The organism is Sulfurimonas autotrophica DSM 16294 (genome assembly GCF_000147355.1).
In the GTDB taxonomy this organism is placed as follows: domain Bacteria; phylum Campylobacterota; class Campylobacteria; order Campylobacterales; family Sulfurimonadaceae; genus Sulfurimonas; species Sulfurimonas autotrophica.
In genome coordinates this window covers 346,030-403,700 of the sequence record NC_014506.1, presented here as the reverse complement: position 1 = coordinate 403,700, position 57,671 = coordinate 346,030, and the positions used below count along the sequence as shown (strand labels likewise).

Here is a 57,671-nt window from a genome sequence, read left to right as displayed (position 1 = left end):
AAGTAGTTTCACATCATCAAAATTCTCATTTATAAAATGAAATACCGGACGAAAATCTGTTGCTCCACCGCCTTTTACATCAACTTCTAACACATCTCCGCTGTAAAAAGTTTTATGTGAGCGAATTTTTTCATCACAGACTAAAAGCTCTATTTGATAATTTTGCACCAAGGTCATCAAAAAATTAACTTCACTCAAAAACTCATTTAAAAGCACTTCGTCAATAGAACCTGAGCTGTCAACTGCAATAACAAGACGAAAGGTTTGAGAAACATTTGAGGGCAGATAAATTCCGCTGTAAAGCAGCTTTTTTGACGGCGGCATCACTACATAGTCATCTCTGAAGTATTTATCAAGTGCAACCCTCAGCTCATTTCGCCAGTCAATTTTTCCAAAGTCCTTCAGTTGAAAGAAACGTTCAATCATTGCCGGTGCTTCACCTGTCTGCATTTTAGATTCTAAAAGGCTAATGGCTTCTTGGGCAAAAAGCTGCTCTTGCAGGATTTCTTCTTCTAGTTCCTGTTGTGTCTGTTGGTTGTTTTGCTTTTCATCATTTTTTTCGTTCTCACTGTGTTGTACGTCATCCACATCATCAGCTTCGTATTCCAAATTTTCATCATCACGCAGGATATCATCTTTGAGCTCGGCATAAATCTCTTCGGCATACATGCCGCTGAAGCGTTCTCTGTACTGTGCACCGTAAGGCATATCAAGACCGTTTTGCACAAGCATATCATTGACTGCCATATCGGTGGCCATCTGCCACAGCCATCCGCTGCGGTTGTTTTTTCGCATCTCATGAGCCAGACTCGTATGCATCGCTCCGTTGGCAAAAACAAACTCCATTTCTGAGAGTTCTAAATTCTGCAGATAATCACTGTTGATTTCAAGGTTTTGACCATCATTTTTAAATGCTTCTATATCGTCATTTATAACAACCGAAATTTTGGAAGCAAGCGTCCCAAAATAGGGATAATCTACTAAGAGTTTTGCTTTTGCCTGAGATATTTTCTTTTCTGTGTTTTGCATATTCTTTTTGAAAAGCTTCCTACTCTAAAAGATAAGAAAACTTTCTCACCCACTCTTTAAAGACCTCTGAGCCTTCCATTGTAATGCCTGCGCGCTGTAGATCCTGTGCAATCATAACGGCAAATTCTCCTTTGAGTTCGAGCGTGTAACACAGTAGATTTTCCAGACGCTGCGAACTAGGGTTTTGCAGGTAATGACTCACAATGCCTGAACTCAGAGCATATAAAACATCTACCTCTTCACCGTAAGTAAAATCTTCTCCATTGAGTATCGTCTCAATATCAGGCAGTCTGTCCATAACTTTTAAAAAACTCAAAAATGAAACAGCCGCGTCACGCCCTACGGCACCGCTTATAGTATCTAGCAGCAATGCCTGCGCAAGAGAACTTTTTAAAATATTACCGACATATTCCCAGCTTCTCGGTGTTGCAAAACTTTTGCTCTCGTTTTTTGCATCAAAAGTAAAAAGATGCTCGTTTTTGTAGCTGATATAGGCAATAATTCTGCTGTCAAGCCCGTATTTATACGCCCATTCCCGCCAATCATCCACGCTCACTTCAAGCTCAAAATGCACAAAGCGGTTTGCCAGCGGTGCGGGCATTCTGTATGTCACACCTCTATCGCCCTCACGGTTTCCGGCTGCTACAATTGCCCAGCCATCAGGCAGTTCATACTCACCTACACGCCTGTCAAGTATAAGCTGATATGCCGAAGACTGTACGGCTGGTGCTGCGGAGTTAAGTTCATCTAAGAACAATATGCCTCTGCCTTCACGCGGCAAAAATGCCGGTGGCGCCCAGAGTGCGGTATGTGATTCTTTATCATAAAAAGGAATGCCTTTTAAATCCGTCGGGTCCATCAACGCCAAACGCAAATCGATGAAATCCAAATCATTTTCCTGTGCAATCTGCTTGACGATAGATGACTTTCCAATCCCCGGTGCTCCCCACAAAAACGTAGGCACTTTTTGCAGCACAAGTGCCTGTAGTGCCTGACTTAATTCTCCTGCTCTCATACTAACCATCCTATATTTTGACTCTGTATATATTTTCCAAAGGCTTCATTTGTTTTTACCGCACGCTCAAAACGGCTGTCAAGCTGCAGCTGATACAAAATATCAACCGGTGTGTTCTCATTTTTTGCCAGATTATAAAGAATTTTCTCGTCTTGACTCTGTGCAAGCTCTTGTAAAATACTTTGAGGTGTTGCACTGTTTGCACTCAATGCTTCATTGTACCCACCTTCTTTATACGCATTTTGTAAAATATCTACAGGTGTTGCACGGTTTATATATAATGCTTTTTTTATTTCCTCACTCTTTACATGTAACAAGAGTTTGCATATACTTACATGTAAACCTCTATTTTGCGCTAAAGCAAGATGCACTTGTTCTTCATTTAAACTAAAAAGTTCTTGCTGCATGACCTCACTAAGTGTTTCATTCGCTGCCAAAAAAGTTTTATATGCGCTTAAAAACCCAAACAACTCATCGTCAAGTTTGGTGTTTTGCGCCACGACGGCTGCCAAATCTTCATATTTTATCAGTTCGTGTATTATGCTTTTATCTAAATTAGCATTATAAGCCATTGCCTCTTTTACCGAGTCATCACCTTTTTTTAAAAATATTTTATGCACACTTCTCGGTGTTTTTTCATGCATCGCAAGTGCTTTCATGATTTTTGGATGTTGTAGAGCAGGTGTAAGCTGTGCTATTGCCTCTAAAAGCTGCTCATTGTCAGTTTGTGCTATAAGATGATAAATGCCCGTTGTAGCATACTGCACATTATGGTTTCTCTCTATATTTTCATAAAATCTGCCGATAAGCGCGGCGGAGACATCGCGGTTGTCATCATTTTCAAAAAAATCTTCGCCCTCAAATGAGTACATTTTTAAAAGTTTGAAAAAAAGAGTATCGTCAATACAGCTGTTTTGTATAAAACTTTTAAGTCGCATCTTGTCATTTGAGAGTTTCAGACTCATAAGCAGTGTATCATTATCTATCTCTTGTGCTAAAAGCTTTTCGAAAACATCTATATTTATAAATTCATATCTTTTTTCCTCATAAAATGCATCACTCATATTTTGCTCATAAGGACTCATCATACGTCCCTCTACAATGAAACGTACATCATCACCCGTCTCTTGCGCTATTGAGATGTTATGAAACTTTAGCTGTGAGAAAAACTCATCTTCGCTAAATGCCCTGCTCTTTCCAAGCAGTAATATAGTTGTATTTTTTAAATCCTGTAAATTCATATGCAAATTATACACAGATTTTCACTTTTTAATATTTAGTGTTATAATCAACAAAAGATGTTTAAGGAATAACAAATGAAGTTATATGCTCCATGGGAAAAGGCTTTTGAAAAAATTTCTACTCCGTTAGAAAATTTTATTCATGCACAGACTACCACAGGTCTTATCCTGTTTTTTACGACTATTATTGCGCTTATACTGGCAAATTCTCCATTTGCAGAAACCTATCAACATATATTTCATATTCCTATAGCTATTAGCATAGGTTCATGGCAGCTTTCACAATCACTGAGCCACTGGATAAATGACGGACTGATGACCTTCTTTTTCTTTTTAGTCGGCCTTGAAATAAAAAGAGAAATTCTCATCGGCGAGCTCTCAAATATTAAAGTCGCCATTTTACCTATTTTAGCAGCTATCGGCGGTATGATTTTTCCCGCACTTATCTATATGAGCATCAATGCAGACTCCCCGGGTGCAAATGGCTGGGGTATTCCTATGGCGACAGACATCGCTTTTGCCATCAGTGCTTTAGTCATTTTGGGGCACCGTGTCTCGCCTGCTCTTGTCACCTTTCTTATAGCCCTCGCCATTGTTGATGACCTGGGTGCTGTTGTGGTCATCGCAATTTTTTATACCGAGCAGATTCATCTGCTGCCTCTCTTTTTAGCAGGTGTTTCATTTCTTATTATGGTCAGCTTTAACCGCTTCGGTATTCATATGATACTGCCTTATCTTATTATCGGAACTTTTATGTGGCTTTTTATGCTTGAATCAGGTATTCATGCCACTATTGCAGGTGTTATAGCCGCTTTTGCAATCCCCTCTAAACCAAATTATACACCTGTTGATTTTACCGCACATACAAAAAATCTGCTAGAAGAATATGACAACTATCCTGTTGCCACCGACCATACAATGCACGAAAAACAAAAAGCGATTTTACAAAACATAAAAGACAAAATTAATGCGGTCAGCTCTCCAGCTGCAAGGCTTGAACATACACTGCATCTCCCCATAGGTCTGATTGTCATTCCTCTTTTTGCGCTCGCAAATGCCGGTGTCAGTTTAAATTTCACAGCACTCAGTGACAGTCTTGCTGAGCCGGTCTCTTTAGGAATTATTTTAGGGCTTTTAGCAGGGAAAATTATTGGCATTTTCGGGGTTTCGTATTTGAGTATTAAACTCAGCATCGCAACACTCCCGCAAAACAGTACAATGAGTCAGCTTTTTGGTGTGGCAGCCCTTGGAGGTATTGGTTTTACTATGAGTATTTTTGTCGCCGAGCTTGCTTTTGCCCATAGTGAAGAACTGCTTATTCACGCCAAAGTCGGTATTTTACTCGCTTCTATGTTTGCAGGATTTATAGGTTTTATCTGGTTGCGATTTATTGCAAAACCTCCGACAAAATCAGGCACTTCTTTGTAGAGCAGAGGACTGTCCAAGTCTACATATTTTATAACATCTCTGTATGCAAAACAAAGCGCATATGCAGCGCAAATCGAAACAGGACCTTCAAGCATCGAGCCGAGCATACACCCTATATTTTTCTCTCGTGCAAACTCTAAAATCTCTTTTGCCCTGCTGAGTCCGCCGCACTTCATCAGCTTAATATTTATCATGTCCGCACAGCCATTTTCATAAACTTTTTTTACATCTTCAAGTGTAAATACGGCTTCATCTGCAAGTATGGGAATTTCTGTTGAGTGACTTATAATTTTAAGACTCTCCAAATCATCCGCAATTACAGGCTGCTCAATCAAGCTTACATGTAATCCCTTAACTGCCTCAATATAATATAATGACGTCTCAAGATTCCATGCCTGGTTAGCATCTATAAGCAGTTGTGAGTGTGGAAGTTTTTTGGCTATTGCCTTTGTGACATCTACCGCATGATTTATGTCACTGCCAAGCTTGACTTTCAAAATATCAAAACCGTTATTATAGGCTGTTTGTGCATCTTGTAGCATTGTATCGGCATCATTAAGACTGATAGTAACATCCGTTTTTACGCAAGAGAAATCTTTTGCCCCAAAATATTGCAGCAAAGTCTCTCCTTTTTGCTCTACCATAAGAGCAACAATCGCCATATCAAGAGCAGCTTTTGCGCTTGAACCCATTGCCTTTACATGTAAAGACTCCAAAGCTTCCAAAAGCGGCAACCCGAGTAGTTTTTCTTTTATAGATTCGATAGAAGATATAATACTCTCTAAATCTTCGCCCGTAATCGCTTTGGTAGCAGGTGCTTCTCCATAAGCAGTTGCTCCGTTGTTGCATGTAAGCTTGACCCGTACAAACTCGACATTCTCCACCCGCCGCAAAGCAGTTGCAAAAGGAGTACGAAGCGGTATTTTTTCTATGTTTGTTTGTATATTTTTTATTTTCAATAATTGTACTCAGATTTAAATTTTAGTATCAATGATAATGACTATTTAATTAAAAATTGATTAAGCTTTTTTTTATCACTTCAAATTGGAAGATAATATGCTACACCGATTAATAAAATAATTACACCAAGCCAAATTATAGGAATAAGCCTGTATTTCATCTCAACAGCTCTTAGACCCATAAAATAATCACTTACCAACATTCCTTTTATAAAGGTAGTTAACAACAATACAGCAACTAAAGAAGTACTAATTAATTTAAGGTAACCTAGTAAATAAGCAAAAATTGTCAGTGCAACTAAAATGATCCATACATATTCCAAAGTTCTTTTACGATTTATCATTTTGCAGCCCTTATCTTATTATATACACAAGCGGAAAAAGTACAATCCACAATAAATCAACCATATGCCAATAAGAGGCACCCGATTCAAATCCACCCGTGTCATCTGGTGTATAGCCTGAAATTTTTGTCCTTTGACGGATGTTAAAAAGGATAACGGTTCCCAAAACAACATGCATAAAATGAAACATAGTAAGCAATAGATAAAACATAAAAAACTTGTTTGTACTCAGCGTTATACCTTCCCCAAAAATATGTGCAAACTCCGCACCTTTTATAAATACAAAAGCAGCACCACAGGCGATAGCAAGCAGAAGCCATACAGAGGCTTTCTTGTTTGACTCCTCTACATTCTCTTGCGTCATCGTCTGCATAAAATGCACACCCTTTGCAACAAAATAACTGCTTGTAATAAGAATAAAGGTATTAATAAATCCCGATGTTTGGTTGAGCATCAACTGCGATGTGTTAAACATCTCAATATTTTCTCTTCTTGAAAAGGCATAGCCAATGAAAAAAAGACCGAATGTTAAAAGTTCAACGTAAATAATAATCCAAATGCCAAAATCTCCGGGAGGATATTTTTCTTTAAGGCGCATAGTTTTAGACATCACTACTCTTTGCAAAATGAAGTGTTATAAGCTTTTGCAGCACTTCAAGAACATCTTCCTCATCACTTAAAGATTCTACAATAGAGTGCATACATGCCTGATAAGGATCAAACCCTTTTGTGATGAGTTTTCCTGCATAAATAAGCAGTCTCGTTGATACTGCTTCTTGAATGTCGGTATCGTCCAAGCTTCTAATTTCACTTGCAATATCTACAAGTTTTTGTGCCGTCTGTGCATTAACGCCACTCTCTTTTATCAGTACTTCTTTTTCAATCTCCGGTTTAGGATAGTTAAAGCTCAAAGAGATAAAACGCTGTTTTGTACTTGGTTTCATCCCTTTAAGAACATTTTGATATCCGGGATTATAAGAGACGACAAGCATAAAATCAGGATGCGCTTCTATTACCTCTCCTGTTCTGTCTATTGGCAATACTCTACGATAATCAGCAAGAGAATGTAGTACAACAGTAGTATCTTTTCTAGCCTCGATAATCTCATCAATATAACAAATCCCACCGTTTCGTACAGCTTTTGTAAGCGGACCATCCTGCCAATAAGTACCCTTTTCACTTATAAGATGGCGACCGACCAAATCTGCCGCACTCAAATCATCATGACATACGACGGTATAAACATCACGACCAAGTTGCTCGCCCATAGACTCAATAAATCGTGTCTTTCCACATCCTGTCGGCCCTTTGATTAAAACAGGCAGATTCATCTGCGCGGCAGCACTAAAGAGTTCCACCTCATTTGATTGGGGTAAGTAGTAAGTTTGTGACATAATTATTCCTTATTTCGTTAAATTTATATAGACTTCTGTCAGTACTTTTGGCAATTTTTGTCCATCACGTACAATGGCATAACCATTTTGACCAAAAAGATAATTCAAATACTCTTTAGCATCTAAATCAATCGTAATACAAAAAGGAGTAATTCCTTTTTTCTTTATCTCCTGGAGTGCTTTTTTTGTATCTTCAATACCATAACGCCCGTCATATCTGTCTTCATCATTTGGCTTACCGTCACTTATGATGAGCAGCAGTTTATTTGCACTTTGCTGTTTATCTAAAATCTTTGCACTTTCACGAATGGCAGCTCCCATTCGGGTATAGTATTGTGGTTTTATACTCTCTATTCTTCCCCGTATCAACGCATCATACTTGTCTTTAAAGTTTTTTATGATGTTAAAATAGACCTTTTTGTTTTGCAGTGAAGAAAAAGTATAAATTGCAAATTTATCCTCGAGTTTTTCCAAGGCCTCACTAAAGACCATCAATGAGTCTTTGATAACATCAATAATACGCAGCTCCTGAGTTATGCCACCTTCTGTTGAGAGTGAGATGTCAGCTAAAAGCAATGTGGACATATCCCGTGTTTTTTTCTCATATGTAGTGTAGAAGTTTTGATGATGCATTGACTTGTTTTGATGCGACATATACTCTATCCAGCTATCCATATTGAGCTCATCACCATAAGGCAAACGGTCGTTTTTAATGCGGTCAAGTTGTAAAAGGTCAAGTTCACCCTGAATTTTTTTTACAGTTTTTTTCAGTCGCCTAGGCAGTTCTATGGGAATAACATTGAGTGTCACCTGCGGTAAAATACGAGCATATTTTAGCAAATAATCTTGTCTTTTATAATCCCACTCATCTACAAAATGACCTTTGCCTAACGGATAAGTTACTGTATTGTCAGGTAAAAGTTCCAAGTCCATTTTAATACGCGCTGAGAGATTTGCCTGTTTTTGTCCGACTGTTATCTCATCTAAATCTTCAGCATGATAAAGCGCATCTTCATCAAAGCTGTCATCTTCACATCTGTCTACATTTACCTGTTCAAAGATGCTCATCAAAGATTCAGGTAAAAAAGCCAAAAAGCCGTCTGTTTCATGTTTATCGTCAATCTGATTCGCCTGCTTTTTCATATGCAGTTCTTCAGACTTATCTTTGTCTTCTTCTCTTGTTAGTTCTTCATCCCCGCTGTCAACATTGTTCGCATAACTCAGTGTAATCGAGGGCGGATATATCCACAAAGGATTTGGATAATCATCTATTAAATCTTGATTTGATTGTTCATCTAAAGATTTAAGAAATGATAATTGTTCATATTTATCCATTAAATACTGACTTGCACTCTTGTAAAAAACGTCAAATCCACTGTATCTTTTTGTGAGGTAGTACATAGCCTGTTGATTTTTCTCTATAAAACTATTGTTTGTAACATTCTCTATTTGTGCTGCCATAGCTATAAGCCAATAGTAAAGCATTTCATTCTCTTGCTTTGTAGAAAAGTATGCAAATGATGCAGGCAGATAAACAGATTCTTCATCCTGCCATGTTAAAAAAAACTCTTTACCCAGAAACGATATCTTTTCTAAGAGTGTTCTAGAAGTTTCGACATATCTTTTGTCGGTGATTTGCAGTTCTTTTGCTTTTTCACCACCCATAAGGCGGTGAAAAATATGTAAAGGCTTAGAAATATCTTCAAAATAGACTCTTTTGTCTTCATGAAATTTATGGACTTTTTTGTTGAGATATTTATCCCATACTTTGCCCATACTCTCTTCAAATTCCAGCCAATAATGAAGCATTTTCATCTGCTTATACTTTTGCAGGTTCTACTGCAGGTTCTTTTACAAAAAAACTGTAAAAGTACGTCAGTAAGCCTGTAAAAACAAGAAAACCAAAAGCAAGTCGAACCATATAAATCCCTGCAATAGATTCTTGAGAATCCATAAATCCTATTAAGTTTGTTCCAACTCTTTGATCAAAAATTTGAACAAGACCGGCAATACTCAGTGCAAGCGTAAGACCGACCATACCTATATTCATCATCCAAAATGACGCTAATTCTACTTTTTGTGCTTTTGCACAGTTTCCATAAGGACGACCTCTTAAAATCGGCATAGCATAAGAAATCACTGTAAAAACAATCATGACATACGCACCATAAAATGAAAGGTGACCATGTGCTGCAGTTAACTGCGTACCATGTGTGTACATATTAACAGGTGCTAAAGTGTGAAAAAATCCCCAAACACCGGCGCCTAAAAATGCCATTACGGCAGTACCTTTTGCCCATGTAAGTGCCATTTTATTTTTATGCTCTATCTTTCTTTCTCTTGCCATAGTAAATGCAAAAAGAATCATGAGTAAAAATGGTAAAGGCTCAACGGCTGATGAAATAGATCCTATCCACAACCAATATTCAGGAGCACCCATATAGAAAAAGTGATGTCCCGTTCCAAGGATTCCAGATACCATTGTCATAGCGATGATAAGATATAGCCATTTGTCAATATGCTCTCTGTCAACACCTGTCACTTTAATAAGGACAAAGGCTAAGATTGCACCAAGAATCAATTCCCATGTTGCTTCAACCCATAAGTGAACCGTAAACCACCAGAAAAACTTGTCTTGAATTAAATTATCCGGAACATAAAATGCAAACAGAAAAAAGACTGCAAGACCTAAAAGACCGGTAAGCAAAACTGTCGTAATAACTGTTCTTCTTCCTTTAAGTATAGTCATAGCCGTATTTAAAATATATGATAAAACGACTATAACAATACCTACTTTTGTCGGTAAGGGCTGTTCTAAAAACTCTCGACCCATAGTTGGTAGAAGGTTGTTAAATGTCCACTCTGTTAATGTAGCATAAGGCACAAAGAGATACCCTAAAATCGTAGCAACACCCGCTGCTGCAAAAATCCAAAATGTAATAATAGCCAGTTTTGGGCTCCAAAGCTCACTCTCGGTCTCTTCAGGAATAAGGTAATAAGTAGCACCCATAAAACCAAACAACAAAGTTACAATAAGTAAGTTTGTATGTACCATTCTTAAAACATTAAACGGTATAAGCGGAAATAAAAAATCTCCCCAAACATACTGAATACCCATTAAAATACCAAAAAGAATTTCTCCGGCTAAAAGCGTCAATGCAAAAATAAAATACGGTTTTGCGACCGCTTGTGAAGTGTATTTCATATCTTTTTCCTATCCTTCTATGGTCGGTGGCCACTCATTGGCATTTACTTTAGATGTCCATATAAGGAAATCAGCTAAATTGTTCACCTCTTTGTCGGTTAAATGAAATTGAGGCATTTTTCTTCTGTTTGGCGTATCCAGAGGTTGTGCAGCCATCCAGCCCTGCATATATGCTTTAAATGCGCCTTCATCACCGCCGCCTCTTCTTTGAAATACATTCATAAGCTCCGGTGCATAGTATGCTCCTTCTCCTATAAGTGTATGACAACCAACACAGTCATTCGCTTCCCAAAGTTTTTTTCCGGCAACAACACTCGCAGTCATATTTTGCTGATTTGATCGTTTAGGAATTTGGTGTACAGTATCAAAAGAGAGTGCAATAAATATCATAAGTGCGAAAGTACCGCCACCGTAATAGATATTTTTTGCCATACTTTTCGTTATACGCTCAGTCATAAATCATCCTTTTTTAATTTCTACTTATGAGTAGTAATTGGAATATTAGCAGAAAAATTTTAATTCTACCTTTAAGTAGTAATTGTTTTTGCCTATTATGCTATAATTTACAAAATCAAGACAAAAGGAATCAAATGCAGCTGAGTAAAAGTGCACAATATGCCATAAGAATTTTAGCTTATATGGCTGATCATAAAGATTCAAAACTTTTGAATGCAACTGAACTTTCAGAAACTCTTTTAATACCTTATAAATTTTTAACTAAAATAATGACTGAAGTAGTAAAATCCGGTTTGGTTGTGTCCATAAGAGGAAGGGATGGCGGTTATTCATTTGCAAAGCCGCCTTCTGAAATTATGGTGAGTGAAATTTTAGATATTTTTCATGATTCTATTAAAGATGAACAGTGTGTTTTGGGCATTGGTTTTTGTAATGGTATGTGCAAATGTGCTCTTCATGATCAATGGATGGAGCCAAAACATTTAATGCAAAAAATGTTTCAAGAATCTACACTAGAAGAAATTGCCGGACGCGGTTGTAAAATATAATAAAACACTCCCAACCAAAAGCCCGCCGAACGTTCCTATTAAATACCCCATGATTGCCATAAGTACGCCTATGCTTACGAGTGCTTTGTTATAAGTTGCTGCTAAAATCGGGGCTGAGGCTACACCGCCTATGTTTGCTAAAGAGGCGACTGAGATGCTAAAGAGGTCTAGTTTGAATATTTTTGCACCCGCGAGCATTATCAATGCGTGAATAAGTAAAATAACGAAACCTGCTAAAACATACATACCAAGACCGTTGAAGTTTTCTATGACTGCACGGGAGCCTATGAGGGCTATTAAGATGTAGAGCATGGTTGTTGCCACTTCACTTGAGCCGTTGATAAAACGCAATTTTGTAAAAGAGCCGATTACGCCTAAGAGTGTAGAAAAGAGCACAATGCTTGTCGTGGTGTTGAGTATGACAAGCTTTGAAGCAACTAGTTGACTCAGCAGTGAAGCGCCAAGAGCAAGCACTATTAAAAGCCAGTATCTTTTAGCACCCATAGAACAGGCACAGCCGATTTTGTCTAAGTATGCCAACTTCTCTTCACTTTTTGTAAATCTGTTAAAAAATTTGGCAAAAGGCACTAAAAAGAGCAGCAGCATTACCCAAAGCGTATAGTTGACACTGTCCACGACAAGTGCATATGCAAAAGCATCTTCGCTTACATGTAGAGCACTCCCGACGGCTATCATGTTTGCCGTGCCGCCCATCCAGCTGCCTGCAAGTGCTCCAAAAGCGGCGGCAGTTTCTTTGTTAAAATCAAATATATAGGCAACGATAATAAAGGAAAATGCAATGGAGAGAGCAGCTAAAGAGTACGCAATCAAAAGTGATTTTCCAAGCTTAAAAAAGTGTTTGAAATCTACTTCTAAAAGCATTAAAAAAAGCATTGCCGGGAGTAAATTTGTTTTTGTGAGTTTATAAATTGTTGTTATTTCTTTGTTTTGCTCAAACACACCCAGAGAAGCAAGCAGCATTGCAAGTGCATAAATGAGCACCACAACAGGCACATAACTGAAAAATTTCCATTTTGTTTTGATTTGTAAAAAGCTCACAGCCGCTACAAGCAGGGCAAGCGTAAAAAGATATACAAGAGGAGAGTCAATCAAAGCTTTAACCTACTTTTTTATAAGTGTAGCATATAATGTCCTAAAAAATAAGAAGTGAAATTATTATGGCAAAACAATATGTGATTTTAGATACGGAGACAACGGGCACAAATGAAGAAGACAGAGTCATCCAGCTTGGATACATGGTCTTGGGAGCAAAAGAGATAGAGGTTCACAATGAGTTTTGTTCAACTGATGTAGCGATTAAGTTCGGTGCTATGGAAGTCCACGGTATTACACCTGATTTGCTTGAAGGCAAACCACCTTGTGTGGAAACGGTGGCATATAAAAGACTTTTAGAGCTGAACACGTCGGAGAATTATCTCATTATTCATAATGCACCTTTTGATATTACTATGCTTGAAAAAGAGGGTTTTAAAACACAGATGAAAGTTATAGATACCCTTAGAGTTGCAAAACATGTTATGCCGGATGAAGAGGCTCACAGACTTCAATATTTTCGCTATAAAATGGAACTTTATAAAGATGAAGAAAAAGAGGCGAAAGCGCTCGGTATCGTTGTAAAAGCCCATGATGCCATTGGTGACGTACTTGTATTAAAACTCTTTCTCTCAAAACTAAAAGACATCGTCCAAGCACAGTTTCCAAATGAAAACCCGGTTGAAAAGATGGTCGATTTAACCAATACACCAATTTTGGTCAAAACATTCAGATTTGGAAAGCACAAAGGAAAAAGTCTTGAAGAAGTGGCCCGCGAAGATGCCGGTTATTTGAGATGGATGCTTAAAAATATGGAAAATATTGATGAAGATTTGCGTTATTCCATCAACTATTATTTAGAGTCGTAAATCCGAAAACTATAAACAAAACAAGTGCGACAGCTCCGCTTATAAGAGCATAAGGAAGCTGTGTTTTAACATGTTCTACAACTTCACAGTCACTTGCGAGTGATGATATGATGGTCGTGTCAGAAATGGGTGAACAGTGGTCTCCAAAAACACCGCCGCTGATGACGGCTCCTATAGCCAAAGCTACATCTGTATCCATGCCTACAGCCATCGGTACGGCAATAGGTATCATAATACTAAAAGTACCCCAGGATGTTCCTGTAGAAAATGAAATAATACTACTGAGTAAAAATATCACACCGCTTAAAAGAAACACACTGAGGTTGTCACTTGCAAGCGAAGCCAAATACTGCCCTGTTTTTAAATCAACGGTCACTTCCCCTATTGCAAAAGCAAAAAGCAGTATCATAGCAATCGGAAAAAGTTTTTTTGCTCCGATGTAGGCACTTTTTGTGTAGGTTTTTGCGGACATGTTTTTTGTGCCTATGTAATAAATAAACATCACCATCAGCGTGGCAAGCATAGTATAAAAGATAGAACTAGAACCACTTCCCTTTAACATATCGCCCTTGCCTGTTATATACAAAAACATAAATACAAATGTAATCATCAAAAATATTGGAATTATCATATATGCCATACTGACTTTAGAGTTTACATGTAAAGAAGCTTTGTCTAAAGAGGGTTTTGCATTCTTCATCGGACCTATATTTATGTTAAACCACACAGCTAAAAAAGTGACGATTAAAGCACTCACAGCATAAAAGTTATAAGCAACACTGTGCAGTAAAATATTGACATTATCGCCTGATATTATTCCTGTTTGCACCTGTGTTGCAATAAGTCCGAGCAGCAGTGCACCCCATCCGTTAAGAACAATTAAAGAACTGATAGGAGCCGAGGTGGAGTCACACACAAAGGCCAGTTTTGCATGCGGAACTTTCTCTTTATCGCAAAGCGGTCTACCGACGGCTCCAGCGATAAGAGAGGTTATAGAAGATTCAATAAAAATAATGACACCTATAAAATAACTCACCAGTAAAGCCGAACGAGGAGAATTTACCAGTGCAGTTTCTTGTGTCATAAAAGAGACAAAACCGCTGATACCTCCGCTTTTTTGCATCAGTTCCATCACACTGCCTACCAAGACTGCAAAGGCTAAGGTTTTAAGTATCCAGGCTTCACTCAAAAGAGAAAAAAACAGTTCAAATGTGGAGTTCACCGCTGCAATTACAGAAAAGTCATGTAGGAAAAAAAGCCCTAAAAATATTCCGCCAAATAAAGAGAGCATAATATTTTTAGTATAAAGTGCCAAGGCAATGGCCAAGAGAGATGGAAAAACTGAAAGGAATGAAAGTTCTATAATAAAACCTTAAAATTCCATAGCCAAGAGCATAACGCCCGCTCTACCAAAAATTTCTCTATAAGCTTCACATTCTTTTTTATCTACAATTTCAAATCCGAGTTTTTTGTAAAAGAGTTCTGCTTCTAATGAACCTATTTCTATAATTGTCTGCACAATTCTATAGCCTTTGAGTCTGGCACTAAGCAGACTTTTTTGCATTAATGCCTTGAGTACACCAACATCTATAAAGCCCTCCAACTCTTCCATAAAATCAAACATCAGTCTGCTTTTGTTAGTGTCGAAACTACAATTATATACAACTTCCAAAGGCTTATTTATCTCATCGCCGCAGCCTATCTCTTTTAAGGCTTGTACAAATGCCTCTTTTGTTGCAATTCTAGGTTCATAGCTGCATAATGTTCCGACATTTTTTCCATCCATTTGCGCTATTAAAAAATTTTTATAATGACAATGGCTTTTTGCCTCTGTCTGTGTAAGCTTTTCTAATTTTTCTAAGACTATTTTATCATCATCTGTCCCAAACAGTACATCAAACAAGCCATCTTTTTTCCCTGCTCTTGAACTTTGTAAAATCATTTGTGCTAAAAAAGAAGCGTCACCAGCTGTGGCTTGTTTTATTGTAATACTCATTGTTTTATCCAAAATTTAATTTTATAGACTTCTTGCAAGAAGTCTATTACTATTGACATCATTTAATAGTAATAGTACCATACTTTATGATAAAAAGTTTCTTAATTATGACAAGTTTTTCAATTTTATTGTTTTCATCCCAGCAAATAGTTCTGGTTGTTGCTGATGATATGAATAGTTCACAGGCAAAACTGGAGTGCTATGAAGCTTCACAAAAAGCTTTTGAAACCATGCATGTTAATTTGGGGAAAAATGGCTTAGGCTGGGGTGTAGAGAGTGAACAGTTTACTAAAAATCCTGATGATGCTTTAAAATATGAAGGTGATAAAAAAGCACCTGCCGGTATTTTCAGACTCTCGAATATCTTTGGTTATGCACAAAAAAGTAATTATAATGTCCCTTATCTTTATACAGCAAAAAACTTAATATGTATCGATGATACACATTCAAATTTCTATAATCAGATAATAATGGCTCATGGAGACGAAAAAAGTTTTGAATATATGAAACGTGATGATGCACAATATAAGCTGGGAATAGTCGTTGATTATAATAAAAAAGCGCTCAAAGACAGAGGTTCTTGTATATTTATGCACATTGAGCGCGCACCGAATTCTACAACTGTCGGATGTACTTCAATGAGTGAAAAAAATATACAAAAAATTGCTAATTGGCTGGATAAACGTAAAAATCCAATCTTAATACAAATTCCCAAAAAATCTGCTAAAGAAGTGCTAAAACTCTATCCGCAGCTGAAAAATTCCGAGCTGCTCAAATAAAGAAGAGTTATTCCTCTTCTTTTGACATTTTATCTTTAGCGTCAATACCCATTAATGAAAGTCCGGTTTTTATACTCAGTGCAACCATTAGCATTAGTTTTAAGAGTTTTGCTTCATCTTCAGTACCGATCATGCGCACATCATAATAAAATTTATGCAGTGAAGCAGCAAGAGATTTCAGATAATCCGTCAATTTCTGTACTTGACGCGTATTAAAGGCATCTTCAATCACTTCAGGCAGTAAAAGTGCATCAAACAGAAGCGTATCCGCATTTTCACCAAGATTTTTCAAACTTGCATTTGCAATATCTTCTTTTGTGAGAGTCGCTTTAGAGAGCAGTGTTTGAATACGCGCATGTGCATACTGAATATAAAAAATAGGGTTTGAACTGTCCTGCTTTTTAAACTCAGCCAAATCAAATTCCAGTGCAGTATCGCTCTTTTTAGATGCAAAGATAAAACGCAGGGCATCCGCACCGATTTCTTCGACAATATCACTCATAAGTATTACATTGCCGGCACGCTTGCTCATTTTATACGGCTCGCCGTCTTTTAAAAGACTTACCATTTGAGACAGCAGAACTTCAAGTTTATTTGAGTCATAACCTAAATATTCAATTGCCGCTTTTACACGTGGTATATAGCCGTGATGATCCGCACCCCAGATATTGATGTAATGATCATAGCCACGTTCAAATTTTTGATTATGGTACACAATATCACCGGCAAGGTATGTCGGACGGCCGTCTTCACGGACAACAACTCTGTCTTTTTCATCGCCTTTGGCTTCAGATGCTATCCAGATTTTCCCATCTTTTTCATAGATACCCGAGCCCATTTTTTTCATAACTCTGTCCCAGTCATCATATAATGTTGACTCATAAACAAAAGTATCAAAAAAGATGTTCAAATCACCTAAATCTTTAGCAATGATTTTCATCACTTCATCTTTAGCCCAAAGAGCAAGCTCACGCTGACGAGATTCATCATAAAAAATTTCACTGCCGAATTTTTCCATCACATCACGTGCAAGAGCATCAAGATACTCTCCACGGTAATAACTCTCAGGGTACTCCACAGTTTCATCTAAAAGATTATCTCTTGCATGCAGCTGAATAGAAAGTCCAAGCAAATCAATCTGATTTCCGGCATCATTAACATAATACTCAGCTGTAATGTCATAACCCAGATGTTTTGCCATACGATAGAGCGTGTCACCATAGACTGCACCACGTGCATGTCCTATATGTAAAGGTCCAGTCGGATTCGCGCTTACGAATTCTAAAAGTATTTTTTGATTTTTTTCTTGTGTCGCAAATTCTGAAGGATTTTTAAGAGCCCATGAAGCATACTCGGCTAAAAAATCTTCACTTAAACGAAAATTCAAATACCCTTTTACTGCTTCCACTTTGGAAAACACATCACTAGATTCAAAAGATGAAGCCAGTTCATCCGCAATAACCATAGGAGATTTTCGCAACTCTTTTGCTAAAGAAAATGCTATAGGAGTAGCAAAGTGACCAAAAGAACGATCACGAGGCTTTTCTAGAACAACTTCGCGACCTATTTTTTCGCGTAATAACGCCGATACTCGTTGTTTCAATGTTTACGCTTGTGTTGTAGATTTTGGAGTTTCATCAGATGAAGCTACTTCATCACTTTTCTCAACTTTTTTAGGTGTTTCAACTTCAACTTCATCAACATCTTTCATTTCTGCTTTGAAGTTTTTGATTCCTTTACCAAGACCTTTTGCTAAATCAGGTATTTTTTTTGCTCCAAATAATAAAACGATAATTCCAAAAATTATCAGTAATTCTGTTCCACTAGGCATTCCCATATTTTTTCCTTGTTATAAATTAAGTTGTGAAGTATAACTCACATTTGCTGTAAATTCTCTTATCACTATATATTATGTTTTGAAGTTTTACAAATCTTCCCATTTTTGCACAAACTCATTTATCTCTTCATTTGATTTTTTGAATCTCGCAACTTTTGCAATAATACGCAATTTATCGGCTGCTTCATCTAAATCATCATTCACAAGCAAGTATTCATACTCAGATACCCTCTGAATTTCACGTCTAGCCATTTTTACTCTACGTTCTATCACTTCCTCGGCATCTGTATGACGATTTACAAGTCTCTTTTTGAGTTCACTGAGTGTCGGCGGTGTTATAAACACAGAGGTAGTGATATCTCCAAGCCGACTGTTAATAGCACTGTTTCCCTGTACATCAATGTCAAATATCACCAGTTTTCCTTTTGAAAGAGCTTTTTTGACAGGCTTAAGTGAAGTCCCATAATAGTTTCCATGCACAATGGCATACTCTAAAAACTGATCTTCTTCTATCTCTTTTTTGAATTCTTCTTCATCTACAAAATAATAATCAACACCATCTACCTCGCCCTCTCTAATTGGGCGTGTTGTTGTAGATATAGAAAAATAACATTCTCCTAAATCATTCATTACTTTATGAATTAAAGAACTTTTTCCTGCACCGCTTGGACCTGAAAGGACTAAAACTGCCCCGTGTATAGCACTCATCAGTTGTCACCCAATGTAATATTTATACTGATTTTCATCCCTTTCATTGATGCGGCCACATCTTTGTCACTGAGTGCTTCAAGGAGTTTTTTCAGAGCTTCTACACCACTGTTTTGTCCTTCATCCTCTTCTTCACTCATTATAGTATCTTCAATTTCTGCTACTGCCGCTGTATCTACTTCTTCCACTTCTTCTAATTCTTCTCCAAGTGCTACTTTTAAATCTTTACTTGTCAGGTCTGCTAACGGGTCTATTTCATTCGTTGCTATTTGCAAAAGAGTATCTTCATCCAATTCACTCTCTAAATCTTCTTGACTTAAATTTTCAACAGCACTTTGGATTTCACTCTCCAAATTTATATCTTCAGCCTCAACAACTTCTTCCGGCTCTTCTTCTGCTTCTTCATTTTCAATTATATCTTCAAGTTCTGCTACTGCTGGAGTATCGACATCTTCAGGTTCTTCTTCAACTTCTTCTTCAGGCTCTTGCACACTTTCTTCTTCAGGTTCTTCTATATCTTCTTCAAGATTAAACTCATCAACCATATCATGAGAAATATCTATATCTGCTTCATCTTCCAAATCAAGTGCCATATCTACCGCCAAATCACCCTCTTTCTCGCTTAACTCCTCTGTCACAACATCATCTATCTCATCTTCGAGTTCTGCTACCGTTGCTGTATCTAACTCTTCAAGTTCTTCATCTTCCAAAGTCTCAACTTCATCTTCTAAATCAAAACTATCTTCCTCTGCAATATCTACATCTGCTTCATCTTCCAAATCAAGTGCCATATCATAATCTGCTAAAAGGTCATCATCTTCGAGTTCCAAATCTTCTTCTGCTTCTTCAGGTACCTCGGCAAGCCCCTCTTCTTCATCGAGTTCTAAACTCTCAATATCATTTTCTACTTCTTCATCAAAAGAGAGTTCTTCTTCATTTTCATCAAGTAAATCTTTTACTTTTTGCGCCTCTTCATCATCCAAGACACTTTCCCCTAAACTCTCTTCGTCATCCAAGGATAATTCATCACTTAATTCTTCTAAATCGCTTGATTGGATCTCTTCTACTTGAGTTTCTTCAACAGGCATCTCTTTATCTACTTCACTGGCCACTTCTTTTTCAAACATCATAAATAGTTCTACCAAATCAGTTGGTAAAAAAGGTTTTTTTAATATAATAGATGAAAAAGATTCTACTTCCTCTGCATCCTTGGCACATATAAAAAGTGATTTTTTGTATTTTACTTTCTCTTGCTCTTGCAATTCACTCAACAATTCATCACTGTAAACGCTGTCATCAACAATTAATAAATCATAATTTTGAGATTCAATTCCTTCAATCGTTGATGTTATATCTACTTCATCGGATGTCTTTTGTGCACTTAGAGTAACTAATTTATTTACTACGGGATTATCATTTAAAAGCAGTATTTTCACGCATGTTCCTTTGGATGATTTCTTGAGCGTATTTCAAAAATCTCTATTAACACTATTGTATCAAAAAAAAACTAAAAAAGCATTTCTAAAGAGTTAAATGCTTCTTGAATCTGTCCTTTTAGTATCAGCATAATTGCTGTAAAAGTTGCTATAAGCACAACAAAAGCCACCATGATTTTAATAGGAAAACCAATAACCAAAAGGTTAAATTGCGGCATTGTTTTCATAAGCATTCCAAAAATTACATCGGCGAGCCATGAAAGTGCAATAATAGGAAATGCAATTATAAAACCTACCAAAAACATATTTGATGTAGCGTGCATAATGTAATGAAACAAATCTTTACTCATGACAAAACCGCCTAAAGGCACTGTTTTTAAAGAATGGTCAATAAAGAGCAGCATCCAATGATGCAGATTGAGAGAGAGTAAAATCATTAAACCCATCAAAGAGAGAAACTGAGAAATAATAGGCATCGAAACACCTGATTGGGGGTCGATAGCACTTGCCATTGAAAACCCCATCATAAATGATATTTGGCCACCGGCAAAAGTGATGACATTATATGCAAGTTGCAAAACAACGCCCACAGATAAGCCAAGCAAAAGTTCACCCAATACAGCGACTAAAATAGTTGGCACATCAATACTAATATGTAATGCGGGCATTGAAGAGTAAAATACTACCGCAAAGAAAAAAGCCATGGATGCTTTGATATTCATCGGTATATTTTGATGATTAAAAATCGGCACGGCAATAAATAACCCGGCAAAACGAAAAAAAAGTAAAAGAAAACCTACTACATTTGTTTCGTTAAATATTTCTATCCAGCCCACCAGTTCACCTTCTACTTAATTAGTTTTAACTCTTTGTCTTCAAGTTTATAAACACGTTTGCACATGTGTGCCAAATCATTATCATGCGTTACTAGTATCATACCGGCGTCATTATCTTCGCAATATTGAAAAAAAAGTTTCATTACTTCTGCTGCTGTTTGATTATCAAGATTTCCCGTCGGTTCATCTGCAAATATAATTGAGGGTTTTTTTGTAAGCACTCTGGCAATAGAGACACGCTGCTGCTGTCCGCCTGAGAGTTCAGTTACTTTTTGGTGCATACACTGCTTGATTTCTAAATTTTTGATTAATATATCATCTATGTTTTTTCGTGAAAGAATTTCTGCAACTTCAAGGTTTTCATAGGCACTAAACCCCTTAAAAAGATAATGAGATTGAAAAACAATACCAAGTTTGTTGCGTTTTATAAGAGTGAGCTCTTTTTTATTCATTGATGCAATATCTTTACCAAAAAGCTCAATACTGCCTTTCTCTGGCGTTAAAAGAGTAGACAATAGATGTAAAAGCGTAGACTTGCCACTTCCACTCATACCAATAATAGCAATACTCTCATTTGTATCCAAAGACAAAGATACATCAGAAAAAAGTTCATATTCAAATGAGTGTGATAAATTTTTAGCGGATAATAGATTCATACGGCAATTATATTCTACTCTTGCTTATTATAATATTTTAAACTTTAAATATTTTGTCGCATCCCTTTTTTGAGTGCCTGTCCAATTTTATAAAATAGACTTTTTCAATAATTTTTTTCATTATAAATGCTAAATATCCGCTGATATGTACATTAAAAACTTTTCCCACAGCATATCTACGTCCCAAAGCAATTAAAATGCCTCGTGAACGTATATTGTGTTCTTTTAGTTCTTGATTTTTACCAATACGCATAATATTCTCACTGCACAACTCGCCCATCTGTTCAGCTACATCAGCCGTAGGTGCGATGAACTCGCCTTTATTATATAACGTTGCACAATCACCTATGGCAAAAACTTCTTTTTTCCCATCTGCCTGCAGACACTCATTTATATTTAAAAAGCCTCTTTCATTCTTTGCTAAATCAAGTTTATATATTAACCCGTTAGGCTCTATTCCTCCGGCAAAAATCATAAAATCCATGGATATAATTTCTCCGCTGCTGAGTGTAACACTCTCTTTTGTCAAAGAGATTACCCTCGCTTGTGATTTTATAACTACTTCTAAATCAAACAGTCTTTTTTGAGATTTTTCTACCAAAAAACTGTCCAATCCTTTGAGTATCTGTTTTGATGAACTGACAAGTATAATATTTAATTTTCTACATAAAAAATTATTTTCACAATAAAATTCTTTTGCAAAAGATGCCATCTGTGCAGCTATTTCAACACCACTGAGTCCTGCACCGGCTACAACAATACTTAAAGGCTTACATGTAATACCGCTCTCTTGTACTTTTTTAAAGAGTGACATTTCAAACTTTTGCTTAAAATACATTGCACGATGCAGCGCTTTTACCCCATGGGCATACTCTTTAAGTCCATTTATACTTTTTACAAATTTTGTCCTTGCACCGACAGCTATAATAAGGTAATCATAAGAAAATCGCTGTACGGCAGTAATGATTTTTTTATTTTCAAAATCGATATCGTCGACTTCTTGTTTATAAAAACTGACATTCCCGTCAAATCCGCTGCAATAGGTAAACAAATCTACGCTCACTTTTGCAAAATCTTTTTCATTTGCGATAAGTTCATACACATCCGTCTGCATAAAATGGTAGGCATTTTTATCTAAAAGTGTTATCTGATTATTTTGATGTTTGGCAAGATTTTCTACTGCTTTTAGTCCGCCGTAACCGCCGCCGACAACAATGATTTTATTATGAGTATGTGTATTCATGCAATAATTATAGCATTAAAAAAAGTTATTTTATAAAAAGGATTTTAAAATAGAAGAGGGGAAGAATGAGTTAAGCCAAAGGCTTAGCTCATTTGTGCTGCAACTTCTGCTGCGAAGTCATCTTCAGCTTTCTCAATTCCTTCACCAACTTCAAGGCGAATAAATTCAGTAATTTCAGCAGTACCACCACATGCTTTTGCTGCTTTTTCAACTGCTTGTGCCACAGTCAATTTATCATCTAAAACATATTGTTGGTCAAGTAATGCCTGCTCTTGATCAAGGAGCGTGTTATCTAAAATAAAACGAGCAATTTTACCCGGAATAATTTTATCTAAAATTTTTTCAGGTTTGCCCTCTGCAAGTAACTCAGCTTTGATGTCAGCTTCAGCTTTTGCCATAACTTCATCAGTAAGTTGCATCATAGATACATACTGCGGTACATTTTTAAGAGGTTTTTTAAGTCTTGCTAACTCTTCATTATCTTTTTTAAGTGCTTCAATACGACCTTTTGTTTCACCTTCAACATACTCAGAATCAAAATCTTTGTAACTTAATGTACTGGGTTTCATAGCAGATGCATGCATTGCAACTTGTTTCAATGTATCTCTCATACACTCTGCAGTTTTTTCACTGTCACATTTTGCTTTAACGATAACTGCAATACGATTGTTTGAGTGAATATACCCATTTAAAGCTTCATTTGGTTCATCAGCATTCAATGTTGCAAAACGGCGAAGTTCAATCTTTTCACCGATTTTTGTTACAGATTCTGTAAATTTATTTCCAAAATCACTGTTCATAAATGCTTCAACATCGGCAGGATTATTGTTAAAAATCTCTTCAGCAGTCTCTTTTACAAGGTTTTGAAAACCTTCATTTTGAGCAACAAAGTCAGTTTCAGAGTTTACTTCTGCAACTGTTGCTTTTGAGAAATCATCTGCAATTTTAAGTCCAGTAAGACCTTCTGCTGCAACACGGTCAGCTTTTTTAGCTGCTTTGGCGATACCACGCTCTTTTAGCAGCTCTTTTGCTTTTTCCATATCTCCGTCAGCTTCAACTAAAACTTTTTTACAATCCATCATTGGTGCGTCTGTCGCTTGACGCAACTCTTTTACCATTGCTGCTGTAACTGCTGCCATGATTATGCTTCCTCTGTAGTTTCTACTGCTGCTGCTTCAGTTGCCGGAGCTTCCTCAGTCGCTGCTTCTTCTGTTTGCTCTTGCTCTGCCGGTGCATCACGAAGTGCTTTACCTTCATTGATAGCCGCTGTCATTTCACGACAGAAAAGTTGAATAGAACGAATCGCATCATCATTACCGGGAATTGGGTAAGTGATAAGGTCAGGGTCACAGTTAGTATCTAGTGGCGCTACAACTGGAATGTTTAAACAACGAGCTTCTAAAACTGCGATGTGTTCTTTTACAGCGTCAACTACAAATAACATATCAGGAAGTTTTTTCATATTACGGATACCACCGAAATATTGCTCTAGTTTGTCTTTTTTTCTTGAAAGCATTAATGCTTCTTTTTTTGTAAGAAGATCAATTTGACCATTTTCTTGCATTTCAGTAATAACGTCAAGTTTACGGATAGATTTTTGAATAGTCGGAAAGTTAGTAAGCATACCACCTAACCATCTGTTATCTACGTAAGGCATGTTACAAGCGATTGCTGCATCTCTTACAGAGTTACGAGCTTGTTTCTTTGTACCAACGAAAAGTACAGTTTTACCTTCAGCCGCTGCATCCATAACGATTGTATATGTATTACGGAAATAACGAAGTGTTTTTTGTAAATCTATAATATAGATATTTTTACGAACACCGAAAATGTATTTTTTCATTTTTGGGTTCCAACGACGAGTTTGGTGTCCGAAGTGTACACCACATTCTAATAGGTCTTTCATAGTTACCATGGGGTAATCCTTAAAGGTTTTGTTTCAAACCAGAAATTTATCAGTTGGCTTTGGTAATGTCGAACAATTATCCGTTAAAAAACGGGTTGCACTGACTTTTGACACATACCTGTTAATATTTTCAACTGTTTATTACAGAAGAAAAATCCGCGAATTATACTAAATATATGTTTAAATAAAGCTTTTTGTTTGAATCTCTTTTTTTATAAATATAACTAATTTTTATACATATTAAAGGTAGATTTAAAAGTAAATTTATCTTAAACAATGTATAGTATCACAGAAATAACACAAAAAAAGGGACAAAATGAAGAAGCCTCTCCTCCTCTCTTTAGCAACTATTGCTATATTGGGAACAACAAACGTAAGTGCAGAATCAATGTATGACAGATTTCAAGCGATGGAGCTTGAAATGAAGAAAATGAAAAAAGAGCTTGATGAACTCAAAGCCAAGCAAAATGCAGTAGCAGCAGCTGATGAAGAAGAAGATGAGGATGAAGTTTCATCCGACAACAAAGAGACAGCTTCGGCGGATGATGAAGAAGATGAAGGCGAGGATGAAGAGATGACAGTAGAGGAGCAGCTTGCAGATATTCAAGATACTCTTTCAGATTTAAATAAAAACACAAATGGTAATCATATAAAATTCAATGTTGATTACAGATTTGCTGTTGAAAATCTTCAATATAAAATGGCAGACGGAAGCAAACAGGAAAATGATGCTTTTATGACAAACAGACTTTGGTTAAATATGAACTGGGCAGCAACAAAAAACTTGAGTTTTACAGGGCAGCTTGCTTATAACAAAGCATTTGGTGCAAGAAGCGGTGCATCAGATCCGACAAATTCTTCATTTGAAACATTTGACTGGATAGCAAATGAAAATGCTTACGATGATACACTCAGAGTGCGTTCTGCATACTTTTTATATAAAAACGATACCTTCATGGGTACAGATGTGCCCTGGACATTCAGTATAGGACGCCGCCCATCAACAAACGGGCACCTTGTAAACTTAAGAGATGACGACCATGCGGCCTCTCCTATGGGACACAATATCAATGTTGAATTTGACGGTCTGAGTTCAAAATTTGCTTTGGAAAATGTAACCGGCGTTGATGGTATGTATGTCAAATTTTGTGCCGGTCGCGGTATGAGCAATGCAGCACCGAGATTTAATTCAGCACCGTATGCAGATACGACTTCAAACTCTGCTATTGATTTAGTAGGTCTTATCTTCACGCCTTGGAGCGACGGGCAGTATACTATTAACTCTCAGTACTATTATGCCGGGAATTTGATTGATGTTAAAAACTCAAATGACCAAAGTCAAGGTTTCAAAACAGTAGGTAATCTACACGCTATAACAGCCAACTTTGTTGCAAACGGTATAGGTGACGGTATAAATGACTTTTTAGACGATACTGTTTTCTTTATCAGTGGTGCTATGAGTATTACAGATCCTGACAACGGACAAAGTATGCTCGGATCAACTGAAGCGCAAAACGGTTACTCTGAGTGGGTAGGCGTACAATATCCGTCACTTATAAGTGAAGAAGGAAGATGGGGTCTTGAATATAATCACGGTTCTAAATACTGGAGAAGTATTACATACGGTGAGGACACAAATATCGGTTCAAAACTTGCAGCACGCGGTGATGCTTATGAAGCATATTTTACAGAACCGTTGATAGACGACATCTTATCCCTGCAGATTCGTTATACATATATAGACTATAAATATGCAGGAAGCAATGGTTTCTTTGGAAGCACTTCAGGAAATGCTATGAGTATTAATGAAGCTATAGCAGCCGGTAACGGTTCTAAAGTCGTAGACAAGGCACAAGACATCCGTTTCTATCTTAGATACAGATACTAATCTTATATCTCTTTATTTGGTTCACCCAGATAAAAACCTTGCACACGTTCAATATCAAGCGCTTTGACTTTTTCAAATACCGCTTGATTATGAACGAACTCCGCAATCGTAATTAAATTCAGCTTTTTAGCAAAATCCACAATCGTTTCAACAACTATTTGAACATTGACATCCGTATCAAGATTTTTTATAAGGCTTCCGTCAATTTTAATGTAATCAATGTCAAGTTTGAGAATATGCTCATAATTCGAATAGCCTGAACCGAAATCATCTATGGAAATTTTACAGCCTAATCGTTTCATGTTCAATATAAATGAAGAAACCTCCTCATAATTATCTATTCCCTCTGTTTCAAGAATTTCAAAGACGATTTTATTACTGACTTCGTATTTCTGCATAGTTTTTTGAATATATACAACCATATCAACATCAAGGATGTCATGAATAGAGAGGTTGACAGAAAAAGTTGTGTCTATATGCTGAAAATATTGGCAGCTTTTTTCAATCATTATCTTGGTTAATTTGGGATAAAGTTTACTTTTTTTGGCAATACCCAAAAACTTATATGGACTTACTACTGAGCCGTCTGTGTCTACCAATCGTATTAAGCACTCATAACTTACTGCTTCTTTAGTTTGTGTATCAAATATTGGTTGAAAAAAGGGGACTATTCTATCTTCTTTGATGGCACTTTTTAGTTTTTTCACCCATTCCATATTTTCTTTATACTGTCTTTTTACTTCCAACTTTTCATCATAAAGTAAGAAGTATTTTCTATGTTCTTTTGCAAGTTTTAAGGCTATATCTGCTTTTTCAAGCATCTCTTTTGAATCCAAAGTACCGCCTATTGTAACTCTTATGTAAATCTCATGTTGTTTATGTATAAAAAGCATTTTTTCAATCCCTTTTGACAAAGTATTTACAACTCTCACAAAACTTCTATAAGAGGGTTTATGTTGAAAAAACAGAGCAAATTCATCGCCCGAAAGTCGACTAATACTAATATTTTTTTCATCTTCAACAAGATACTGCAGTCTTTTTGCAAACTCTATTAAAATATAATCACCAACATTCTGCCCATAAAAGTCATTAATCTCTTTAAAATCATCAATATTTAAAATTAACAATGCACCGTTATTATTGGAGTTTTTAATATCTTTAAAGAGTTTTCTTCTATTTGGCAACTGTGTTAAATCATCTATAAACAATTGCTTTCGTAACTCCGCAGTTTTGTTGTCTACTTCTTTTTCCAAATATGCGTTGATATCTTTTTGTTTGCTTGCAAAATCAAATATTTTTTCCTGCATCTCATTCAATGCGGACAATATAAGCGAAATTTCATTGTTCTCTTTTATCGGCTCTATTTGAAGTTTTTTCTGTGGCGAAAAATCTTTTAGCAATTTAGCAGTTTTTCTTAAAGGTTTTAGCAATTTTTTAATATACATACCAAGTAAAACAATTATTATCATAAGTATTACAAGCATCATAAGCAAAAGTTTAGTATATGTATTTATAAGTTGTTTATAGTTATGATTAGAATAATTTAACACAATAATACCTATTTTCTTTTGGGAATTTGGCTGTAAAATATCTTTTTTAATCACAAAAAAACTTTCATACTTGTTTGTAGATTTAATTTCATAAAGAGTTATGTTATCTTTGAGAACTTTTACAGACAAAATATCTTTATTTTGCATCAATTGTTCAAGTATAGATTGAATTTTATTTTCCATCCCCAAATAAATATCTATCGCTAGCAAAGGTTCTATGGTTTTTACTATAAGTGTCGCTTTTTGTAGTTCTAGCTTATAAAAGGCTTCTTTGTTTATTTTTTCAAATACGAGAAAAACCCCTCCAATAACTATGATAGAAGTAATAATAATAGAGCTCATAATCCTGAATGACAGCGACTCAAATTTTCTTTCTTTCATATAATAGCCCTATTTTTTAGAACTATTTTATCATAAATATAAAATCAAATGCTGTTTTTATCTATAAATTTTACCATTTGAAGCAAGAAATCTCCAAAATCAATATTCTTTATATGCAGATACTCTTTGTTGAGATAAAGCACCGTTGAGTTTTCTATAATTAGAGAAAAGAGTAATCCATATTTTAAATTATTTATATCATAAGAAAAGCTGATTATTCTCTTTTCATAAGCAATTTTTGCAGCTTTTTGAATATTTTTTGTTGATGACTTTAAAACATAAAAAGCAGATGCTTTTGTGTCCGTTGAAAGATGAGAAAAATCAACTAAATGAATCTCGTACGGATATTTATCAAAACGGCCTTTAAATGTAGTCTCTATATATTTCTTTACATGTAAAGCAGTTTGATAATCACTCCCGTCATATACGATTGTATAAATTATTTTATTTTTTACAAGTTTGTTTTCTATCTTTTTATCCAGCAGCATTATTTTTGGAAAAATTGATGCCTGTGCTTTGAGTAATAAATCATCATAGTTATATCCAAAAAGCAACTGGACTAATAAAAAATAGAATAAAAGAACTCGTATCATCTAAAAATTCTTTTTCAATGTAATTAAAAATGTTCTGCGCTCCTGCGCATAATCATCTACATAGGTATTTTGAGGTGACAGATATCTCACATCGGCATTAAATATATTTTTCACACTGACATTTACGGTATAGTTATAATGTGAATTTTCATAGTTCAAAGCAGTATCTAATGTTGTGTAGGGCTTTACTTTGGGGCGTAAATCTGTGTTCATCCTCTCTTTAGAACTGACATATTTCAATGTTGTTCCTAAAGATAAAGCACAGTTAAAATTATAAATATAGTACCCTTTTGCCAGATGGTGTGAAACATTTGGTATATTATTGGTTGCATTGGTACCATCGATAGTATAACTTCCGTCTATATATGTATAATTTGCATATAATTCATCATTTGCTAATATATGCCCTTTATATTCGAGTTCAATCCCGTAAATATCTGTTTTTGCCGTATTTTTATAAACGGGATCGGCAGCCGAGTTATATATTTGATTTTTATTGACAAGATAAAAAACGCTACTCTGCAGATAGGTATCATTGGAAAAGTTTCTTATATATGCCATTTCATACGACGCTACTTTCTCCGGTTCCAAATCTGTACTGCCCACTCTTGCACGATTGTTTTTCGTAAACATCTCCTGCCAGGAAGGATTTCTATGAGAAGTGCTGTATATAGCTTTAAAAATATTTTTATAATCTTTGCGGTACACAAAAGAGATTCTCGGCTCAAGTCCTGCATCTTTATAAGAATTCTGCTCGTAATTGACGCCATATAAAATACTCAACTTGTCATTCACATCATATGCATCCTCTAAAGAGAATGCAAAAACACTACGGTGTGCATCTTTGTCAAAAAACGGCAGTGTATAGGTATAATCAACCAAGGCAACATCACCCGTTGCTCTATTTGAAAGTTTAGATATCATCTCAATCGTTTTTTCCTGAGTCACTCTATATCCAAAAGCTATTTGATGCTTTTTAAAACCATTGTACTTCAGATATGAAGACTGATATAAAACTCTTTGTTTTGCATAATGCTCTCCATAGGCACCATCAGGAAAGACTACCCCGCTTAGATTGACATCATCCGGTCCAAGCTTTGCCTTTGAATCATAAGTATCATATTTCACTCCTGCTTTTATATCTATATTGAAATCATTGATTTTTTTAGCATAGCCTAATTCAGCATAATAACTCGGAAGTTTTACTCTGTCACTTGCTTGAGGCAGAGCAAGATTGATGCCGTAAGCACTGCCCTGCTTATGCTGGAGGACACGGGCTTTGAGAGAAATTCCTTTATACAGGAGGTTTACTCCCAGCGAATATTCATCAAGCCATAAAGGAGCTTCACCTGACTGAGACAAGCCTGTATTAGCTGCACCTAAAGAGCCTTGTGAGAGTCCGTCAGGACCGGATGAAATTTTTTTATCATCTTTTTGATAGTAAAAATCTATATGCGTTTTAAAATTTTCTGTTTTAAAGTTTTTAACAAAACCACCCATTTTATAATCATACGAGCCGTACTTAAAAACCAGTTTATCATTTGATTCAAAACCCTTAAAATCTTCTGCATAGGTCACAACATTAATAGAACCGGCATAAGCGTTAATACCATCAACCTTACTTCCCGATCCTCTGATGACTTCTATGCGTTTAATCATATCTATAGGCATAGACAAATACTCAGAGTAGGCATCAAAAAACAGATTGTTTACCAAAACACCGTCTATTAAAAGTTTAGACTGCCCATAAGCAAAGGGGTTAGAACCTCTAAAAATAGGTATTTGATTGTTAGTATTATCTGTTGCCATATCAATACCCGGAACAAGCATCAACGCCTCTTTAAGATTCGATACACCTAACTTTTCCAACTCCTTACTCTTAAATGTAGAAATGATATAAGGCTGGTAATGCTCATTTTGTTTTGTCTGTGTGGCAATTGTGTTAAAGTGTTTCATGTCCGTAGATATAGACGAAAGCAGATTATCTGCTTGAAGATGCAGGGCGCCCATACACAATACTAAAAAGAGGTTGATTCTATATTTCATATTTTTGCTGCTCCCACAGTTAAATAAATTCAGGATTTACTTTGCCTAACTCTTCTGTATATAATATACACGGATAATGCAAACCAAAATTTCCATGCCTTTACTTTTCTCCTATTGAATGATACGGCATCTTATAAATTTTTGTAGATATTCTGGGTATATCTCCATCAGTATTTTATACCCGAATGCAAAAACTTTATCTAATAATTCCTTATCAGTGACTTCTAAAAATGTAAGATTAATCATAAACTTTTATATCATTTTAATTTTGAAGTTCTTCCAGTTTTTCTTTAACCGTTTCGATATGCCCTTTTACTCGAACTTTTTCCCATTTTGCACGAACTATGCCCTGAGGGTCTATGATGAATGTCGAACGGACTATACCCATGTACTCTTTACCATAGTTTTTCTTTAACTGCCACACACCATACTTTTGCATCATATCTGTACTCTCATCACTCAAAAGTGTAATGCCCAAGTCATGCTTCTCAATAAAATTTCTATGTTTTTTCGTAGTGTCTGCGCTCACACCGAGTATCACAGCATCTAAAGATGAAAAATCCGGTGCCGCCTCAGTAAATTCACAGGCTTCTGTTGTGCATCCCGGCGTATTGTCTCTGGGATAAAAATAGAGTACTATCCATTTTCCTTTTAAATCCCGTAAACACATCTCAACATCATCTTGATTCGGCAGGCAAAAATCCGGTGCCTTGTCTCCGACTTCTATCATTTTCTCTCCTTACTTTTTAATATATTAATATACAAACAACAGCAAATAAACCCAGATACCGCTAAATGAAGTAAAAACTATACCTAAAAAAGTTTTTAAAGCCAAAACTTTATGCTCATTGGACTTTGGTCCCGGTATTAATCTTTTGGAAAATTGATAATCTGCCTTAACAATTGTAATACTCCAGTAAATCAGTGTCAACACTGCAATTATTACATGTAAGCCTAACACAATTGAAACATAAGTATGCGAAACACCGCTTCCCTTTATAAAAGCATCAAAACCGCCGCCAATACGCACACCATATTCAAAGTACCCTACAACTATCACTGATACGATAAAAATAAGATTCTGACTCAAAGCATGTGCTTTGTAAAGCTTTTGTCTTGCCAGCTTTATAGCGCCGTAAACAAGCACTGGAAGAACAGCCACAATAAGTGTCACCACATCCATAAACAAAGGTGCTCTTGTTCCCAAAAACCCTTGTGCAAACATATAATCCATACTTTACGCCTTTCTTTTTTGATAAGTGTAGTATATCCACACTAATATTACTAACAAAACCAAAACTATTATAGTTATTTCTTTTAAGTATTCATGAATCAAGGCTTCATTTGCGCCTATGAAATAACCCAAAAGTGTCAAAACCAGCGCCCATATTCCGGCACCCAAGGTTGTAAATATCGAAAATTCGACAATATTCATACGTGCAAGTCCTGCCGGTATAGAAATAAGCTGACGAATCCCGGGGATGAGTCTTCCTGTAAAAGTGGAAATATGTCCGTGACTTTTAAAATAACGCTCCATTTTATCAAGTGTTTCTGGAAAAATAAAAAAATATTTGCCGAATTTCAAAAGAAATTTACGTCCCAAAGTCAGTGCCAAATAGTAGTTTATAAAGGCACCAAGAAGGGAACCTCCCAAAGCACTGCCCATAATATAAGTGATGCTCATATCTCCCTTAGATGCCAAATACCCGGCAGGAACCAAAACAATTTCACTCGGAAAAGGAATAAAAGAGGACTCTATAACCATCATAATAAAAATGCCCAGATATCCCCAGTCAAATATCAAATCAACTAATTGTTGTGCCAGTTCTTGTATCATTTGAGCTTCTTTTGTACATCTTGTATCATCTGTTGTGCGACATCCTGGGTTACATACTCTAAAAGTTTTTCACTTTTTTCTTTAAGCTCGGGATTTTTAAACACTTTGATCAGTTTTGGTTTTAAATTTTGGCCTTCTCTCTCGCACCAAGCCAAATTATTTTTGACAAGAAACTGTGCATTATAGTACTGATGGTCGCCTGCTGCATACGGGTAAGGAACAAAAAATGCCGGACATCCGTTTGCTGTGAGTTCCCATAAAGTTGAAGCGCCTGCACGTGAAACTGCCAAATCAGCACGTGTAATCAACTCCGGCAGGTTTTTCGTAAAGGCATAAAGTTCAACCGCAACACCAAGCTTTTCATACTCCTGCTTTACTCTTTCATAATCTGTCTCACCTGCTTGATGAATGATAGCTATACCCATTTTTTGCAGTTTGTGTGCGACACTGAGTGCCAAATCATTGATAGCTTTTGCGCCGTGAGAACCGCCTAAAAATATAATGGTTTTAAGCTCGTCTCTTACCCTGGCATTTTTATAATAGAACTCTTTTACCGGATAACCTTGTATTGGAGAATTTTCATCATAGGCTGAGACAAAACTTTTGGCATATTTTTTCAACAGTGAGTTCAAGCGCCCCTCTACTGAATTTTGTTCATGTATAAAAAGTGGAATAAAAAGGCTCAAAGAGGCAAAAGATGCCGGTGCTGCAGAAAATCCGCCTACACTGTAAGTTGCTTGAATTTTATGTTTTTTTAAAATTTTTCTTGCCTGTAAAAAAGCCTTAAAAACTTTATATAAAGCTTTGAGTTTTGCACTGCCTTTTTGGTTGACAACACCCGTCGTTTCTAAAAAGTAAACATGAGAAAAGTTACTATGTTCTTGAAAATATTTTTTATCCTGTCCTGAGGTTGAGCCAATAAATATTACTTCATTTCCATCAGCTGCTGCAGCCTCAGACAAAGACTCTGCAATCATCAAGTGTCCACCTGTTCCGCCGCCTGTAATACATAATTTCATTGGTATGTCCTTAATCCATTTTCGCTTTTTTAGATGCCATCAACACCATGCCTACACCAAAAGCAGCACCAAGCATCGCAGAACCTCCGTAAGAGAGAAAAGGAACTGAAATCCCTTTAATAGGCGTTATACCGCTTATTCCATATGCATTGACCAGAAATGAAAAAGAGAGAATCAATCCGATGCCGATGCTGAAAAGATAGATGCTTGTGTCTTTTGTTCTGTTTGCTATTTTAAATATGCGTTGAATCATCCACATAAAAATAACAACAACACTCAAAACACCCAAAAATCCAAATTCTTCAGCAAGTCCTGCCAACACAAAGTCGGTATGGACCTCACTTAAAAAACCAAGCTTGAATGTACCGTTTGCAAGCCCTGTGCCAAAGAGACCGCCGTTATGTATAGCATTCAAAGAGTGGCCTATCTGGTAAGGTTCTACTTCAACAGGCACTCGGAGTTTATCTGCAATAGCATCGGGTAAAAGTTCGAGTACAGAGTTTTGTGCCAGTGCCCACCATGATTTGATTCTAAGTATTCTATGGTGTGCTGTTAAAATAAATACAATAATTGCTCCGAAAATAACGGCCAGAATAGATAAGAAAAATCGGAAGCTGCTTCCTGCAAAAATCAGCATAAAAAGTAATGTAGCACCCAAAACAACAACCTGACCCAAATCTTTTTGTAAAAAAGCTATGATAAACATTGCCCCTAAAAAAATGATAGCATATGGCATAAACCTTTTAAATTCTCCAGAGAGTCCAATACCGTCATGGTGCCCAAGTTTACGTGAAAAGCTCCAGGCCAAAAAGTAAACAAAACCAACTTTAAAAAACTCCACCGGTGCGAGTGAAAAACCTGCTATTTTAATCCACCTTTTTGCCCCGCCGACTTCAGAAACAACACTCTCAGGTAAAAAGGGCATCGCTATCATTAAAATCAAAGAGCCAAAAAAAAGTGTAAATCCTATAGGCTTGAGCCATTTGTCCGGATCAAGTTGTGAGAGTATAAAAATAAGAACTATGCTCATCAGTCCAAAAATTGTCTGCCTTATTGCAAAATGGAACTCATTCACGCCAAAAAGCAGTGTTGTATAGGGTGTGAGTGTGTAAGAGAGCACTATACTGATGCCGATTAAAAGTGATACAAGGGTAAAAAGTTTTCTATCTGCACTCACTATAATCTACTTTATCTTATTTATTTTTAAAACAAATTCCACTTCCGGTTTGGAGAGATGCAGTTCTTTGGAAATCGTTTCTATGGAAACACCCTGTTGAAAAAGAGATATTATTTTTTCATCATCATTGCCATGGATTGATGCAGGAATGGATATCTGTTTTACACCACTTTCAAGTTGGAGTATTTTAGTCTCCATATCATGTTCAATTGTATTAATGTTACTTTGAAGCTGTTTTATTGCCAAAGAAAGGGGATGCACCATATCATACACACTCCGCTCTATCTCTTGATAAATCTCATCATCATTCATTCTTTGAGAATTGTCTTCAATGCTGCTTTGTGTTTGGTCGAGCTTTTTTTTCAAATAATAGAGTTCTCTATTCAAATCTTCAACCACAGAAGCAACTGAACGAATATTTCGAGAGTACTGGGCATCTTTTGTAAATACATAATACAGCAAATATAAAATAACTCCGCCAAGGATAACAATGAGATATTCTATATTAAAACTGAAGTTTTCTAAATTCACTGTTTTTTCTCTTTTGATTCACGAATTAAAATACGCTCACGCGCTGTCAAGTAAGCAGCCCACTCTTTTTCATCCCGCTCATGCATTCTTGTAATCTGTGCTAAATTCTGAGAAACTGCCTTAAAAAAAACACCGATATCACGTTTTGGATGTACAGGCATGGCAATACGTCCGTAGTACTCTTTGCCCTCTTGCAACAAAGGCTCTTCCAATTCAAAATACTCAAAACCTATAGCGCGAATATGTGCTTCGTTTGTCAAAGAGAGTCTTTTTGGTGTTTCATTTTTTAAAAACATTTCAAGAGCATCTATTTTTCGATGAAGTTCCACCATCAAATTAAGTAACACAGGATCACTCTCCGCGGTTTCACCGCGAGCTTTTGCAAGTTTGAGCCACTGGGAAATCGGATCATCATCACTTTGGCTAAGCTGCTGATACTCTCTTTCATATGCCCCTTTATCTAAATTGGCTTCTGAAAACACTATATCAATCGGTGCCGGAACTAAACGCGGTGTACTCATGATACTGTCCTGTCTATAATTATTAAAACAAAAAAGGCAATGCCCAAATAGCCGTTAACTGTAAAAAAAGCACGGTCAATCTTTGTAAAATCTTTTCTTACGAGCATCTGCTCATAGTACAGTACAAAACCACTGCCAATAGCTGCGATATAGGCAAACAGGCCAAGATCTGCAGCCCATACAAAAAGCAGCCAAAAAAGAACTGCAAGTGCATGAAAAAGTGCAGAGATAAAAAGTGTGGCATCCGCTCCGTATCGCGATGGAATAGAATAGAGGTCATTGTCTTTGTCAAAATCCATATCTTGCAGCGAATAGAGCAAATCAAATCCGGCAACCCAAAAAATAACACCTAACGAAAGGAGTACCGACCATAAAGGAATAGAAGCACTCACGGCAACCACACCGGCAATAGGTGCAAGACCCAAAGCAACGCCTAAAACAACATGCGCCAAAGAGGAAAAACGTTTAATGTAAGAGTAAGAAGCCAAAACAACTAAAATAGGAATACTTAAAGCAAAGGCCAATGAGTTTATCATATATGCCACTGCTACGAAAATAGCAGCATTGACAACAATAAAAATAAATATACTCACTTTGTCAAGTCTGCCGTCAACATTTGGGCGGTTTGTCGTTCTGGGGTTTTTCGCATCTATATCAATATCGGCATAGCGGTTCACACCCATTGCAAAATTTCTTGCACTGACTGCAGCCAAAACTCCCATAATCAAAAGCCATAGCCCGAACCAGCCGTCAGCCGCTACTATCATCGCTATAAATATAAACGGAAGGGAAAAGATGGAATGTTCAAACATCACAAGTTCATTAAAATCTTTTGCTTTTTGTATTATTCTTTGCAAATCAAACCTCATCTTTATTGTTATGTTATATTTTATCTAAAAGTGATTTAAAGTTTAATGATATTAAGTCATTCCCTTTTCAAATGCCTTCATATATTCATAAAGTAATTGCACTTTATCCGTATGACGCATAGCGTCCTTTTCAAGTGCACTTTTTTCTACTTCTTGCATAAGTTCATAAATATCTTCAAGGTACAGTGCTCCTGCAGCACCTTTTAACTTATGTGCAGTCTCATAGATTTTCTTATTATCTTGTTCTTTAAAAGCTTTTTCAAGAACAGGCACAAATTCTTGCAAACTCTCTAGAAATAATCTTAAAAGTTTAAGACCCACTTCTTTATTGAGCCCTATTTTTTCATTTACCTGCTGTAAAACTTTTTGTATATCTATAGTTTTTTCAGTTTCTCCTTTCTTTGCATATTTACATAAAATTTGCTCCAGCATTGTCGTATCAATCGGCTTGCTTAAATAATCATCCATACCGCTTTGTATAAATCGTTCTTTATCCCCTTTAATCGCATTTGCCGTCAACGCGACAATTGCAACATCTGCTTGTAAATCTTTTCTAATATACTCAGCGGCTTCCAAACCGTTCATTACAGGCATATTGATATCCATAAAAATCACGTCATAATCATTTTGTTGCACTTTTTGCACGGCTTCTTTCCCATCACATGCAAATTCAAGCGTAATATTTTTATATTTTTGAAAAATCGACTCTATAAGCATTCTGTTGACATGATAATCTTCCGCCACAAGTACACTCAAATAAAGTTTATCACAATCTTTTTGTTCTTGACACACAACATCAACATTATTTTCCACTAAAACATCCTGCAGTGCATTACATGTATCAAACTCCAAATCAAAAAAGAAACAGCTGCCCTCATTTTTTACAGAACTTACATGTAATTCACTCCCAAAAACCTGAAGCAGATCGGCACTTATACTTAGTCCCAATCCGGTGCCTCCGAACTTTCTTGTAGTAGAAGTTTCTGCCTGAGCAAAAGGTTTAAAAATCTCTTGTAATTTTTCTTTTGCGATGCCGATGCCGCTGTCCTCTATACTAAAATGCATAATTTGACGATTCTCTTTTTGCTGCAGCAAAGATATACAAAATCTTACATCTCCATACTCCGGTGTAAATTTAATTGCGTTGGAGAGTAAATTAATTATAACCTGACGAAGACGGGTAGCGTCACTGTATATACATGTAGATATAGCATTATCAATTTCAAGCGTATAGTTAAGTGCTTTTTCCTCTGCCACTGATTTTAGCAATTCATATGTTGTCGCAAATTCCACAAAAGGGTTCAACGGAATCTTTTCAAGAGAGATTTTATTATTGGTTATTTTCGAAGAGTCTAGAATATCATTTACGATGTCTAAAAGCGTTTTTGTCGAAGAGTTGATGACGTTAACATATTTTTCCTGTGCAGTATCAAGTTGAGTTTTACTAAGCAACTCTGTAAAGCCCAATATACCGTTCATCGGTGTTCTTATTTCGTGGCTCATATTTGCCAAAAACATTGCCTGTGCGGCTTCAGCCTCTTCAGCTTTTTTACGGCTTTGCACCAATGAGGTCACATCTTCACGAATCGCCATATACTCTATAATCTCATTATTTTCATCATGGATTGGAATGATAGAGCTTTTTACATAGTAACTGCTTCCGTCTTTTGCTATATTTGAAAATTCTCCCTGCCAAATATTTCCTTTGGTTATTTCTTTCCATAACTCCGTAAAAACCTCATCAGGCACATCAGGGTCACGCACGATATTATGCGATTTACCGATAAGTTCCTCTTTTGTATAGCCGCTTACCTCCTCAAAACGCTCATTCACGTAAGTTATATTTCCCAGCATATCGGTTCTTGAAATAATAACTACGCTGTCAAGTGCTTTTAAGAACTCATCAAGCTTAAATTTTGAAGCTCTAAAGATTTTTTCCTGCTCTTTTAATTCCGTTGTTACATACTCTATCAGATTAAAAAGTGCGCTGTCGGTTTTTGAACTGTTTCTAATTTTTCTCTTCTCATTGACGCCATGCTTAACCGTTTGCGTTCCTTTTTCACGTAAAAAAAGTATAGTGGTCGTCACATTAAAAAGTCTTGCCTTGTCATCATTGTGAAAAAATTCTCCAAAGGTAAAAAAACCGCTTGTCGGTGCCGCATTTTCAAGTAGCCGAAATATTTTTTCAAGTTCTTTGTCTAAAAATTGTTTTCTTGCTATACAAGAGTAGATAAAACATGCCTGCAAAGAGTTATTATCCATATCTTCTTTAAGGCTGTACTGATTGACAAGCGTTCTACTGCCTATACCGAAATAAACCTCTTCCCCCTCTTCTAAAGTACCGCCGTATAACAGGCTCCCATCATCAAATACATTCAACATAGACCTTGCTATAAGCATATCGTCTTCTTTACGAATAAGCGGGAATTCAATGGTAGAAGCAGGCATATTGTCAACCGCAAATTCGCCGAGTACTTCTGCATACACATCTTTTATAGGACGATGATTAATCTCATAAACTCTTGCCCCATCTGCTTTTGTAATCGTAAATGTCGGACCGACCGCTCTCCAGCCTAAATTATAATCTTGAAGAACTTCTAACGCATCCCCTTTTAAACTAACACACACAGCACCGCCGTCAAAAACCTTATCGCCGATAACGGTATAGGTTTGTTGAAACTGCAGCATATCCGCAGCCATACCGCCTGCAATGGCTACCTTGTTAAAGTTACAAGAAGAGAGCCCGTGTAAATACTCCTGCCCGTTATGCTCGAGACCGTCTAAAAAGGTAATAACACACTTTGTATCTTTATCAAATACTCTTTTAGACAGAGCAAGTCCCAACCTGTAAGAATCATCTTCTCTCTCATAATAAGCACTTATTTTTGTTTTTTCAAATACCGAAATACTGACAACAGTACTTTCATCAAGCATCTCGCCGTTTACGATTTCTCCTGCAGCGGAAGCACCGATAAGTGTTGCACTCGGAAGGGCAGAAATGATTTGTGAGGCAATATTTTCTATCTCTTTTTTAGAATTATGAGAAGTAAACATTTGAATCAAAATATTTTTCTGATTCACGTCAATAGCAGACTTTTTCAAAAACTTGCCAAAGTCATCAAGGTCTGTATAGTTATGATTATATTGCTGCATTATAAAATCTTTTTATTTGAGTTTACACTATAAGGTATTATAAAGTTATTAAGTTCTTAATAATTAATATCTATCAAACAAAAATTTGAGTAGAATATTCTAAATTTTTAAAGGTCCACACAATAATGAAATTTATTATTTTTATCTCTTTTATACTCTTGTTTAGCGCCTGTAATCTTACTGAATCAAAAGAAGACATAGCAGCCAAAAAGCTTGAACAAAAAAAAGCTTTTGAAGAAAAGATCGCCGATACAAAAGAAGTCCAACTCAAAAAAATAGATGCACAAAAAGAGCAGGAACTGGCAAAAATAAATTCACAGACTACGCTGGCAACACTTGAAAAAGAACAGCTTTTAGAAAAAATAAAACTCGAAGCTCAGGCAGAAAAAGAAAAAATGCTTTTGGCTCAGGCAAAAGAAAAAGAAGTGTTTGAAGCAAAACTGCGCGACTTGGAGCGTCAAGATGCCATGGAGATAAAACGCTACTTACTGCTTATACTTTTTTTACTTTTAGTTATTGCCTCTTATTTTATCTATCTTTATTTTAAACGCAGACATGATGACAAACTCAAAGCTTATCAAGATAATTTGGACAAATATTTTCACCAGCAGGAAAATATGACAAAAATGCGTATAGCCGAAAAAATCATCGACACTGTTGCAAGCGGAAAACTGGCAAAAGAGCAGGAGAGTGAACTTATAAAAGCGCTCAGCGGCAATATATCACCTGCAGATGAGCCAAAACTTTTAAATGAAACAAATAAAAATATCGAGCTGATTGAAGAGAAAAATTCACACTAAGGCTTTGAAATGCTTTTTACCATAGTACTGTTTGTTTATATACTCGGCTTATTATCCGCTCTTAATGCAATAATGACCGCAAGAACTTCGCAAGGTGCTACAGCATGGGTGATTTCACTTGTGACTTTACCCTATATCGCCGTTCCTCTTTACTGGTTTTTCGGCAGGAGCAAGTTTAACGGCTACACAGCAGCACGCAAAAAGGCTGAAAAACTTGTAACTGACAGACTCCAAAATATTGTCACACAGACAAAAAATTATATACCGCAGGAATCAGCTCTGGGAATTTTTGAAAGAACTTCCCAACAATTAGCCAAAATGCCTTATCTTCAGGCAAATGAACTCGATTTATTAATTGACGGTGAAAAAACATTTCAAAGTATTTTAGCCGGTATTAATGAAGCAGAAAAATATATACTCTTGGAATTCTACATCATCCGTGACGACAACCTCGGTTATCAGATACAACGTACCCTGATAAAAAAAGCAAACGAGGGCGTGAAAATATACTTCTTATATGATGAAATAGGAAGCTATGAACTTTCTCAAAACTACCTTGATGAAATGCGACAAGCAGGCATACAGGTTTATAATTTTCACACGCAAAAAGGTATTAAAAACAGATTTCAAATCAATTTTAGAAATCATCGTAAAATAGTTGTAGTTGATGGAAAATCAGCCTGGATCGGTGGACATAACATCGGCGATGAGTACCTCTCAAAAAATAAAAAATTCGGACATTGGAGAGATACGCATATAAAAATCACCGGACCCTCTGTTATAGCAGTGCAAACAATATTTATCGAAGACTGGTACTGGGCTGCCGAGTATCTTATTGATTGTTTAAAATGGAATCCTGTGTCATCCAAGAAAGAAAATAAAAAAGTTTTAATTGTACCTTCTTCTCCTGCAGATATATTAGAAACCGCTTCACTGATGTTTATGCAGGCAATAAACAGTGCAACAAAACGCATTTGGATATCAAGCTCTTACTTTGTTCCAGACAGCGCTATTATTAAAGCATTGCAGCTTGCAGGGCTGAGAGGTATTGATGTACGTATTCTCATACCTAAAAGAGCCGATCATATTCTTGTTTATCTTGCAGCGTTTAGCTATTTTAAAACCGTCAGCGCAACAGGTGTAAAATTTTTTCGCTACAACAACGGTTTTTTACATCAAAAAGTAATGCTTATTGATGATTCTCATACAGCCGTCAGCACCGCAAATCTTGATAATCGTTCTTTTAGACTCAATTTTGAAATTACAGCTTTAGTCACAGACAACTCTTTTGCCCAAGAGATCAAAGAGATGTTTGAAAATGATTTCAGACACTCATATGAAATAAAAATAGCCGAGCTTGAAAAACAAGCTTTCCTTTTTAAGCTTGCCACGCGTCTGGCAAGACTGACCTCACCGGTACTATAGTAAGGATTGGTATTATGTTCATCCCCAAGCAAATACCCAAAAAACTGACACATCAAGCCGACTCTTTACCATGTAAATTTTCTCTTTTGGTCTGGAATGTACACAAAGAAAACCAAACAAAAGCTTTTGAAAAAAGTTTTTCTGCTCTTATGCAGACAAATCCAAGTGATATACTGTTACTACAAGAGGTTAAGTACCCAAAAAAGAGCACTTTTTCCTTTAATAAATACTCTTTCGCTCTTGGAGCAAATATTGAGACAAAGCAAAATATCTTCGGTGTTTTAACTGCTGCAAAATGTTCATTTCATAATATCACGATATCACTTTCGACAAAAAAAGAGCTTTGGTTTAGCAGCCATAAAAGCTTCTTAATCTCTCAGCATAAAGTATGCAACGCCAAAACCCTTTATCTTGCCAATATTCATGCCGTTAATTTTGTTTCGCACAAAGCTTTCACCCATGAACTCCAAAAAATAAAAAATTCTCTCCAAGAACTTGAAGGTCCTTTAATAATCGGCGGAGATTTTAACAACTGGAGCAAAAAACGTCTTAAAATTTTAGAAAATTTTCAAAAAGAGCTGGGGCTTTGTAAACTTGCCGTAGAAGAATCACACCATGTCAAACAAATTTTTTCACAGACGATTGATCATATCTACTATCGCGGCATCAAACCCTTAAAAGCAATGGCAGTCGATACAAAAAAAATTTCAGATCATAATCCGATTTATGCACTTTTTGAACTTGAACAATAAAGTGATATAATCCTTTTATGAAACAAATAGCCATTATAGGGCCTACCGCCTCTGGGAAAAGTGATTTAGCCATTGCAATTGCACAGCAGATGAATGCATATATACTCTCTATAGACTCACTCAGTCTTTATAAAGAAATAGATATCGTCTCAGCAAAACCCTCACGCGAAGAATTGGCACAAATCAAACACTACGGCATTAATGAGCTCTTTGTTAATGAATACTTCAGTGTTGATATATTTATAGATTTATATAAAAAAGTACGCCTTACATGTAAAGAAGATAATAAAAACTTAGTAATAGTCGGCGGTACCTCTTTTTACCTCAAATCTTTAATAGAGGGGCTTTCGTCTTTACCGAACATAAGCCCGGAACATAGCTTACATGTAACAGAGCAATTACAGGATTTAGATGCCTGTTATAAATTTTTGACAAAAATTGATGCAGAGTATATGCAAAAAATAGCACCCAATGACAAATACCGCATGGAAAAAGCGCTGTTAATTTATGAAGCATCGCGTATAAGTCCGAGTGAGTGGTTTAGACAAAATCTTCCAAAGCCTGTTATTACAGATGTAAAGATTTACAATATTGATGTTTCAAGAGAAGTACTGCGTGAACGTATTGCAAACAGAACGCATAAAATGTATGAAAAGGGGCTGATTGACGAGATCTGTTTTTTAGAACAAAAATATACAAGAGCGCCGCATGCTATGGGTGCCATAGGAATTGTGGAAGTATTGGATTATTTGGACGGCAAGGCAGACAAAGATGCAATGCTCTCTTTGATATCTACCCACACAGCCCAGCTTGCAAAAAGGCAGCAAACCTTTAACCGCACGCAGTTTAGTGATATCACAAGTGCAAAGCTTGAAGATTTACAAGATATTATTCTTGACAGATTTTAGCATACATATCTGAACGTCTGTCTTTTAGCAGTCCCCAATACTCTCTTTGTTTTGCATTTTCATCCAAGTCAAATTCAGCATAGATAACTGCCTCTTTGTCTCTTGGGGCCTCGGCGATTATTTTGCCTGTATAGTCTGTGATGAATGAAGAACCGTAAAAAGTAAGTTCGCAGCTTTCTCCCCGTTCTTTGCCTGTGCGATTGGCTGCTACGACAGGCACGGTATTTGTCGCGGCATGTCCCATCTGTACTCTTTGCCAATGCTCTTTTGAATCTAGATGAATCTCGGGTTCACTCCCGATAGCCGTGGGGTAAAATATAATCTCTGCACCCATCAGCGTCAAAGCACGCGCCGTTTCACAAAACCATTGATCCCAGCAGATACCCACCCCGATTTTTGCATAAGCTGTTTCATAAACTTTAAATCCTGTATCGCCGGGGGCGAAATAAAACTTCTCTTCATACCCGGGACCGTCGGGAATATGTGTTTTTCGGTAATTATCCATCACGCTGCCGTCTGCATCAACGACCACAAGCGAGTTAAAGTAGCCTTTTTCAGCTTTTTCAAAATAACTAACTAATATAACTACATGGTACTCTTTTGCCAAAGCTGCAAAATGTTGTATTAGTTCGTTATTCTTTAAAGGTTGCGCCCATTCAAAATACTTTTCATCTATATCTTTACAAAAGTAAAGCGTTTGAAAAAGCTCAGGTAAAAGTATGATATTTGCACCCTCTGCAGCAGCCTTTTTAACCAATTGCTCAGCCTTTTTGACATTTGAGTTTTTATCTTCACTCATGCGCATTTGAATTGCCGATACTTTTACCTTTGCGTGCACGACTACCCTCTACCTGTCACTTCTAAGAGATGATAGCCAAACTGTGTTTGAATCGGTCCGTACACGACACCTACATCACCGCTAAAAACCGCCTTATCAAATTCAGGCACCATCTGTCCCGGTCCAAACTGTCCTAAATCTCCGCCGTTTCTTGAAGATGGACAGCTAGAGTTTGCTTGTGCCACTTCACCGAAATCCGCTCCATTTTCTATCTCTGTTTTTAATTCATTACATTTTTCTTCACTGTCTACTAAAATATGTCTTGCTGTTGCCCATGCCATACTATCATTCCTTAATTTTGTTTCACAAAATAAAAGAAACCCATCGCACTTGTGCGATTTTGCTCCTATACTTTGTTTATAAAATTTTACTCTATTTTTACTTATGCTTTATAATAATTGGAGATTAATTTTGGAAGCGATGCTTTAGCTTCGCCCCTTGGTCTTGGATAAAACCCATGTTGTAAAACTACAATTAAATTGTCATACTTGTATTAACTACTTTTACCTATAATACTGAAAAAATACGGAGAAGATATATGAAAAATATAATTATTGCAATTTTGGCAGCTTTTTTACTGCTGGGCTGTAGCTCAAAAAGTGATGAAAACAAAAATGTTGAGCCCAAGCTTGTCGCTGGAAAGAGCCTTGCAGATTTACATTTAAAAGACCAATTTGGTAAAGAGCATACATTAAATGCAGATACTTACAAAGTCATTTTTGCTTTCGACAAAGAGCCGGCACACACATGTAACGACTTTTTCAACACTCAAAAACCTACATATCTGCAAGAGCATCATGTGCAGTTTGTCGCTGATGTGAGTGCTGCACCTTCAATTATCAGAAGCCTTTTTATTCTACCGGGACTCAAAGACTTTAAGCATATTGTACTGCTTTTAGATGACAAAAAAACAGCAGCACCATACAGAAAAGGCATTGATACGACAAAAATAGTCGTTGTCACTGTTTTAAACAAAAAAATCACCGACCTCAAAACTATCAGCACAAAACAAGAACTGCAAAAAACTGTAGAAGATGACTCGGCTATGTCATACATAGCTCCGGTTATCAACAAAGTAATGAACAGTGTCGACAGCGTTACAAAATAGCAGCGATAGACTCAAAAATATAATCAGGCTTGATACCAAAAGACAAATCGATTTTTGAAAATTTTCCTGTTTTAACAAGAGCCGCTTGTATGCCGGCTTCTTGTGCCCCTTTTATATCACTCTCTATATCATCACCTATCATCACACACTCATTTGGGCTTACATGTAAGCTTGCACAGGCCAGATGATAAAACTCTCTGCTCGGTTTTCCTATCAGTGAGGCTTCTTGTCCGCTCCCGTACTCTAATGCACTCACAAAACAGCCTGCATCCATACTCAGTTCATTATCGCTATCTTTAAAGTACCTGTTTTTTGCAATCCCAAGCAATGAAGCACCGTCCATCAGTTTTCTAAACGCACAGTTGAGATTTTTATAATTAAAATTATCTTGGGCATCACCAACGACAACATATTTTTCTTCATAATATTTCAGATCATCAAAAAAACAAAGAGCATCATCCGTGAGCAAAAACTCAGCAAAACTTTTCTCTTTTTCTAAAAACATTTTTGTAACATCAAGGGCTGTAATAATTTCATTACTTGTAATTTCAAAGCCCATTTTTTGAAGTTTTTTAACGACCTGAGCAGAAGTTCTTTGAGTCGTGTTTGTCAAAAAACGTATAGGATAATGCTTTTTTATCTCTTTTACCGCCTCTACTGCTCCTTCTATCGGTTTATCACCTACATATAGTACACCGCCGATATCACATAATACCGCTTTAATAGATTCATCAAACATAACTTTATCCTCCTATTAAATCTCATATAATTTGAACAAAGTCCAAATTATATTCAGTCACTAAAGCTTTGCCTAACGGCAAGAGAAACCATTTTGGCTTCTTAAAAAATAGAAAGCCCAGTTTTTGTCGTAAAAAGTTCCAAAGCCTTTGTTCCAATCAATGAATTTCCCTGCTCATTAAGTGCAGGCGACCAGACACAGATACCCATTTTTTGAGGAATGACGGCTACAATGCCCCCTCCTACACCACTTTTCCCCGGAACACCCACCTTAAAAGCAAAATCTCCCGAAGCATCATAATGCCCGCAGGTCAGCATTACGGCATTAATGCGCTTTGCCTGAGCTTTCGTTACATAGGCTTTGTTGTTTATAGGGTCAACACCGTGATTGGCAAGGTAGAGCATTGAACGTGAGAGCATTTTTGTATTCATCTCCAAAGCACAATGATTAAAGTAGGTCTGTACCAACTTGATAGCTTCATTGTCAATGTTGCCAAAGCTTTTCATCAGATTTGTGAGCGCCAGGTTTCTATAGGCATGTTCCATCTCTGAGCCTGCCACGACAACATTCATACGAATGCTCTCATCATCGGCAATACTGCGTATAAAATCCACTATGGCATCAAAAGCCGCTGTATCATTTTTATAGTGTGTAATAAGAGTATCTGTTATAACAATGGCACCCGCATTTATAAAAGGGTTACGCGGGATGCCGTTTTCATATTCAAGCTGAACAAGGGAGTTAAAAGGGTTACCCGAAGGTTCACGCCCCACACGCTTATAAAGCTCACTCCCGAGATACTTCAGTGCCATAGTAAAGGTAAAAACTTTGGAAATACTCTGTATGGAAAAAAGTGTATCAGAAGCACCTACATCATAAGAACTGCCGTCAAAGAGCGTGATGCTCATAGCAAACTGCCCGGCATCGGCATCTGCAAGTGCAGGAATATAATCAGCTACTTTTCCCTTCCCGAACAAAGGCTGTATTTCAATCTCAATATCTTGCAGTATTTGTTGATAGTCCATATTTTTCTCCTAATATGACATATTTTAGCACAATTATTTTAATTCAAGAAGTACCGTATCTCTCCTTGTAACATCAACACGTCGGCAGGCGTTCTCAAACGCTCCGCCCTCGCCTATAACTATACATTTGTGTTTGGCTCTTGTAATGGCGGTATATATCAGCTTGGTATTGTGCATAATATAATGTGTAAAACTCATAGGAATAACTATGATATCATACTCCATTCCCTGCACTTTATGGATGGTAAGTGCATAAGAGAGCATCAGATGAGATTTGAGCTCTTCATACTCATAGCGCACAACGACATCCTCATTCGGATAAAATACAAAAACCTGTTCCTCTTCCTCATCAATTTTAAATAACAGTCCGCTCATACCGTTAAAAATTCTTCGCTCGTCAGTATCCTCGCCCTCTTTAAAACCCTCCCCGCTCCAAGAGGCCATATTCTCATTTTTAGTATGCACGACCTTGTCCATAAGACGAAATTCCAACTCGCCGCGTTTCACACACTTCTTGGGATTCGGATTAAAATACTCCTGCAAAACCTTGTTTAAGTTGGTTGTACCGAGTATGCCGCCTTTCATAGGAGTAATCACCTGAAAATAGTTCAAATACTCTTTTATCTGTTTGTTGTTGAGTCTGTATCTGGCTTTTTCAATAGATGCAACAACGCGATGAATAATTTCTGTAATAATCTGCTTTGAATTTTCATCCCTGAGGTTTTTCAACTCATCTTGAGAGAGTTGATTTTTCAGAGCATAATAATTTTGTATGCTTACATCTACAAACTCAAAATCTTCATATTTTTGCCTGTACTCGGGGAGTTCTGCCTGGCGTATCTGATTTGCTATAAGCGTAATGGCCTGCTCTTCACTCTGTCTGTAAATCTGTGTCAGTTTAACCGTAGGTGCGAGTTCAAGACTCAGCACATCACTCAGTACATTTCCCGCACCTATGGGAGGAAGCTGCGCGTCATCACCGACAATAATAACAATGGCTTTTTTAGAGATTTTTCGCATAAGTCGTGCAAAAAGTGTAGAGTTTATCATAGAGGCTTCATCTATAAGCACAACCGAGTAGGGAAATTTATCACTCTCTTCATGTTTTACCAAAAGCGACTGAATCGTTGCGCTCTCATACCCTGTCGTATCACTGATTCTTTGAGAGGCTATACCACTGAGCGCACAGGTTATTATCTCTTTTTTGTCATAACGGGTGTTGAGCAGTTCTAAAATCGTTTTTGAAGTGGTACTCTTACCCGTTCCCGCATACCCGACCAAAAAAAGCAGTGATGCACCGTTATTTATCATCTCCGCCGCAGTTCTTTGCTGCTCGCCGAGTTTGAGAGAACTCTCAGACAAAAAGGCATCCAAATCTTTGACAAATCCCCCGTTATCAAGTTTAGCACGAGCCGTAAAGTCATCATACAAGAATTTTTCTGCATCATACAGACGTGCAGGAGAAACCCGCTCGTTTTTCATTATCACTATGCTTTGTTCTGCAACTCTCTCAACCAAGGCAGCTTCATACAGATTTTGTTTGTTCACAAATCCAAGCAGTTCATCCAACCCGCCAAACAGTACCTCTTTGGCAATGCAGCTGTTTCCCTGCGCTTCACAATAATTTAACAGCACATAATCCATAGCCGAACTGATACGCTGTTCATTCTCAGGTGCTACACCCATTTTAAGTGCGAGTTCATCTGCGCGTTTGAAGCCTATGGAGTTTATACTTGTAAGAATATAGGGATTTTCTTTGATTTTTGTGCAGGGTTCATCAACGTCTTTCATAGCCGTAGCAATAGTTGTCAAAAGTACCGGTGTAACATCATACGGGCTTAAAAACTCACCCAAACGGCGCATGGAGCGAAACTGTTTCCATGAAGCCTGGATTTTTTTCAGGCGTTTTTCTTTTATACCTTTAAATTCTAAAAGTTTTTCAATGTCATTGTCTAAAATTTCAATGAGCCGGTCTGAGCCGAAGTGTTCTATCAAATCAGCAGAGAGTTTTTTTGTAAAGCCTTTGATGATTTTATTGAGAAAGAAAAAGAGTTCGTTCTGGTTGACCTTGAGTGTCTCAAATTTAAAAGTCTTGCCGTATTTTTTATGCTCGACCCATTCTCCCTCAAGCGTGATTGCCGCGTCTTTAATGCTCGCAACATCACTCTCAAAATAGGTTCCGCTTATTTTCTCACCGCTTTTTAAAACGGCAATGAAAAAACCCTCTGATTCAAAAAGAATTCTGTCTATTTGGCCTATGAGTGTCACAAAACTACTTTGTAACTATGGCAAAACTCTGCTCTAGGATTTCCGTATGTTTTTTTATAAAATCATTTAAATCTTTGAGTTTTAATTTCTTGATTTTTTTGAGTTCTAGTTCTGAATGATTCAGAGGAAACCCTTTATAGTAGTCCATAAACGTACGCTGGAGTCTTTGACTCATTGTCTCTACTCTTAAAGGCTCGCTGCCGAGCAGGAATTTTTTTGTCTGCTCAAGTTCATCTTCACTTACACCTTTATGTACAAACTCTGAAATAACATTCACGACTGTTTTTTTTGCCTCATCCATTGAATCCAGTTTTGTCTGCAAATAACCGTTTAAGTATGAGCTGGACTTGCTTACATGTACGCGTGCATATGCCGAGTATGCCAGACCGCGTTTTACACGAATCTCTTCCATTAAACGGCTGCCGAAACCGCCTGTTCCGAGTATAAATGTTGCAACGCGCGCCTTATAGTAATCTTCATCATTGACTGCCATATTGTACGGTGAGCCAAAATAGATATATGCCTGTTTTGTTTCACGTTTAAGAATACTCTCTTTTGGTTTATCACTCGCACGAAAATGAGGCAGTGGTTCGCTTTTTCCCTTTGGAAGTGTATTTAAAATTTTTGCTATATTTTTCTTTACTTCTGCTCTGTCAACATCCCCTCCTACAACAACTATGGCACGTGAAACAACCAAATGCTCTTTTACAAAATTTTTGACATCTTCAAGATCTATGCTTTTGACGCTTTGAACCGTTCCTGATGCAGGCTGTGCCAAAGGCGTGTTGGGAAAAAGGAGTTTTTTCAGCTCATTTGAAGCGACATAATCAAAATCATTCTCTTTACGGCTGAGTGAACCGATTGTCATCGTCTTCACTTTTGAGAGTGCTTCCTCGGTGTAATTTGGGTCTTTCAGCAATTTAGCTAAAAATTTAGCAGCATTTGTAAATTCATCTTTGAGCGAACTTGTCTCAAGTACAAAAGTCTCAGTACCGGTACTTGCCGAAATATGTATAGCACGAGACTCTAACTTATCGGCAAAACCGTTTGAACCTAATTTTTTCGTACCTTCATTTAATAACTTTGCACTAAACTTTGCAAGTCCAGCCTTTTTTGTGTCTGTTATACTGCCGCTGTTTGTAAAAACTATTTGTGTGTTTACAAGAGGAAGTCTTGTGTCCTGTTCAAAAATAAGCGGAACTTTAATCCCTTTTACCTCTATAGAGTCTATTTGTGCTGCCATTAGTATCTGTCCTATTGCTAAAATTATTAAAAAAAATTTCATGAGTTAAATATCTCTAAAGTCTCATAGGCTGTATTTCTCACAGCCGGTGTTTCACCTATATCTTTTATAAGATGCACCATTTCATCTTTTGCCATTGTGTACGCGGCACCTGCAGAGCTTACGACATTTTCTTCCATCATGGTCGAGCCCAAATCATTTGCACCGAAACGCAGTGCCATCTGACCGATATAAGGTCCCTGTGTTACCCATGAACTTTGAATGTTAGGCACATTGTCAAGATACAAACGAGCTACTGCCAAAAGTCTTAAGTAACGGTTTGATGACGGCTTTTCCATATCGGGAATGCGTGCTAAAAGCTCCGTATTTTTTCCCTGAAAGCTCCACATGATAAATGCACGAAATCCGCCTGTTTCATCCTGCAGATTTCTCACCATATCCAAATGGTCTATAATGTCTTCATCTGTTTCTACCGTACCGTACATCATAGTAGCCGTAGACATAATGTCGAGTTTATGTGCTTGACGATGCACATCTATCCATACCTCGGAATCTATCTTTTTGGGTGCTATAATATCACGGACTTTGTCTGAAAGTATCTCAGCTCCTGCACCGGGAATGGATGCCAGTCCTTTTGCTTTTAAGCGTGCCAGCACTTCTTGAATTGTTATGCGGGAAACTTTGGCTATAAAATCCAGCTCTATCGAGCTGAATCCATGAATGGTGATTGTCGGATATTTTTGATGTATATGCTCTACTAAATCCTCATACCACTCAATTTTGAGTTTTGGATGCACACCGCCTTGAAAGAGTATCTGCGTTCCGCCAATTTCCAGCAGTTCGTCTATCTTTGCATCTATCTCATCAAAAGTCAAAACATAAGCATCCGCATCTTTTTCATGTCTGTAAAATGCACAAAACTTGCAGTCAACCCAGCATATATTTGTATAGTTAATGTTTCTGTCTATTACAAAGGTCGTAATTCCTTTGGGGTGCAACTCTTTTTTTCTTTGTGTTGCCATACGTCCTAAATCTTTCAAATCCGCATTGCGGATTAAATCAAGTGCTTCTTCTTTAGTTAGTCTGCTCATTTCCATCCTCTATTTCTTGAACTAATAGATTTCTTTTTAATAAAGAGTCTATAAAAAATATACATACCAAGCATACCTATAAATATGCCCACAAGCACCTGAACCCATGCAGCAAGATTTAATATTTTATTTAAAATGCCCATATGCTTTTTTTTGTCAATCTTCATATTTGCCATCTCTGCAATATGTGTCATAGCTGAAACTGCCAGATTGCCTTCGGGTATACTTTCATGACAAGCCACACAGGCACCTGCTCTGTCCGTTTTATCAATTTGTGCCTTTGTTAAAGGTTGTGAGAGTTTCCAATGATGTCCTACAGTCTGCAACTGTGTTCCGTTTTTGTCTAAAAATTTTGAATAATCAAAATGTAGATTAGGAATCGCCGGAATCTGCTCATCTATAATGGTCGGCATAACCTTTCCATCAGCACTCATAATATCTACTATAGTATCAACTGAGGGGTCAAAAGTCGTTTGTGAACCTGTGATACCATAACCCAACGCTTTTTTCATAGCATGACAACTCTCACAGCTTCTCGGTTCTTTTTGAATTGTATGCGGCTGAATCGGTGCCATATCTATAGCATTTTGTCCCTCGGCTCCTGCACCCTCAACGTTCGGTATTTTAAATATATGATTTTGAAGCAGTGCATTTCCGTCTTTGCCTATAACTGTAACAGTTGTCTGACATCCCGGAATTGTCGGGCTTATTCGCCCTTCTCCGTTTTGAGAAAGAGCAGGATCTTCCCAGCGCAGAAAACTTCTTGTTTCAGTTACTTGTCCATCAACCAGATATTTTTTCAATGATTTTCTCATTATGCCAGTACGACCATGCATATCATGGTCATGGGAAGACTGCAGATAATCAGGGTTTTGTTTGCCGCCGCTGTAGTCTATTTTGACATGACAACCGTAACACTGCGGAGCCCAAGTTGCATGACAGGTATAACACTCCAATCTGTCATTATGAACACTGATTTTATCCATAGCCAACAACCCGACTTTAGAAAGTTTTTCCTGTTCTTTAAGCAGTTTAAGCGGTTTAAGGACAACATCTTTACCGCTTGCCAAATGCATAATGACTTCTTTGCCTTTTTTTGTTGTATGTATGAGAGGATTGCCTCTGGCCGAGAGTAAATAACCTTCATCTGCGGCATTTACGCTTCCTTGCTTGAGGTACTCTGCCATAGTTTTTGTCACGCCTCTGGCTTTGCCTGTTTTTGGAGATGTTTCAAACTCATCACTGTAGCCAAGTGGCAATTCCCATGGATACTTTTTTGTTGTTCCGTGACAATCCTGACACTCTATTTCAACTGCACCTGCATTTGCTCCGCTTAAAAAACCATCTCCATGCATATCATTAGACGTATGACAGTCTTGACACAACATGCCTTTTTTAAAGTGAACATCGCCCTGCATATGAATATATCGTTTAGTATGAAGTTTTGGCTGAGGATTACCCTTCGCATCAAAAGTTGCTTTATAAGCCGTTTCCATCAAGCCCTGATAAGAAACACCTATACGTTTTCCTCGGTTATGGCAAGTTGAACATGTCTCAGTCGGAATACCCGAATAACTCTGCTTATGCACCGTAACTTTTGTTTCACGGGATGATTGAATCTCATGTACGAGCAGGTGACCCCGTTCTTTATGTGATATGCTTTTATCACCACCTTCATAATAGCCCTCATTTGAGTAGGGAATATGACAAGATGCACAGCCTATACCTCGGTAATCACCTCTTTTTTGACGACCTTTGCTCCCCGTATGACAACGTAGACACTCTTGACGTAAGTAGGTATATACAGCTAATGAAGGATCTTTTTCAACTTCTTCTGCTGTTGGTGCAGGAGGTAGCTCGGTCATCTCTTTTGGAAAAGCCTGAGGCTCCATCTTTGAGAGTTTTTGCATATACTCTTGATACTTTTTCGTACCAAGACGTGCATGTATATCTGTAGGATTTTTCGTTTTGTAATTACCTATCGTATGGTTATACCCTTCTTTACCGCCAAAACTCCAAAGCGCTCCTTGGATTTTTCCCTGTTCTGTCATCATCAAAGAGTTCATCTGCGCAGCAACTTCTTCTTTGTGACACATACCACAGGTATTTTGGTTTACCCAGGTACTGCCCGGTGCCGGGTAAAATTCTTTTGGTCCTTCGTGTGTCAAAAAGTATTGTACAGTACCTTTGTGCGCTTTACTTTTATGTTTTGTAGCCGGATTCCCCCCGTGACATACAATACAGCTATTTTTTGCATACCCTGCCTCTGCTGATTTTTTCGCAATCGCTTTTGCCATGCCGGATTCAGGAGCTCTAATATGCTCAATGCCTCCGTGACATTTTAAACAATTGTTTTTTTCATGATAATTTGTTGATGCAACTAAAAAAGTTGCAAAAAAAACAGTAAGCCAGAGGGTTTTCTTCATTTATTTTGCCTTGTGATCTTTTGCTATTGCATCCAAAACACCGTTAATAAATTTAGGAGACTGTTCTGTTCCAAATGATTTTGTAATTTCAACTGCTTCATTAATAACAACCGCAGAATCAAGTTCCCCAAAAAGAATTTCATACGTTGCAAGTCTTAATGTTGCACGCTCAATTGCACCCAAACGTTCAAAATCCCACTCTTTTAAATGCTCAACTATCGCTTTGTCAATTTCTTCTATATGCTCCATAACACCTTCATAGAGTCCAAGAGCAAAATCTTTTTGTTTGTTACGGATTTTCTTTTCTTCAAGAATCTCATTTGAATGCTCAGACGTGTTGCCGTTTCCCAAATCATATGCGTATAAAAGGCTTACTACGGCCATACGTGCCTGCTGACGAGTAGCCATTACAGTGCCTCGTATAAATCTAGCATTTCTATAACAACGCCCATTGCTTCAAAACCTTTGTTTCCGGCTTTTGTTCCGGCTCTCTCTATCGCCTGCTCAATTGTATCGGTTGTTAAAAGTCCGAAACTTACAGGTTTTTGATATTTGAGGCTCATACTTGCTATGCCTTTTGTCGCTTCAGCCGCAACATAATCAAAATGAGGTGTTGAACCACGGATAACAGCCCCCAAAGCACAAATTGCATCATATTTTCCGCTTGCCAAAAGCTGGTCGACAATCATAGGCAGCTCAAATGCACCCGGAACTAAAACATGTGTCAAATCCTCTGCATTTCCGCCGTGACGGTCAAAGGCATCTTTTGCTCCCTCTACAAGTCTATCCACTATAAAATGGTTCCATCTTGTGCTTACTATGGCTATTTTTTTGCCGTTTACTACTTTTAATTTACCTTCAATTAAATTCATTGTCATTTTCCTTATTTTTATTTTATTGCTTGAATTTTTTTAATTTTTTCTATCAGTTTTTCTAATTCGTCTAATTTTACCATATTTGGCCCGTCACTCAAAGCACAACTTGGATCAAAATGCGTTTCAAAGAAAAATCCGTCCACACCAACAGCTGCTGCCGCACTTGCAAGATAAGGCACCATGGAGCTGTCTCCGCCTGTCTTGCCGCCAAGCGCACCCGGCATCTGTACAGAGTGTGTTGCATCAAAGATAACAGGTGCAAATTCGCGCATAATTACAAGCGAACGCATATCCACAACGATATTTCCATACCCGAAAGAGCTGCCTCTCTCTGTAAGATATATCCCATGTTTTTGTGCATTTTCGTAACTTACCTCATCACATCCGCGGGTTTTAAGGACTTTCATTACAGAGTATCGCATATCAGGCGGATTAATAAACTGACCTTTTTTAATGTTTACCTCTTTGTCTGTTTTTGCACAAGCTACAAGTAAGTCTGTCTGTCGGCAGAGAAATGCGGGAATCTGCAGCATATCAACTACTTTTGCAACTGGCTCAACCTGAATGCTCTCATGCACATCCGTTACTATTTTATAGCCGAAATCGTCTTTGACTTTTTGTAAAATTTCAAGACCTTTTTCCATGCCAAGCCCGCGAAAAGAGTCTAACGAAGTTCGGTTAGCTTTGTCAAAACTTGCTTTGAAATAAAAATCTATTGTTGCATCTTCTTGATATTTTTCTAATGCTTTTGCTATTGTAAAAATATTTTCTTCACTCTCAATGACACAAGGTCCTGCTAAAAGTTTCATAATTTTTCCATTTTGTAAATTTATTAATTTTATTGTATAATCTCATCAAGGCAAAAGGGAATTAAATTCCCTTAAGCTCAAAGTTGACTTTTAGTCGCCAAACTATAAAAGTCAACTTTAGGTGAAACTTTTTCATAAGTTCCTCCTATGATGAGATTATTGCCCTAGCTTCTGCTAGGGACAATCGTATTATATCGTAAGCTTTTTAAGCTCTACTTATCACGCGCAACCATAATTCCGGCCGCTACAATCAAAACAATTCCAAAACTCGTAACCAGCGATGGAAAAGCATCTCCCAAAAAAAGACCTACTATAATGGAAAAGAGTATATTTGTATAACTCACCGCACCTACAATTCCGGCTTTTGTTTCTCCGTATGCTTTTGTCATCAGTATTTGTGAAAATGTTGCGAACAGACCCATTGCAAGCAGATAAAACCAGACAATACCATGAGGCATAATAAATTTTCCAAGCATAAAATCAAGTTCAGGAAAATTTATATAGGGTGAAATTAAAAAGAGAAAAATAGGACCGAGCGTTCCTGTAATCATAAACGAAAGTACAATTGCACGGGTATCATAATAGGCTTTTAATTCTCTGACTGAAGTGTAGGCAAGAGCAGCACCCACACCGCTGAAAATTCCAAGCAGGTCATACTTTGAAAAACCTACCCCGCTTGGTTGCGTTATAAAAAGTATACCTATAAACCCTACAAAAACTGCAAGCCAGCCTTTTAAAGAGAGCTTTTCATGTAAAAATAACCAAGCAAACACTGCCGTAAAAATCGGTGAAGTTTTTGAATAGGTCATGGCATCACCAAGCGGAATATGGGCAATGTTATAAAAAAATGCCAGCAGTGCA

56 protein-coding genes (2 of these 56 only partly in view) are annotated in these 57,671 nt (G+C 37.0%); 10 read left to right on the top strand and 46 right to left on the bottom strand.

Annotated features, from left to right (window positions below; all coding sequences use genetic code 11):
- The 3 genes in view from SAUT_RS02135 to SAUT_RS02125 are tightly spaced (at most 19 nt apart) and all read right to left on the bottom strand, a layout consistent with a single transcriptional unit that may run on beyond the window.
- Window positions 1-1,029: the 5' portion of a vWA domain-containing protein gene (locus tag SAUT_RS02135; RefSeq protein WP_013326229.1), read on the bottom strand. 117 nt of this gene lie to the left of the window's left edge; 1,029 of the gene's 1,146 nt are visible here — the first part of the coding sequence; the start codon lies at window positions 1,027-1,029; its stop codon lies off the left edge, out of view.
- A 19-nt stretch (window positions 1,030-1,048) separates the two neighbouring features.
- Window positions 1,049-2,044, bottom strand: a complete 996-nt coding sequence (locus SAUT_RS02130) for an AAA family ATPase (RefSeq protein WP_013326228.1) — start codon at window positions 2,042-2,044, stop codon at window positions 1,049-1,051.
- Complete coding sequence (locus SAUT_RS02125; protein WP_013326227.1) at window positions 2,041-3,285, bottom strand: hypothetical protein; 1,245 nt, start codon at window positions 3,283-3,285, stop codon at window positions 2,041-2,043. Before SAUT_RS02125 ends, SAUT_RS02130 begins: the two co-directional genes overlap by 4 nt.
- Before the next feature lie 75 nt (window positions 3,286-3,360).
- Between SAUT_RS02125 and nhaA the strand changes: the two genes are divergently transcribed.
- Entirely contained in the window at window positions 3,361-4,713 is a 1,353-nt protein-coding gene (gene nhaA, locus SAUT_RS02120; protein WP_013326226.1) for a Na+/H+ antiporter NhaA, read from the top strand.
- On the opposite strand, the gene SAUT_RS02115 is transcribed toward nhaA, so the two are convergent.
- The 7 genes from SAUT_RS02115 to SAUT_RS02085 form a co-directional block, all read right to left on the bottom strand.
- Entirely contained in the window at window positions 4,605-5,672 is a 1,068-nt protein-coding gene (locus SAUT_RS02115; protein WP_013326225.1) for a dipeptide epimerase, read from the bottom strand. The two genes, nhaA and SAUT_RS02115, sit on opposite strands and share 109 nt — an antisense overlap.
- A gap of 80 nt (window positions 5,673-5,752) precedes the next feature.
- Window positions 5,753-6,016 carry a cytochrome C oxidase subunit IV family protein gene (locus tag SAUT_RS02110; RefSeq protein ID WP_013326224.1) on the bottom strand — a complete coding sequence of 88 codons (264 nt, stop codon included), beginning with the start codon at window positions 6,014-6,016 and terminating at the stop codon, window positions 5,753-5,755.
- Window positions 6,017-6,026: 10 nt separating this feature from the next.
- A complete protein-coding gene (locus SAUT_RS02105) occupies window positions 6,027-6,626 on the bottom strand; it encodes a cytochrome c oxidase subunit 3 family protein (protein WP_013326223.1) in 600 nt (199 codons plus the stop codon).
- Window positions 6,619-7,410: a CbbQ/NirQ/NorQ/GpvN family protein gene (locus SAUT_RS02100; protein ID WP_013326222.1), complete on the bottom strand. Its 792-nt coding sequence runs from the start codon at window positions 7,408-7,410 to the stop codon at window positions 6,619-6,621. Before SAUT_RS02100 ends, SAUT_RS02105 begins: the two co-directional genes overlap by 8 nt.
- Before the next feature lie 9 nt (window positions 7,411-7,419).
- Window positions 7,420-9,225, bottom strand: coding sequence for a nitric oxide reductase activation protein NorD (locus tag SAUT_RS02095; RefSeq protein WP_245534116.1), 1,806 nt, complete (start codon window positions 9,223-9,225; stop codon window positions 7,420-7,422).
- Window positions 9,226-9,229: 4 nt separating this feature from the next.
- The gene (locus SAUT_RS02090; protein WP_013326220.1) at window positions 9,230-10,615 is read right to left on the bottom strand and encodes a cbb3-type cytochrome c oxidase subunit I; all 1,386 of its coding nucleotides are present in this window, start codon (window positions 10,613-10,615) and stop codon (window positions 9,230-9,232) included.
- A gap of 9 nt (window positions 10,616-10,624) precedes the next feature.
- Window positions 10,625-11,071, bottom strand: coding sequence for a c-type cytochrome (locus SAUT_RS02085; protein WP_013326219.1), 447 nt, complete (start codon window positions 11,069-11,071; stop codon window positions 10,625-10,627).
- Window positions 11,072-11,205: 134 nt separating this feature from the next.
- Between SAUT_RS02085 and SAUT_RS02080 the strand changes: the two genes are divergently transcribed.
- The gene (locus SAUT_RS02080; protein ID WP_013326218.1) at window positions 11,206-11,619 is read left to right on the top strand and encodes an RrF2 family transcriptional regulator; all 414 of its coding nucleotides are present in this window, start codon (window positions 11,206-11,208) and stop codon (window positions 11,617-11,619) included.
- Here the strand turns inward: SAUT_RS02080 and SAUT_RS02075 are convergent.
- A complete protein-coding gene (locus SAUT_RS02075) occupies window positions 11,584-12,732 on the bottom strand; it encodes a DUF819 family protein (RefSeq protein ID WP_013326217.1) in 1,149 nt (382 codons plus the stop codon). The two genes, SAUT_RS02080 and SAUT_RS02075, sit on opposite strands and share 36 nt — an antisense overlap.
- Before the next feature lie 65 nt (window positions 12,733-12,797).
- Between SAUT_RS02075 and SAUT_RS02070 the strand changes: the two genes are divergently transcribed.
- Window positions 12,798-13,541, top strand: coding sequence for an exonuclease domain-containing protein (locus tag SAUT_RS02070; RefSeq protein WP_013326216.1), 744 nt, complete (start codon window positions 12,798-12,800; stop codon window positions 13,539-13,541).
- Here the strand turns inward: SAUT_RS02070 and SAUT_RS02065 are convergent.
- Both SAUT_RS02065 and SAUT_RS02060 read right to left on the bottom strand, forming a co-directional pair.
- A complete protein-coding gene (locus tag SAUT_RS02065; RefSeq protein WP_245534115.1) occupies window positions 13,519-14,856 on the bottom strand; it encodes a Na+/H+ antiporter NhaC family protein in 1,338 nt (445 codons plus the stop codon). The genes SAUT_RS02070 and SAUT_RS02065 overlap by 23 nt on opposite strands.
- 57 nt (window positions 14,857-14,913) lie before the next feature.
- A complete protein-coding gene (locus tag SAUT_RS02060) occupies window positions 14,914-15,537 on the bottom strand; it encodes an N-acetyltransferase (RefSeq protein WP_013326214.1) in 624 nt (207 codons plus the stop codon).
- A 107-nt stretch (window positions 15,538-15,644) separates the two neighbouring features.
- Between SAUT_RS02060 and SAUT_RS02055 the strand changes: the two genes are divergently transcribed.
- A complete protein-coding gene (locus SAUT_RS02055) occupies window positions 15,645-16,316 on the top strand; it encodes a L,D-transpeptidase family protein (RefSeq protein ID WP_245534114.1) in 672 nt (223 codons plus the stop codon).
- 7 nt (window positions 16,317-16,323) lie between these two features.
- On the opposite strand, the gene argS is transcribed toward SAUT_RS02055, so the two are convergent.
- The 9 genes from argS to rpsB all read right to left on the bottom strand — a co-directional run bounded on the left by argS (window position 16,324) and on the right by rpsB (window position 24,947).
- Entirely contained in the window at window positions 16,324-17,919 is a 1,596-nt protein-coding gene (argS, locus tag SAUT_RS02050; RefSeq protein ID WP_013326212.1) for an arginine--tRNA ligase, read from the bottom strand.
- 3 nt (window positions 17,920-17,922) lie between these two features.
- A complete protein-coding gene (locus SAUT_RS02045; protein ID WP_013326211.1) occupies window positions 17,923-18,153 on the bottom strand; it encodes a Sec-independent protein translocase subunit TatA/TatB in 231 nt (76 codons plus the stop codon).
- A gap of 87 nt (window positions 18,154-18,240) precedes the next feature.
- The gene (gmk, locus tag SAUT_RS02040; protein ID WP_013326210.1) at window positions 18,241-18,861 is read right to left on the bottom strand and encodes a guanylate kinase; all 621 of its coding nucleotides are present in this window, start codon (window positions 18,859-18,861) and stop codon (window positions 18,241-18,243) included.
- Window positions 18,861-20,297 (bottom strand): hypothetical protein, encoded by a 1,437-nt coding sequence (locus SAUT_RS02035; RefSeq protein ID WP_013326209.1) that lies wholly within the window; start codon window positions 20,295-20,297, stop codon window positions 18,861-18,863. The genes gmk and SAUT_RS02035 overlap by 1 nt, the downstream gene beginning before the upstream one ends.
- A gap of 71 nt (window positions 20,298-20,368) precedes the next feature.
- Window positions 20,369-21,133: a flagellar biosynthetic protein FliR gene (fliR, locus tag SAUT_RS02030; protein WP_013326208.1), complete on the bottom strand. Its 765-nt coding sequence runs from the start codon at window positions 21,131-21,133 to the stop codon at window positions 20,369-20,371.
- An 11-nt stretch (window positions 21,134-21,144) separates the two neighbouring features.
- On the bottom strand, window positions 21,145-21,789 hold the full coding sequence (locus SAUT_RS02025) for an ABC transporter ATP-binding protein (RefSeq protein WP_013326207.1): 645 nt from the start codon (window positions 21,787-21,789) through the stop codon (window positions 21,145-21,147).
- Between the two features lie 37 nt (window positions 21,790-21,826).
- Window positions 21,827-23,032, bottom strand: a complete 1,206-nt coding sequence (locus SAUT_RS02020; protein WP_013326206.1) for an NAD(P)/FAD-dependent oxidoreductase — start codon at window positions 23,030-23,032, stop codon at window positions 21,827-21,829.
- A gap of 83 nt (window positions 23,033-23,115) precedes the next feature.
- Window positions 23,116-24,171 carry a translation elongation factor Ts gene (gene tsf, locus SAUT_RS02015; RefSeq protein ID WP_013326205.1) on the bottom strand — a complete coding sequence of 352 codons (1,056 nt, stop codon included), beginning with the start codon at window positions 24,169-24,171 and terminating at the stop codon, window positions 23,116-23,118.
- Between the two features lie 2 nt (window positions 24,172-24,173).
- Window positions 24,174-24,947 (bottom strand): 30S ribosomal protein S2, encoded by a 774-nt coding sequence (gene rpsB, locus SAUT_RS02010; RefSeq protein WP_013326204.1) that lies wholly within the window; start codon window positions 24,945-24,947, stop codon window positions 24,174-24,176.
- A 307-nt stretch (window positions 24,948-25,254) separates the two neighbouring features.
- Here rpsB and SAUT_RS02005 point away from each other — a divergent pair, with 307 nt between their 5' ends.
- On the top strand, window positions 25,255-26,826 hold the full coding sequence (locus tag SAUT_RS02005; RefSeq protein ID WP_013326203.1) for a DUF3373 domain-containing protein: 1,572 nt from the start codon (window positions 25,255-25,257) through the stop codon (window positions 26,824-26,826).
- 2 nt (window positions 26,827-26,828) lie between these two features.
- Here the strand turns inward: SAUT_RS02005 and SAUT_RS02000 are convergent, their stop codons facing one another.
- The 12 genes from SAUT_RS02000 to SAUT_RS11005 all read right to left on the bottom strand — a co-directional run bounded on the left by SAUT_RS02000 (window position 26,829) and on the right by SAUT_RS11005 (window position 40,503).
- Window positions 26,829-28,757 (bottom strand): bifunctional diguanylate cyclase/phosphodiesterase, encoded by a 1,929-nt coding sequence (locus SAUT_RS02000; RefSeq protein ID WP_013326202.1) that lies wholly within the window; start codon window positions 28,755-28,757, stop codon window positions 26,829-26,831.
- A gap of 44 nt (window positions 28,758-28,801) precedes the next feature.
- Complete coding sequence (locus SAUT_RS01995) at window positions 28,802-29,350, bottom strand: hypothetical protein (protein WP_013326201.1); 549 nt, start codon at window positions 29,348-29,350, stop codon at window positions 28,802-28,804.
- Complete coding sequence (locus tag SAUT_RS01990; RefSeq protein WP_013326200.1) at window positions 29,351-31,396, bottom strand: TonB-dependent receptor plug domain-containing protein; 2,046 nt, start codon at window positions 31,394-31,396, stop codon at window positions 29,351-29,353.
- Between the two features lie 262 nt (window positions 31,397-31,658).
- Window positions 31,659-32,126: a thioredoxin-dependent thiol peroxidase gene (gene bcp / locus SAUT_RS01985; RefSeq protein WP_013326199.1), complete on the bottom strand. Its 468-nt coding sequence runs from the start codon at window positions 32,124-32,126 to the stop codon at window positions 31,659-31,661.
- A 24-nt stretch (window positions 32,127-32,150) separates the two neighbouring features.
- Entirely contained in the window at window positions 32,151-32,630 is a 480-nt protein-coding gene (locus SAUT_RS01980; protein WP_013326198.1) for a DUF420 domain-containing protein, read from the bottom strand.
- Between the two features lie 3 nt (window positions 32,631-32,633).
- Window positions 32,634-33,233: a DedA family protein gene (locus SAUT_RS01975; RefSeq protein WP_013326197.1), complete on the bottom strand. Its 600-nt coding sequence runs from the start codon at window positions 33,231-33,233 to the stop codon at window positions 32,634-32,636.
- The gene (gene murG, locus SAUT_RS01970; protein ID WP_013326196.1) at window positions 33,230-34,252 is read right to left on the bottom strand and encodes an undecaprenyldiphospho-muramoylpentapeptide beta-N-acetylglucosaminyltransferase; all 1,023 of its coding nucleotides are present in this window, start codon (window positions 34,250-34,252) and stop codon (window positions 33,230-33,232) included. Before murG ends, SAUT_RS01975 begins: the two co-directional genes overlap by 4 nt.
- 10 nt (window positions 34,253-34,262) lie before the next feature.
- Entirely contained in the window at window positions 34,263-35,429 is a 1,167-nt protein-coding gene (locus tag SAUT_RS01965) for an FtsW/RodA/SpoVE family cell cycle protein (protein WP_013326195.1), read from the bottom strand.
- A 6-nt stretch (window positions 35,430-35,435) separates the two neighbouring features.
- Complete coding sequence (locus SAUT_RS01960) at window positions 35,436-35,960, bottom strand: hypothetical protein (protein ID WP_013326194.1); 525 nt, start codon at window positions 35,958-35,960, stop codon at window positions 35,436-35,438.
- Window positions 35,957-36,481 carry a hypothetical protein gene (locus SAUT_RS01955; RefSeq protein WP_013326193.1) on the bottom strand — a complete coding sequence of 175 codons (525 nt, stop codon included), beginning with the start codon at window positions 36,479-36,481 and terminating at the stop codon, window positions 35,957-35,959. The genes SAUT_RS01960 and SAUT_RS01955 overlap by 4 nt, the downstream gene beginning before the upstream one ends.
- Window positions 36,478-37,338: a menaquinone biosynthesis prenyltransferase MqnP gene (gene mqnP, locus SAUT_RS01950; RefSeq protein ID WP_013326192.1), complete on the bottom strand. Its 861-nt coding sequence runs from the start codon at window positions 37,336-37,338 to the stop codon at window positions 36,478-36,480. The genes SAUT_RS01955 and mqnP overlap by 4 nt, the downstream gene beginning before the upstream one ends.
- A gap of 63 nt (window positions 37,339-37,401) precedes the next feature.
- Complete coding sequence (locus SAUT_RS11005; RefSeq protein ID WP_013326191.1) at window positions 37,402-40,503, bottom strand: FIST N-terminal domain-containing protein; 3,102 nt, start codon at window positions 40,501-40,503, stop codon at window positions 37,402-37,404.
- A 125-nt stretch (window positions 40,504-40,628) separates the two neighbouring features.
- Here SAUT_RS11005 and SAUT_RS01940 point away from each other — a divergent pair, with 125 nt between their 5' ends.
- Genes SAUT_RS01940 through miaA form a run of 4 tightly spaced genes read left to right on the top strand, consistent with a single transcriptional unit; the run spans window position 40,629 to window position 44,388 of the window.
- Complete coding sequence (locus SAUT_RS01940; protein WP_013326190.1) at window positions 40,629-41,303, top strand: hypothetical protein; 675 nt, start codon at window positions 40,629-40,631, stop codon at window positions 41,301-41,303.
- A gap of 9 nt (window positions 41,304-41,312) precedes the next feature.
- Window positions 41,313-42,728, top strand: coding sequence for a cardiolipin synthase (gene cls / locus SAUT_RS01935; protein ID WP_013326189.1), 1,416 nt, complete (start codon window positions 41,313-41,315; stop codon window positions 42,726-42,728).
- Window positions 42,729-42,742: 14 nt separating this feature from the next.
- Window positions 42,743-43,480 (top strand): endonuclease/exonuclease/phosphatase family protein, encoded by a 738-nt coding sequence (locus SAUT_RS01930; RefSeq protein ID WP_013326188.1) that lies wholly within the window; start codon window positions 42,743-42,745, stop codon window positions 43,478-43,480.
- 17 nt (window positions 43,481-43,497) lie between these two features.
- Complete coding sequence (gene miaA / locus SAUT_RS01925; RefSeq protein WP_013326187.1) at window positions 43,498-44,388, top strand: tRNA (adenosine(37)-N6)-dimethylallyltransferase MiaA; 891 nt, start codon at window positions 43,498-43,500, stop codon at window positions 44,386-44,388.
- Here miaA and aguB read toward each other — a convergent pair.
- Together aguB and SAUT_RS01915 are read right to left on the bottom strand one after the other, a co-directional pair.
- Window positions 44,369-45,226: an N-carbamoylputrescine amidase gene (gene aguB / locus SAUT_RS01920; RefSeq protein WP_013326186.1), complete on the bottom strand. Its 858-nt coding sequence runs from the start codon at window positions 45,224-45,226 to the stop codon at window positions 44,369-44,371. The genes miaA and aguB overlap by 20 nt on opposite strands.
- A 2-nt stretch (window positions 45,227-45,228) precedes the next feature.
- A complete protein-coding gene (locus tag SAUT_RS01915) occupies window positions 45,229-45,507 on the bottom strand; it encodes a peptidylprolyl isomerase (protein WP_013326185.1) in 279 nt (92 codons plus the stop codon).
- Window positions 45,508-45,764: 257 nt separating this feature from the next.
- Between SAUT_RS01915 and SAUT_RS01910 the strand changes: the two genes are divergently transcribed.
- Window positions 45,765-46,334, top strand: coding sequence for a hypothetical protein (locus SAUT_RS01910; protein ID WP_013326184.1), 570 nt, complete (start codon window positions 45,765-45,767; stop codon window positions 46,332-46,334).
- Here the strand turns inward: SAUT_RS01910 and SAUT_RS01905 are convergent.
- From SAUT_RS01905 to SAUT_RS01860, 10 genes are all read right to left on the bottom strand, one after another.
- On the bottom strand, window positions 46,324-47,073 hold the full coding sequence (locus SAUT_RS01905) for a TIGR01458 family HAD-type hydrolase (RefSeq protein ID WP_013326183.1): 750 nt from the start codon (window positions 47,071-47,073) through the stop codon (window positions 46,324-46,326). The two genes, SAUT_RS01910 and SAUT_RS01905, sit on opposite strands and share 11 nt — an antisense overlap.
- 101 nt (window positions 47,074-47,174) lie before the next feature.
- Window positions 47,175-48,098 carry a glutaminase gene (locus tag SAUT_RS01900; protein ID WP_013326182.1) on the bottom strand — a complete coding sequence of 308 codons (924 nt, stop codon included), beginning with the start codon at window positions 48,096-48,098 and terminating at the stop codon, window positions 47,175-47,177.
- A gap of 33 nt (window positions 48,099-48,131) precedes the next feature.
- Window positions 48,132-50,366: an AAA family ATPase gene (locus SAUT_RS01895; RefSeq protein ID WP_013326181.1), complete on the bottom strand. Its 2,235-nt coding sequence runs from the start codon at window positions 50,364-50,366 to the stop codon at window positions 48,132-48,134.
- A 4-nt stretch (window positions 50,367-50,370) separates the two neighbouring features.
- Window positions 50,371-51,609 carry a M16 family metallopeptidase gene (locus SAUT_RS01890; protein ID WP_013326180.1) on the bottom strand — a complete coding sequence of 413 codons (1,239 nt, stop codon included), beginning with the start codon at window positions 51,607-51,609 and terminating at the stop codon, window positions 50,371-50,373.
- Between the two features lie 38 nt (window positions 51,610-51,647).
- Window positions 51,648-52,700, bottom strand: a complete 1,053-nt coding sequence (locus tag SAUT_RS01885; protein WP_013326179.1) for a dehypoxanthine futalosine cyclase — start codon at window positions 52,698-52,700, stop codon at window positions 51,648-51,650.
- Window positions 52,697-55,126 (bottom strand): multiheme c-type cytochrome, encoded by a 2,430-nt coding sequence (locus tag SAUT_RS01880; protein WP_013326178.1) that lies wholly within the window; start codon window positions 55,124-55,126, stop codon window positions 52,697-52,699. The genes SAUT_RS01885 and SAUT_RS01880 overlap by 4 nt, the downstream gene beginning before the upstream one ends.
- On the bottom strand, window positions 55,127-55,534 hold the full coding sequence (nusB, locus tag SAUT_RS01875) for a transcription antitermination factor NusB (RefSeq protein ID WP_013326177.1): 408 nt from the start codon (window positions 55,532-55,534) through the stop codon (window positions 55,127-55,129).
- Complete coding sequence (gene ribH / locus SAUT_RS01870) at window positions 55,534-55,998, bottom strand: 6,7-dimethyl-8-ribityllumazine synthase (protein WP_013326176.1); 465 nt, start codon at window positions 55,996-55,998, stop codon at window positions 55,534-55,536. Before ribH ends, nusB begins: the two co-directional genes overlap by 1 nt.
- 17 nt (window positions 55,999-56,015) lie before the next feature.
- On the bottom strand, window positions 56,016-56,834 hold the full coding sequence (kdsA, locus tag SAUT_RS01865; RefSeq protein WP_281046553.1) for a 3-deoxy-8-phosphooctulonate synthase: 819 nt from the start codon (window positions 56,832-56,834) through the stop codon (window positions 56,016-56,018).
- 188 nt (window positions 56,835-57,022) lie between these two features.
- Window positions 57,023-57,671: the 3' portion of a DMT family transporter gene (locus SAUT_RS01860; RefSeq protein ID WP_174250630.1), read on the bottom strand. 239 nt of this gene lie beyond the right edge of the window; the window shows 649 of its 888 coding nt (coding positions 240-888); its start codon lies beyond the right edge, outside the window; its stop codon occupies window positions 57,023-57,025.

Excerpts from the sequence above, each read along its gene's own strand:
- SAUT_RS02130 (WP_013326228.1), bottom strand. The coding sequence starts at position 2,044 with ATGAGAGCAGGAGAATTAAGTCAGGCACTACAGGCACTTGTGCTGCAA.
- SAUT_RS02125 (WP_013326227.1), bottom strand. The coding sequence starts at position 3,285 with ATGAATTTACAGGATTTAAAAAATACAACTATATTACTGCTTGGAAAG.
- nhaA (WP_013326226.1), top strand. The coding sequence starts at position 3,361 with ATGAAGTTATATGCTCCATGGGAAAAGGCTTTTGAAAAAATTTCTACT.
- SAUT_RS02110 (WP_013326224.1), bottom strand. The coding sequence starts at position 6,016 with ATGATAAATCGTAAAAGAACTTTGGAATATGTATGGATCATTTTAGTT.
- SAUT_RS02105 (WP_013326223.1), bottom strand. The coding sequence starts at position 6,626 with ATGTCTAAAACTATGCGCCTTAAAGAAAAATATCCTCCCGGAGATTTT.
- SAUT_RS02100 (WP_013326222.1), bottom strand. The coding sequence starts at position 7,410 with ATGTCACAAACTTACTACTTACCCCAATCAAATGAGGTGGAACTCTTT.
- SAUT_RS02095 (WP_245534116.1), bottom strand. The coding sequence starts at position 9,225 with ATGAAAATGCTTCATTATTGGCTGGAATTTGAAGAGAGTATGGGCAAA.
- SAUT_RS02090 (WP_013326220.1), bottom strand. The coding sequence starts at position 10,615 with ATGAAATACACTTCACAAGCGGTCGCAAAACCGTATTTTATTTTTGCA.
- SAUT_RS02085 (WP_013326219.1), bottom strand. The coding sequence starts at position 11,071 with ATGACTGAGCGTATAACGAAAAGTATGGCAAAAAATATCTATTACGGT.
- SAUT_RS02080 (WP_013326218.1), top strand. The coding sequence starts at position 11,206 with ATGCAGCTGAGTAAAAGTGCACAATATGCCATAAGAATTTTAGCTTAT.
- SAUT_RS02070 (WP_013326216.1), top strand. The coding sequence starts at position 12,798 with ATGGCAAAACAATATGTGATTTTAGATACGGAGACAACGGGCACAAAT.
- SAUT_RS02060 (WP_013326214.1), bottom strand. The coding sequence starts at position 15,537 with ATGAGTATTACAATAAAACAAGCCACAGCTGGTGACGCTTCTTTTTTA.
- SAUT_RS02055 (WP_245534114.1), top strand. The coding sequence starts at position 15,645 with ATGACAAGTTTTTCAATTTTATTGTTTTCATCCCAGCAAATAGTTCTG.
- SAUT_RS02045 (WP_013326211.1), bottom strand. The coding sequence starts at position 18,153 with ATGGGAATGCCTAGTGGAACAGAATTACTGATAATTTTTGGAATTATC.
- gmk (WP_013326210.1), bottom strand. The coding sequence starts at position 18,861 with ATGAGTGCTATACACGGGGCAGTTTTAGTCCTTTCAGGTCCAAGCGGT.
- SAUT_RS02025 (WP_013326207.1), bottom strand. The coding sequence starts at position 21,789 with ATGAATCTATTATCCGCTAAAAATTTATCACACTCATTTGAATATGAA.
- SAUT_RS02020 (WP_013326206.1), bottom strand. The coding sequence starts at position 23,032 with ATGAATACACATACTCATAATAAAATCATTGTTGTCGGCGGCGGTTAC.
- tsf (WP_013326205.1), bottom strand. The coding sequence starts at position 24,171 with ATGGCAGCAGTTACAGCAGCAATGGTAAAAGAGTTGCGTCAAGCGACA.
- rpsB (WP_013326204.1), bottom strand. The coding sequence starts at position 24,947 with ATGGTAACTATGAAAGACCTATTAGAATGTGGTGTACACTTCGGACAC.
- SAUT_RS02005 (WP_013326203.1), top strand. The coding sequence starts at position 25,255 with ATGAAGAAGCCTCTCCTCCTCTCTTTAGCAACTATTGCTATATTGGGA.
- SAUT_RS02000 (WP_013326202.1), bottom strand. The coding sequence starts at position 28,757 with ATGAAAGAAAGAAAATTTGAGTCGCTGTCATTCAGGATTATGAGCTCT.
- SAUT_RS01995 (WP_013326201.1), bottom strand. The coding sequence starts at position 29,350 with ATGATACGAGTTCTTTTATTCTATTTTTTATTAGTCCAGTTGCTTTTT.
- SAUT_RS01990 (WP_013326200.1), bottom strand. The coding sequence starts at position 31,396 with ATGAAATATAGAATCAACCTCTTTTTAGTATTGTGTATGGGCGCCCTG.
- bcp (WP_013326199.1), bottom strand. The coding sequence starts at position 32,126 with ATGATAGAAGTCGGAGACAAGGCACCGGATTTTTGCCTGCCGAATCAA.
- SAUT_RS01980 (WP_013326198.1), bottom strand. The coding sequence starts at position 32,630 with ATGGATTATATGTTTGCACAAGGGTTTTTGGGAACAAGAGCACCTTTG.
- SAUT_RS01975 (WP_013326197.1), bottom strand. The coding sequence starts at position 33,233 with ATGATACAAGAACTGGCACAACAATTAGTTGATTTGATATTTGACTGG.
- murG (WP_013326196.1), bottom strand. The coding sequence starts at position 34,252 with ATGAAATTATGTATTACAGGCGGCGGAACAGGTGGACACTTGATGATT.
- SAUT_RS01955 (WP_013326193.1), bottom strand. The coding sequence starts at position 36,481 with ATGAGTACACCGCGTTTAGTTCCGGCACCGATTGATATAGTGTTTTCA.
- SAUT_RS11005 (WP_013326191.1), bottom strand. The coding sequence starts at position 40,503 with ATGCAGCAATATAATCATAACTATACAGACCTTGATGACTTTGGCAAG.
- SAUT_RS01940 (WP_013326190.1), top strand. The coding sequence starts at position 40,629 with ATGAAATTTATTATTTTTATCTCTTTTATACTCTTGTTTAGCGCCTGT.
- cls (WP_013326189.1), top strand. The coding sequence starts at position 41,313 with ATGCTTTTTACCATAGTACTGTTTGTTTATATACTCGGCTTATTATCC.
- SAUT_RS01930 (WP_013326188.1), top strand. The coding sequence starts at position 42,743 with ATGTTCATCCCCAAGCAAATACCCAAAAAACTGACACATCAAGCCGAC.
- miaA (WP_013326187.1), top strand. The coding sequence starts at position 43,498 with ATGAAACAAATAGCCATTATAGGGCCTACCGCCTCTGGGAAAAGTGAT.
- SAUT_RS01915 (WP_013326185.1), bottom strand. The coding sequence starts at position 45,507 with ATGGCATGGGCAACAGCAAGACATATTTTAGTAGACAGTGAAGAAAAA.
- SAUT_RS01910 (WP_013326184.1), top strand. The coding sequence starts at position 45,765 with ATGAAAAATATAATTATTGCAATTTTGGCAGCTTTTTTACTGCTGGGC.
- SAUT_RS01905 (WP_013326183.1), bottom strand. The coding sequence starts at position 47,073 with ATGTTTGATGAATCTATTAAAGCGGTATTATGTGATATCGGCGGTGTA.
- SAUT_RS01900 (WP_013326182.1), bottom strand. The coding sequence starts at position 48,098 with ATGGACTATCAACAAATACTGCAAGATATTGAGATTGAAATACAGCCT.
- SAUT_RS01890 (WP_013326180.1), bottom strand. The coding sequence starts at position 51,609 with ATGGCAGCACAAATAGACTCTATAGAGGTAAAAGGGATTAAAGTTCCG.
- SAUT_RS01885 (WP_013326179.1), bottom strand. The coding sequence starts at position 52,700 with ATGAGCAGACTAACTAAAGAAGAAGCACTTGATTTAATCCGCAATGCG.
- SAUT_RS01880 (WP_013326178.1), bottom strand. The coding sequence starts at position 55,126 with ATGAAGAAAACCCTCTGGCTTACTGTTTTTTTTGCAACTTTTTTAGTT.
- nusB (WP_013326177.1), bottom strand. The coding sequence starts at position 55,534 with ATGGCTACTCGTCAGCAGGCACGTATGGCCGTAGTAAGCCTTTTATAC.
- ribH (WP_013326176.1), bottom strand. The coding sequence starts at position 55,998 with ATGAATTTAATTGAAGGTAAATTAAAAGTAGTAAACGGCAAAAAAATA.